The organism is Pseudomonas sp. GM60, assembly GCF_000282415.1.
In the GTDB taxonomy this organism is placed as follows: domain Bacteria; phylum Pseudomonadota; class Gammaproteobacteria; order Pseudomonadales; family Pseudomonadaceae; genus Aquipseudomonas; species Aquipseudomonas migulae.
The window spans coordinates 1-55,718 of record NZ_AKJI01000023.1 but is presented as its reverse complement, the minus strand read 5'-3'; the positions used below and the strand labels follow the sequence as shown (position 1 = coordinate 55,718).

General features: G+C 56.0%; 53 protein-coding genes, 2 tRNA genes and 1 pseudogene. 21 read left to right on the top strand and 35 right to left on the bottom strand.

Annotated features, from left to right (window positions below; genetic code table 11):
- The first annotated feature begins 269 nt into the window (after nt 1–269).
- From PMI32_RS25955 to PMI32_RS0128645, 4 genes are all read left to right on the top strand, one after another.
- Complete coding sequence (locus PMI32_RS25955; protein WP_008025002.1) at nt 270–491, top strand: tautomerase family protein; 222 nt, start codon at nt 270–272, stop codon at nt 489–491.
- A complete protein-coding gene (locus tag PMI32_RS25960) occupies nt 488–1,144 on the top strand; it encodes a DsbA family oxidoreductase (protein WP_008025000.1) in 657 nt (218 codons plus the stop codon). The genes PMI32_RS25955 and PMI32_RS25960 overlap by 4 nt, the downstream gene beginning before the upstream one ends.
- Nucleotides 1,145–1,187: 43 nt before the next feature.
- Complete coding sequence (locus tag PMI32_RS25965; RefSeq protein ID WP_008024998.1) at nt 1,188–1,898, top strand: SDR family NAD(P)-dependent oxidoreductase; 711 nt, start codon at nt 1,188–1,190, stop codon at nt 1,896–1,898.
- Between the two features lie 175 nt (nt 1,899–2,073).
- On the top strand, nt 2,074–2,802 hold the full coding sequence (locus PMI32_RS0128645) for a hypothetical protein (RefSeq protein ID WP_008024997.1): 729 nt from the start codon (nt 2,074–2,076) through the stop codon (nt 2,800–2,802).
- Between the two features lie 239 nt (nt 2,803–3,041).
- Here PMI32_RS0128645 and PMI32_RS25970 read toward each other — a convergent pair whose 3' ends face one another.
- On the bottom strand, nt 3,042–3,380 hold the full coding sequence (locus PMI32_RS25970) for a DUF6124 family protein (RefSeq protein WP_008024995.1): 339 nt from the start codon (nt 3,378–3,380) through the stop codon (nt 3,042–3,044).
- Nucleotides 3,381–3,886: 506 nt separating this feature from the next.
- Between PMI32_RS25970 and PMI32_RS25975 the strand changes: the two genes are divergently transcribed.
- Nucleotides 3,887–4,084, top strand: coding sequence for a ribbon-helix-helix protein, CopG family (locus PMI32_RS25975; RefSeq protein ID WP_008024993.1), 198 nt, complete (start codon nt 3,887–3,889; stop codon nt 4,082–4,084).
- A 71-nt stretch (nt 4,085–4,155) separates the two neighbouring features.
- Here PMI32_RS25975 and PMI32_RS29505 read toward each other — a convergent pair.
- Nucleotides 4,156–4,329 (bottom strand): annotated as a pseudogene (locus PMI32_RS29505) (ATP-binding protein); the annotation flags it as partial.
- 856 nt (nt 4,330–5,185) lie between these two features.
- On the opposite strand from PMI32_RS29505, the gene PMI32_RS29500 reads away from it, so the two are divergent.
- Nucleotides 5,186–5,602 (top strand): very short patch repair endonuclease, encoded by a 417-nt coding sequence (locus tag PMI32_RS29500; RefSeq protein ID WP_081501745.1) that lies wholly within the window; start codon nt 5,186–5,188, stop codon nt 5,600–5,602.
- A gap of 342 nt (nt 5,603–5,944) precedes the next feature.
- Here PMI32_RS29500 and PMI32_RS25980 read toward each other — a convergent pair whose 3' ends face one another.
- Genes PMI32_RS25980 through PMI32_RS29490 form a run of 3 tightly spaced genes read right to left on the bottom strand, consistent with a single transcriptional unit; the run spans nt 5,945 to nt 11,825 of the window.
- On the bottom strand, nt 5,945–7,747 hold the full coding sequence (locus PMI32_RS25980; protein WP_008024991.1) for a response regulator receiver domain: 1,803 nt from the start codon (nt 7,745–7,747) through the stop codon (nt 5,945–5,947).
- Nucleotides 7,740–10,706 (bottom strand): ATP-binding protein, encoded by a 2,967-nt coding sequence (locus tag PMI32_RS29495; RefSeq protein WP_008024990.1) that lies wholly within the window; start codon nt 10,704–10,706, stop codon nt 7,740–7,742. Before PMI32_RS29495 ends, PMI32_RS25980 begins: the two co-directional genes overlap by 8 nt.
- 27 nt (nt 10,707–10,733) lie before the next feature.
- Nucleotides 10,734–11,825 carry a DNA cytosine methyltransferase gene (locus PMI32_RS29490; RefSeq protein WP_008024989.1) on the bottom strand — a complete coding sequence of 364 codons (1,092 nt, stop codon included), beginning with the start codon at nt 11,823–11,825 and terminating at the stop codon, nt 10,734–10,736.
- Nucleotides 11,826–12,770: 945 nt separating this feature from the next.
- On the opposite strand from PMI32_RS29490, the gene PMI32_RS25990 reads away from it, so the two are divergent.
- On the top strand, nt 12,771–14,465 hold the full coding sequence (locus PMI32_RS25990; protein WP_008024986.1) for a hypothetical protein: 1,695 nt from the start codon (nt 12,771–12,773) through the stop codon (nt 14,463–14,465).
- 309 nt (nt 14,466–14,774) lie between these two features.
- Here the strand turns inward: PMI32_RS25990 and PMI32_RS25995 are convergent, their stop codons facing one another.
- The 10 genes from PMI32_RS25995 to PMI32_RS26040 form a co-directional block, all read right to left on the bottom strand.
- Nucleotides 14,775–15,029 (bottom strand): hypothetical protein, encoded by a 255-nt coding sequence (locus PMI32_RS25995; RefSeq protein ID WP_008024985.1) that lies wholly within the window; start codon nt 15,027–15,029, stop codon nt 14,775–14,777.
- Nucleotides 15,026–16,006, bottom strand: coding sequence for an integrase domain-containing protein (locus PMI32_RS26000; RefSeq protein ID WP_008024983.1), 981 nt, complete (start codon nt 16,004–16,006; stop codon nt 15,026–15,028). The genes PMI32_RS25995 and PMI32_RS26000 overlap by 4 nt, the downstream gene beginning before the upstream one ends.
- 905 nt (nt 16,007–16,911) lie before the next feature.
- Entirely contained in the window at nt 16,912–18,240 is a 1,329-nt protein-coding gene (locus PMI32_RS26005) for a tyrosine-type recombinase/integrase (protein ID WP_008024981.1), read from the bottom strand.
- Between the two features lie 164 nt (nt 18,241–18,404).
- Nucleotides 18,405–18,480, bottom strand: a tRNA-Thr gene (locus PMI32_RS26010).
- A gap of 119 nt (nt 18,481–18,599) precedes the next feature.
- Nucleotides 18,600–19,841 (bottom strand): nucleoside deaminase, encoded by a 1,242-nt coding sequence (locus PMI32_RS26015; protein WP_008024980.1) that lies wholly within the window; start codon nt 19,839–19,841, stop codon nt 18,600–18,602.
- A 299-nt stretch (nt 19,842–20,140) separates the two neighbouring features.
- Nucleotides 20,141–21,370 (bottom strand): methyltransferase, encoded by a 1,230-nt coding sequence (locus tag PMI32_RS26020; protein ID WP_008024977.1) that lies wholly within the window; start codon nt 21,368–21,370, stop codon nt 20,141–20,143.
- Nucleotides 21,351–22,040: an ABC transporter permease gene (locus tag PMI32_RS26025; protein WP_008024975.1), complete on the bottom strand. Its 690-nt coding sequence runs from the start codon at nt 22,038–22,040 to the stop codon at nt 21,351–21,353. Before PMI32_RS26025 ends, PMI32_RS26020 begins: the two co-directional genes overlap by 20 nt.
- Nucleotides 22,037–22,732 (bottom strand): ABC transporter permease, encoded by a 696-nt coding sequence (locus PMI32_RS26030; RefSeq protein ID WP_008024973.1) that lies wholly within the window; start codon nt 22,730–22,732, stop codon nt 22,037–22,039. The genes PMI32_RS26025 and PMI32_RS26030 overlap by 4 nt, the downstream gene beginning before the upstream one ends.
- Before the next feature lie 78 nt (nt 22,733–22,810).
- The gene (locus PMI32_RS26035) at nt 22,811–23,557 is read right to left on the bottom strand and encodes an ABC transporter substrate-binding protein (RefSeq protein WP_008024971.1); all 747 of its coding nucleotides are present in this window, start codon (nt 23,555–23,557) and stop codon (nt 22,811–22,813) included.
- A gap of 13 nt (nt 23,558–23,570) precedes the next feature.
- Entirely contained in the window at nt 23,571–24,344 is a 774-nt protein-coding gene (locus tag PMI32_RS26040; RefSeq protein WP_007897462.1) for an ABC transporter ATP-binding protein, read from the bottom strand.
- Nucleotides 24,345–24,897: 553 nt separating this feature from the next.
- Between PMI32_RS26040 and gabP the strand changes: the two genes are divergently transcribed.
- Entirely contained in the window at nt 24,898–26,289 is a 1,392-nt protein-coding gene (gene gabP, locus PMI32_RS26045) for a GABA permease (protein WP_008024968.1), read from the top strand.
- Nucleotides 26,290–26,658: 369 nt separating this feature from the next.
- The gene (locus PMI32_RS26050) at nt 26,659–26,985 is read left to right on the top strand and encodes a hypothetical protein (RefSeq protein WP_008024966.1); all 327 of its coding nucleotides are present in this window, start codon (nt 26,659–26,661) and stop codon (nt 26,983–26,985) included.
- Nucleotides 26,986–27,060: 75 nt separating this feature from the next.
- On the opposite strand, the gene PMI32_RS26055 is transcribed toward PMI32_RS26050, so the two are convergent.
- The 4 genes from PMI32_RS26055 to PMI32_RS26070 form a co-directional block, all read right to left on the bottom strand.
- On the bottom strand, nt 27,061–27,513 hold the full coding sequence (locus tag PMI32_RS26055) for a hypothetical protein (protein ID WP_008024964.1): 453 nt from the start codon (nt 27,511–27,513) through the stop codon (nt 27,061–27,063).
- A 6-nt stretch (nt 27,514–27,519) separates the two neighbouring features.
- Nucleotides 27,520–27,936 (bottom strand): hypothetical protein, encoded by a 417-nt coding sequence (locus PMI32_RS26060; protein WP_008024962.1) that lies wholly within the window; start codon nt 27,934–27,936, stop codon nt 27,520–27,522.
- A 19-nt stretch (nt 27,937–27,955) separates the two neighbouring features.
- A complete protein-coding gene (locus PMI32_RS26065) occupies nt 27,956–28,924 on the bottom strand; it encodes an alpha/beta hydrolase family protein (RefSeq protein ID WP_008024960.1) in 969 nt (322 codons plus the stop codon).
- Between the two features lie 69 nt (nt 28,925–28,993).
- On the bottom strand, nt 28,994–30,052 hold the full coding sequence (locus PMI32_RS26070) for a PDDEXK nuclease domain-containing protein (RefSeq protein ID WP_008024958.1): 1,059 nt from the start codon (nt 30,050–30,052) through the stop codon (nt 28,994–28,996).
- 261 nt (nt 30,053–30,313) lie between these two features.
- Between PMI32_RS26070 and PMI32_RS26075 the strand changes: the two genes are divergently transcribed.
- Nucleotides 30,314–30,763, top strand: coding sequence for a hypothetical protein (locus PMI32_RS26075; protein WP_008024956.1), 450 nt, complete (start codon nt 30,314–30,316; stop codon nt 30,761–30,763).
- Between the two features lie 82 nt (nt 30,764–30,845).
- Here the strand turns inward: PMI32_RS26075 and PMI32_RS26080 are convergent, their stop codons facing one another.
- From PMI32_RS26080 to PMI32_RS26115, 8 genes are all read right to left on the bottom strand, one after another.
- The gene (locus PMI32_RS26080) at nt 30,846–31,307 is read right to left on the bottom strand and encodes a DUF4234 domain-containing protein (RefSeq protein ID WP_008024953.1); all 462 of its coding nucleotides are present in this window, start codon (nt 31,305–31,307) and stop codon (nt 30,846–30,848) included.
- A 306-nt stretch (nt 31,308–31,613) separates the two neighbouring features.
- On the bottom strand, nt 31,614–32,405 hold the full coding sequence (locus tag PMI32_RS26085; protein ID WP_008024952.1) for a TSUP family transporter: 792 nt from the start codon (nt 32,403–32,405) through the stop codon (nt 31,614–31,616).
- A gap of 71 nt (nt 32,406–32,476) precedes the next feature.
- The gene (locus tag PMI32_RS26090) at nt 32,477–33,556 is read right to left on the bottom strand and encodes a hypothetical protein (RefSeq protein WP_008024950.1); all 1,080 of its coding nucleotides are present in this window, start codon (nt 33,554–33,556) and stop codon (nt 32,477–32,479) included.
- A 329-nt stretch (nt 33,557–33,885) separates the two neighbouring features.
- A tRNA-Phe gene (locus PMI32_RS26095) sits at nt 33,886–33,961 on the bottom strand.
- Between the two features lie 103 nt (nt 33,962–34,064).
- Nucleotides 34,065–34,337, bottom strand: coding sequence for an oxidative damage protection protein (locus PMI32_RS26100; protein WP_008024947.1), 273 nt, complete (start codon nt 34,335–34,337; stop codon nt 34,065–34,067).
- Nucleotides 34,334–35,401, bottom strand: coding sequence for an A/G-specific adenine glycosylase (gene mutY / locus PMI32_RS26105; protein ID WP_008024945.1), 1,068 nt, complete (start codon nt 35,399–35,401; stop codon nt 34,334–34,336). The genes PMI32_RS26100 and mutY overlap by 4 nt, the downstream gene beginning before the upstream one ends.
- Nucleotides 35,398–37,623, bottom strand: a complete 2,226-nt coding sequence (locus PMI32_RS26110; protein ID WP_008024943.1) for an AsmA family protein — start codon at nt 37,621–37,623, stop codon at nt 35,398–35,400. Before PMI32_RS26110 ends, mutY begins: the two co-directional genes overlap by 4 nt.
- A 70-nt stretch (nt 37,624–37,693) precedes the next feature.
- The gene (locus tag PMI32_RS26115; protein WP_008024940.1) at nt 37,694–38,098 is read right to left on the bottom strand and encodes an acetyl-CoA sensor PanZ family protein; all 405 of its coding nucleotides are present in this window, start codon (nt 38,096–38,098) and stop codon (nt 37,694–37,696) included.
- A gap of 224 nt (nt 38,099–38,322) precedes the next feature.
- Between PMI32_RS26115 and PMI32_RS26120 the strand changes: the two genes are divergently transcribed.
- From PMI32_RS26120 to PMI32_RS26150, 7 genes are all read left to right on the top strand, one after another.
- Nucleotides 38,323–39,987 carry an OFA family MFS transporter gene (locus PMI32_RS26120; protein ID WP_008024938.1) on the top strand — a complete coding sequence of 555 codons (1,665 nt, stop codon included), beginning with the start codon at nt 38,323–38,325 and terminating at the stop codon, nt 39,985–39,987.
- A 248-nt stretch (nt 39,988–40,235) separates the two neighbouring features.
- The gene (gene hisB / locus PMI32_RS26125; protein WP_003218037.1) at nt 40,236–40,829 is read left to right on the top strand and encodes an imidazoleglycerol-phosphate dehydratase HisB; all 594 of its coding nucleotides are present in this window, start codon (nt 40,236–40,238) and stop codon (nt 40,827–40,829) included.
- The gene (gene hisH, locus PMI32_RS26130) at nt 40,829–41,467 is read left to right on the top strand and encodes an imidazole glycerol phosphate synthase subunit HisH (RefSeq protein WP_008024932.1); all 639 of its coding nucleotides are present in this window, start codon (nt 40,829–40,831) and stop codon (nt 41,465–41,467) included. The genes hisB and hisH overlap by 1 nt, the downstream gene beginning before the upstream one ends.
- Entirely contained in the window at nt 41,468–41,725 is a 258-nt protein-coding gene (locus tag PMI32_RS26135) for a DUF2164 domain-containing protein (RefSeq protein ID WP_008024930.1), read from the top strand.
- Between the two features lie 42 nt (nt 41,726–41,767).
- On the top strand, nt 41,768–42,505 hold the full coding sequence (gene hisA / locus PMI32_RS26140) for a 1-(5-phosphoribosyl)-5-[(5-phosphoribosylamino)methylideneamino]imidazole-4-carboxamide isomerase (protein WP_008024928.1): 738 nt from the start codon (nt 41,768–41,770) through the stop codon (nt 42,503–42,505).
- 9 nt (nt 42,506–42,514) lie between these two features.
- Nucleotides 42,515–43,285, top strand: a complete 771-nt coding sequence (hisF, locus tag PMI32_RS26145; RefSeq protein WP_007972752.1) for an imidazole glycerol phosphate synthase subunit HisF — start codon at nt 42,515–42,517, stop codon at nt 43,283–43,285.
- Nucleotides 43,286–43,362: 77 nt separating this feature from the next.
- Complete coding sequence (locus PMI32_RS26150; RefSeq protein WP_008024926.1) at nt 43,363–44,118, top strand: substrate-binding periplasmic protein; 756 nt, start codon at nt 43,363–43,365, stop codon at nt 44,116–44,118.
- Nucleotides 44,119–44,230: 112 nt separating this feature from the next.
- On the opposite strand, the gene PMI32_RS26155 is transcribed toward PMI32_RS26150, so the two are convergent.
- From PMI32_RS26155 to gpmI, 4 genes are all read right to left on the bottom strand, one after another.
- The gene (locus tag PMI32_RS26155) at nt 44,231–44,998 is read right to left on the bottom strand and encodes a divergent polysaccharide deacetylase family protein (protein ID WP_008024924.1); all 768 of its coding nucleotides are present in this window, start codon (nt 44,996–44,998) and stop codon (nt 44,231–44,233) included.
- A gap of 1 nt (nt 44,999) precedes the next feature.
- The gene (locus tag PMI32_RS26160) at nt 45,000–46,319 is read right to left on the bottom strand and encodes a S41 family peptidase (RefSeq protein WP_008024923.1); all 1,320 of its coding nucleotides are present in this window, start codon (nt 46,317–46,319) and stop codon (nt 45,000–45,002) included.
- 34 nt (nt 46,320–46,353) lie between these two features.
- Complete coding sequence (locus tag PMI32_RS26165; protein ID WP_008024921.1) at nt 46,354–47,652, bottom strand: murein hydrolase activator EnvC family protein; 1,299 nt, start codon at nt 47,650–47,652, stop codon at nt 46,354–46,356.
- 230 nt (nt 47,653–47,882) lie between these two features.
- Entirely contained in the window at nt 47,883–49,412 is a 1,530-nt protein-coding gene (gene gpmI, locus PMI32_RS26170) for a 2,3-bisphosphoglycerate-independent phosphoglycerate mutase (RefSeq protein WP_008024920.1), read from the bottom strand.
- A 153-nt stretch (nt 49,413–49,565) separates the two neighbouring features.
- On the opposite strand from gpmI, the gene PMI32_RS26175 reads away from it, so the two are divergent.
- The 3 genes from PMI32_RS26175 to secB are packed head-to-tail and all read left to right on the top strand — an operon-like array spanning nt 49,566 to nt 50,762.
- The gene (locus PMI32_RS26175; RefSeq protein WP_008024918.1) at nt 49,566–49,979 is read left to right on the top strand and encodes a rhodanese-like domain-containing protein; all 414 of its coding nucleotides are present in this window, start codon (nt 49,566–49,568) and stop codon (nt 49,977–49,979) included.
- 1 nt (nt 49,980) lies between these two features.
- Entirely contained in the window at nt 49,981–50,235 is a 255-nt protein-coding gene (gene grxC, locus PMI32_RS26180) for a glutaredoxin 3 (RefSeq protein ID WP_008024917.1), read from the top strand.
- 41 nt (nt 50,236–50,276) lie between these two features.
- Nucleotides 50,277–50,762 carry a protein-export chaperone SecB gene (gene secB, locus PMI32_RS26185; protein ID WP_007897410.1) on the top strand — a complete coding sequence of 162 codons (486 nt, stop codon included), beginning with the start codon at nt 50,277–50,279 and terminating at the stop codon, nt 50,760–50,762.
- A gap of 131 nt (nt 50,763–50,893) precedes the next feature.
- Here secB and PMI32_RS26190 read toward each other — a convergent pair whose 3' ends face one another.
- The gene (locus tag PMI32_RS26190; RefSeq protein ID WP_008024914.1) at nt 50,894–51,349 is read right to left on the bottom strand and encodes a tRNA (cytidine(34)-2'-O)-methyltransferase; all 456 of its coding nucleotides are present in this window, start codon (nt 51,347–51,349) and stop codon (nt 50,894–50,896) included.
- Between PMI32_RS26190 and PMI32_RS26195 the strand changes: the two genes are divergently transcribed.
- Nucleotides 51,348–51,788, top strand: a complete 441-nt coding sequence (locus PMI32_RS26195) for a hypothetical protein (RefSeq protein WP_032828573.1) — start codon at nt 51,348–51,350, stop codon at nt 51,786–51,788. The genes PMI32_RS26190 and PMI32_RS26195 overlap by 2 nt on opposite strands.
- Nucleotides 51,789–52,310: 522 nt before the next feature.
- On the opposite strand, the gene ntrC is transcribed toward PMI32_RS26195, so the two are convergent.
- From ntrC to PMI32_RS26210, 3 genes are all read right to left on the bottom strand, one after another.
- Nucleotides 52,311–53,747 (bottom strand): nitrogen regulation protein NR(I), encoded by a 1,437-nt coding sequence (gene ntrC / locus PMI32_RS26200; protein WP_008024910.1) that lies wholly within the window; start codon nt 53,745–53,747, stop codon nt 52,311–52,313.
- Nucleotides 53,744–54,829: a nitrogen regulation protein NR(II) gene (gene glnL, locus PMI32_RS26205; protein WP_008024908.1), complete on the bottom strand. Its 1,086-nt coding sequence runs from the start codon at nt 54,827–54,829 to the stop codon at nt 53,744–53,746. Before glnL ends, ntrC begins: the two co-directional genes overlap by 4 nt.
- A 230-nt stretch (nt 54,830–55,059) precedes the next feature.
- A complete protein-coding gene (locus tag PMI32_RS26210; protein WP_032828576.1) occupies nt 55,060–55,680 on the bottom strand; it encodes a DUF4124 domain-containing protein in 621 nt (206 codons plus the stop codon).
- Nucleotides 55,681–55,718 lie beyond the last annotated feature (38 nt).

Sequence of the window (55,718 nt, the reverse complement as noted above, 5' to 3'; positions counted from 1 at the left end):
AGGAGCCGGCTTGCCGGCGATGGTGTCCTTAAAATCGCCATCGCCGGCAAGCCGGCTCCTACGAAAAGCGATCTCCGCTCTGTCGGCGAATTCTGTTTCCAAGACGTGTCGCAAAAAGTGAAAAATTGCGACAGGTTATGGCGTCATGCATTACACCACGTAACTAATGATGTTCCCGCCCCCACCTTTATCCCCACCCCCCAAACTCCTACATTGAGCTCCAACACCTACCCATCATCCCGATGAGCAGGTCACTGGAGATCTTCCTCATGCCTTTTGTAAGCGTACGCATTACCCGCGATGGCGTTACCTCTGAGCAGAAAGCTCAGGTGATCGCTGAAATCACTGAAACACTGGAACGCGTCCTCAAGAAGGACCCGCACCTGACCCACATCGTGATCGAAGAAGTCGACACCGATAACTGGGGCTACGCCGGGATCACTACCACCCAGTACCGCAAGCAACTGGCTGAGAAGGAGGGCAAGTCGTGACTGCGTCGGTCTCCATCGATTTCGTCTCCGACGTGGTGTGCCCTTGGTGTGCATTGGGCGCGACGGCGTTAGAGCAGGCGATTGAGAACGTGGCGGGTGAAGTTTCGGTGGAGCTGACCTACAAGCCGTTCGAGTTGAACCCGAACATGCCGCCTGAAGGCGAGAAAGCCGTCGAGCACTTGATGCGCAAATACGGGCGCACCGCTGAAGACGTCGCCTCCGGCAAAGCGATGCAGATCGCTCGCGGTGAAGCACTCGGTTTCAAGTTTGACCTGGAGAAGCGCACCCACTTCTACAACACATTCGATGCTCACCGTCTGCTGTTGTGGGCGTTACAGCAAGGGCGGCAAGTTGCGCTGAAGAAGATCCTGCTACGCGGTTACTTCACCGACGGCCAGAACCCGAGTGATCGCGAGACGCTGGTTCGACTGGCAGCCGAAGCGGGGCTGGATGCAGCGGCGGCGCAAGAGGTGTTGGCGTCCGGAGCGTTCGCCAAAGAAGTGCGTGAGCTGGAAGCTTTTTACCAGCAGCACGGCATCAATTCGGTGCCGGCCATGATCCTCAACGGTCGGCACTTGGTGTCCGGTTCGCAGTCGGTCGAGTACTACGAACAAATGTTGAGACAAATGGCGAAGGAACCCGCCGAAGCCTGATTCATTACTTTTTCAAACCATCATTTATTAGTAGAGGTTCATCATGAGCAATTCGAAAAAAGTCATCGTAATTACTGGCGCTTCCCAAGGTCTCGGCGCCGGCATGGTTAAAGCTTTCCGTGATCTGGATTACAAAGTTGTCGCCACTTCCCGTTCGATCAAGCCATCCACCGATCCGGACATCCTCACCGTGGCCGGCGACATCGGCAACCCGGAAGTCGCTCAACAAGTGATCCGTGAAGCCATCGCACGTTTCGGCCGCGTCGACACCCTGGTCAACAACGCCGGTATCTTCGTCGCCAAACCGTTCACCCAGTACACCGCTGAAGACTACGCCAACGTGCTGTCGGTGAACCTGAACGGCTTCTTCTACATCACCCAACTCGCCATCACCGAGATGGAAAAACAAGGCAGCGGCCATGTCGTCAACATCACCACCAGCCTGGTCGACCACGCTATCGACGGCGTGCCATCGGTACTGGCTTCGCTGACCAAAGGTGGCTTGAACGCGGCGACCAAATCCCTGGCCATCGAATACGCCAAGCGCGGGATTCGGGTCAACGCGGTTTCCCCAGGCATCATCAAGACGCCGATGCACGGTGAAGAAACCCACGCAGCGCTGGGCGCTCTGCACCCGGTCGGGCACATGGGCGAGATCAGCGACATTGCGCAGGCGGTTGTGTATCTCGACAGCGCTAACTTTGTTACGGGTGAAATCCTGCATGTGGATGGTGGGCAGAGCGCGGGTCACTAAGACCGGCTTTTCCAAACTGCGGAAACAACAAAAACCCTCGTCTTGCGACGAGGGTTTTTTTATTTGCCTGCCACATTAATCGGTCAGTTGGCTGGTGTTATCGCGGATGATGTCGTAATAGTGGCCAGCAATGATTGTCCCTGCCACAGCGCCCAAAAGGAGTTGAGTTAATTTCATGAGTTTTTTCACCATTGACGGTTTCAACACTGAACATTTCGCACACGATGAGCATATACAGCAGCTATTGCAGGGGTGGAAAAAGTCGATTGACCGCTACCTGCGCAATGTTGAAAAGGCGACTGGAGAATCCTGCTGTGATGCACCTTGGTGGTACAACGAGCGGACCAGCATCAGTGTTCTAGCGGGCGCGGCGTGGATCAATCAGTGGTCCGCGCTTGAGGAGTACAGCACGACCAAGCGCGGGGCCCCAGATGAAAACCTTGAGAAAAACCATCGCACCGGTCGTGCCGATCTGATGGTGCAAACACCCGATGTTTCTTTTGCATTCGAAGCCAAGCAGGCATGGCAACGAATCGGGACGCGCACCGCAACGGGTCCTCGTAGCAAGAACATCTTCAAGAAAAAGAAATCTGCCTGGAAAGATGTTAGAGAGTTGAGCGTGCAGGAAGCGGACTACCGATTTTCAGCTACTTTCGCCGCGCCTTTCTTTCCCGATTCCGATTTCGAGAAGCTACTGGAAAACTCGGGCAAAAAGCCGGTAACGGCCTACATCAAGGCTTGGTACGAAGAACTTCATGAGCAATTGAGTAGCCAGACACGTGGTCGGACCCATTACGTGGCGGCCTACTTTCCGGACCCGGAGAGTGGTTTGGTTACCAGCACGTCCGGGTTTCATTATCCGGGGGCTGTTCTCATTCTTGAGCAGTGCCAGAAGGGCAATTAGAGCGTCGCGTGATTCACTAAGGCCTGCGTGCCAAACCTCGGAAACAATAAAGCCCTCGCATCGCTGCGAGGGCTTAGTTGTTTCTGGTACAGGGGATCGAGCCTCTAATCTTCTGATTACGAAAGAGAAGCTTCATACCTATAAAGCTCACCGAAAAGATATTTGGGGTTTGTGGAGCTCCTCTTTTTGAGCGACAGGAGCTCCACGGAGTTTGAGCGGGTTTTTTTGCGTGCAGCGTTCTATTCAATCGGGTCGAGTTGGTCCAGCGCCCGGTTCACCGAGAGTTCTGCCACCATCAGAATCTGGTGAACGCCCAGCAGGGAGTTGCGACTTGGCCCCGTCTCTCGGTCTGCCACATCCATGGTGATAACGCTGGCGGATGCCAGCGACTCGCTGACACAACCCAGCAAGGTTTGGATGTCGACTTCCGGGTTGACGCTGTACATCGCGCAAGGCTTGCGCGGGGTGGCTTTGATGTCGGCGAAGGAGGCGTGGTGATCATCCTCGTCGCGGGTTTCGGAGCTTTCGTTCGGAGATGCGTTATCTGCATCCGGAGGATCAGGGGTTACTTTACGCATGAGTACGTTTCCCTATTGGGTGCCGACCCTTCCCGCCGCTAAGTGAAAAGGGTGGCAGCTGCACGCAGGTTAGCGGACCGGGGAACGTCTCAAAGCCGGTGCGCCCGAAGGCGCCCTGCATACAGCCACCATCAAACCGCAGGCATGGAAAAACACCTGTGGGATGGATGCACGTGCAAAAGACGAACCTCGAGCCGCTAAGCCCGACCACTGATGAGCAGTGGCAGGTCAACGATAGAGCCCGGGCTTTAGCCGCACAAGCCGGCGGATTCTGGGGTAACTGTAGGCAATGCCGCAAGGTTTTGTAGCTTTCAGGAAGTGACGCGAAACGCGATTAAACAAGCACCTCTAAACAAGCCGTACATCCCACATACCAGCCTTTCAAGGGAGCATTTCCACCGAGCGATGAGGACATCTCCGACGACTTTTCATCAATTGAGCTGTATCGGTGTGCTTGGGCGACGACGATATAAGATGCCCAACCAACGCTCACTATCAAGGCGACCATGACCGAAATATCCCTGAGCCTGCCGGAAGACCTATCGCACGCTCTCGCCGATCTGGCCAGGATGAATGGCCAAAGCGTGAGCCATTTTGTGACGGACATACTTCGCGAATACATCGAGCATGAACAGACACCGACTGCTCAGATTGAGCTGGCGGCGGAGGAGGCAGATCAGGGTAAATTCGCCTCCGATGATTAGGTAGCGGCAATACGCGCCCGGCGCTGGAGCCGGAATGTAGGTTGAAGGCGGAAAGAGACCGAAAAAGGGACACCCGCTTTTTCCGGTGCAGGGACTGGGTCATTTTTCAGAACTGTCGTTTTGCCTGTTCGGCGTAGGCCAGACAAAAATAAACCTGAGCGCAGACCTTCATCGAGCACACCTGGATTGAGAAGCTGGTTTGCCATTGACTCAGCCAGTTCAGGGCGCTGAAGAATTCGGCTCATGCACTGCGCTTTTTTATGGGGACGCCAAAATTATTGCCAATTCATAATTTCGCATAAAGATCCAAGTGTGAACCTTTGGTACAGAATTCGGGGCATTAGACGGTTTTGTAACGTGAGCGAAGTTCGGCAGGAGCAGTGCGAAGAGGCGTGGGTTTCAGATAGGGCGAGGTGTGGACGAAATGTGGACACTTCAGAAACAACAAAGCCCTCGTATTTCTACGAGGGCTTCGTTTTGTATGGTGGCACCAGACAAACGGTAGATAGCGCGTAGCCTAGATTTTCTGCGGGTCTGGAAATCTGTGGAAATTTTGTCGTACCCCAACCAGTAACTATTTGTGGATTAGCTATTTATGGATTTCATTGGTATCGAACTCGGGAGTGTGTCATCGCCAAGCACGCGAAATTAAACTTCGAGGGCTCCATCTATTCAGTTAGCGAATCCATTAGCGAATTTTGAATATAACAAGGCTGAGTACGAAAGCGGGTTGCATGAAGAGTGGAAAGAGAAGCTGCACGGAATAGGGGTCGGAGACGGTGGAATTGAAGATATTTTCGACTTGCTTCGTAATATCGGATATGCCCCGAGCTTTGCTCGCTCTGCAAAGCATATTTGAAAGAGGGCGGGTTATTCTCGGCTACCTCATTCGTTCAACTAATTAACAATAAGGTCAGCGAGGGCCGCAGGAGGAATAAGGAAGGGCTCTGGAAAGCGCGTAGGTAGGAGATCAGAGCAAGGCCCAAGGAAATGCCAAGCTCAACCCATGGGGATTGAATTTATTCATTGCATAAGTGTCTATTTTTAAGAGTGGTGGCAACAGTTACAACGTCACATTATGTTGCAGGTAGGTGATTGGATATGGATACGCTGACCCGCGAGCATCGTAGCTGGCTAATGAGTCAGATTAAAGGAAAAAACACTAAGCCTGAAATAAAGGTTCGTCAGCTAATATATGCACTGGGCTATCGTTATCGACTGCATGGAAAACAGTTGCCTGGCTGTCCCGACATAGTGTTTTTTGGTAAAAAAAAGGTGATATTTGTTAATGGATGTTATTGGCACGGGCATTTAAATTGTCGCTATGCAGCACTTCCTAAGACCAATATTGAATTTTGGAGTGATAAAATTGCAAAAAATAAAGAGAGGGATCATAGGAATGTCGCAGCTCTTGAATCGGAGGGTTGGAAAGTTGCAGTGATATGGCAGTGCGAGATTCGATCGCCTGAATTGTTGGTCGAAAAAATTAAAAATTTTCTCTCGAACAATAAATATTAAATAGGCAGAAACCAAGTTTCTTTATTGTTTGTTTGTCAATACTGTTCAATTGAAAACCCAGCAAACTATTGCATAGTTTAATAAGGATTCCGCGCCCCGCGCCTTCGTAGGGGCGCTTTGTATGGGCTTACATAGATTTATCCTCAATCAGCGCATAATGCTCGGAGACCTCGCCTGAGGCGAAGTCATCCGTCTGTATCAGAACTGAAACTGAACCGCCTCAACTCCTAGGTAATACACCTTGAGAATACCATTGCGTTCTCGTTCGATAAAATAGAGGAGTATGACGTCATTTTTTCCTGGCTTGTGTAAGTCATTATGACGTCAAAACTCTCTTGGAGTTTAATCGGGGGATGAGTTTGCATGGTAATCGAGTCCGACTCTTGATAGGTTAGTACCAAGTCTTTGTAGCAGATTCAATGCGTACTCGTAACGCAGTTGTCCGACGATCTTGGCACTGTTTTCTCCAAATACAAGGCCTGTCTCTGAGTCATTTAATCGACCGATAATAAGCTCGCCCATTTGGTTTTCAAACTTACCATTGTTTTTTGCAAAAAATTGCTCCCATTGTGGGTTTTTATTAGCTAAACCCATAGGGCAAAAAGAGTAACAACCGAGGTGTGGTTCGTCTTTTATAAAAATAAAAATATTTTGGTTTGCTTCTCTTAAAGCAGTCTCGTCAGAAACTTTTTGGAGATGTACAGCCATAAATGGGAGGTAATTTCCAAGTCTTCCGTACCACCCAGTTTTCTTTTGTCCTGGCACTAAATCGCAGGCCGGGGATAAACAAGCCCAGAGCTCTTTGCCTAGTTCAATTATGTGTCCTGTCATGAGGTGTGAGTGTTCGAAGTTTGATTTCATGCAAGCATGATTGTTGAGGCGCTTGAGAATAGTGCTTTTGTCTTTTTGTAGATCTATGCTCGGAAAAAATCGCTCGAAAGTTTTCGCTTCGCCAACGGCATTTAAATGTGTAGCAAGTTTATCCGCATAGGCGTCGATGTCCGATCTTAAGTTGTCTCCAAGAGACTCCCAATGCCGGTCTACAGTGTGTTTCAGAGTCTGTTTTCGATCGATACATGAGCCACTAAATATTTTCTGCATCCATCCTGCTTGTAGAAAGCGGTCTTTTAATACTCGTGATTCGGCGATGATACCATGCTCGTCCATCTGCGCGCGCATACGAGCCATTAATAGTTGGTGAGGTGAGGGCTGCCAATTTTTTATTGCAGTCATCAATTTCCCGGGAAGATCTTTCGGAGCATTGGATTTATCTACAACTGTTAAAAATAATTTGTCCGTTTTTATCCAGTTGAAGTTTTCACTCCATGTCCATGATACTTCACCATGTGATGTTTCTGAGAATTGACCTGCGATATCATCTTGCTTCTCTGCGATTAGCCATTTTGCCCAAAGGGTGTTTTCTAGTTTTTTACCAGTGTACTGGCTGAGTAACTCTTCGATAGACGACCATTCTGGCGACTTAAGTAACGAGCGACTGCCATTGTTATTCTGGCGAACATCTAGATATGTTTTCTCTGATATGGAGTCTGTTAGTTTTGACTTAATATCAGGGTCATCATTTTCCCATTCGGATATTGCATTTTCTATAATTTCTTTTGCGCGGCCCTCGATTGAGAGCGATGGTTCCTTGAGCATCAAGCCTAAGGTGATTTGACGTAACACAGGCTCTATCTTTTTATTTTCGCCTTTTGTGTAAACGATCACCATATTGAAATGATTATTGTCGGCGAGGTTGCGCAATATGCGAATTGCATTGTCACCAGTTCCATGGTCTCCGTCGAGATGAAAGTCCAATATCATTAAATCGCTATGATGAAGGTACGGCGCTATTTTGTCCTCACCTGATATAGTAATTTTTCTTCCGTCGTGGAAATCAACTAGCCAAGGACGTGGTCTTGTACGGCAATAGGTTAATATGTCCATTGCTTGTTTGGCGTCTCTTTCTTGCCCTTTCCATGGCAGGCTTCCATTCAACTCTTTTGCTATTAGGCCATCAAGGGAAGGGAATTCATCATCGACAACAATTACTGTTCTTATTGGCTCGATATAAGCTTCTTCTATAAGAGAGTCGTAGTCGCCTGGGAAAGGGGCGTTAAACTCTATGGGAGAGATTGACTCAAGCATGTTTAGCCCCTTTAAAATTTATCAAAAAATTTGCGCCAGATAATCTGGATTTTGTAGGAGTGTTACTATAAGCAATAGTGTGCCCGCCTGCGGCTAAGTTAGCTCGACAAAGATAGAGCCCCACCCCTCGACCACCACGCACCTTCGTAGTAAAAAAGAGAGTGAAAAGTTTTTCAATGTCGTCGGCATCAATTCCTGGGCCGTTATCGGAAACTACGATCTCATTGTCTATGACGTCGAGTAATATTTCTGGCCTTTCTCGGTTCGCAATCCAGTAGATAGAATTGTTTATTAGGTTTATGAAAACCGGATAAATTCTTTGAGGTTGTTCAAATATTGAAAATTTTTCAAATTCTTGAGTGGCTGTGAATTTTATATCGCAGGAATCTAGCGATTTACTTAGAAAGTTTTTTGTATACTCAAAAATGTCAGAGCCAGATATCCATTCTCGAACCTTCTCTCCTGACAGTTTTAGCGGAGAGAGGAACCGTAAGCGATCTGAAAGTTCAGAGTGGGCGTGATTTATTGCATTATATTGTTTGGTTTTTTTGAAGTCATTTGAAGATTCGCGCAGAGCATCAGAGATAGTTGATTCCAAGCCTTCTATTTCATGGCCAATAATTTCAACTGTGATGCCCAGTTGAGCTAAAGAGTTTAAGCGGGTAATCTCGTTTATCGCGCTTTCATAGCGCTCTAGAGAAAATGAAACCATAGCATCGATATCAATGCTTTCTTTTAGGCTGCGCAGGGTTGATATATATGCTGAAAATAATTCTTCATTCTCTTGGTCGAGTCGATCTCGCTCAGAGGCAAGAATATTTAATGTCTTCGTGAGTGAATTTTCTTCTGTTTCAAGAGATTCAAGAAAAGGTAAACTGGCTGCGTGGTATAGTTTATTTCTTTCGTCAACTAATGATATTAGCCGTTCTGTTTCTGCAGCAAGCAGATTTCTAGCCTCTGTGCCCCAGCGCTTTAAACGCTGTTGTAGTGAGTTGGCGTGTCTGCTGAGCTCAGAATAAGCGATATCTCTTGGTGATTTTGGCCTAACTTTTTCTAAACTGAATAGAACTGTACTATTCAGTTGTGAAATTAAGTCATTAGCGCGTACTGCCATCTTTCTGAAGGTTTTATAGCCTTCAGCCATTGAGCCTAAAGTCGTCGGTATTGATCCGAATGTAAGTTCACCGCGCGTGGCTTGAAGCTCTAGCAGCCTTTCGCGAAGTCGAAGGAGGTCTTCTTCATTTGTTGGAAGCTCCTGGCCTTGTGCGGAGAGCGCAATGCTTTCTAATTCATTACATAAACTTACGACTTTGGGGGTAAAGGCTTCTAACTTGCTTTTGAATTCCTTTCTTTGACGCGCACGAACATTTTTCTGTGCGGCTTCTGCCTTAATCTGTTTGTTGTTAGATTGAATCTCTGGAAGAACTAATTTTCTGATTTTAGAGTCTGTACCAAAGTAACGCCGAGCGGAGGTCATCAATAAATTTTCCACTAAGTCACGGAAGACCTTAGCGGCTTTATTGTCAATTATACCTTCTCGTCCCGCTTTGTCCTTTAAGTTTGGGTTGTGTGCCCTCGCAATTGCTACGCGTCCAAAGAGCCTACGATATGACCAGAACTCTCGTCCTGCGTGATTCGAGCGTCTTTTTTCGATTTCGAAAAAATCGTTATCCTCTCGTCCGTAAGGCATAACGCGAAGCCCATCGCGATATACCATAAATCCACCATGCTTCGCAGACTGTTCAAGTAGTTTTGACCACACCTCCTTCGGGTGAGAGGTGTTTTCTAGTGTTTGTTCAAAAGTTCCGATTCTCAGACGGAACGGACCAACCCGAGTGTCGGAGCGCACAGCACCAATTGACTTTGGAACTATAATAATTGGTTCATCCTGCCATTTCCCAAATACCTTTGCCGCTCCTCTAAACACTCCGAATTCGTCAAATTCACCTTCTAGAACATGCTCTAAATCTTCTAAATTGTTATAGTCAAAGGATTTGTTTTCCGAGATGATCTGTGTCGGAAGTTGGCCGTGCCAGGTCATAACCTTGTAATCAAAGTCGCTGATGGCGTAGCCACTTTTTACATCATCTTCCGAAAAAAATGGATCGGTAAAATTTGATAGCGTCTCTCGTAAGCGCTCTCTTGCTTGTTGTTCGGCTTGTTCCTGTGATGAGGATGCCAGTGTATTGAGTTGAGCTAGCAGGTCGAAAGAGATATCCGATACTAATAATGCTGTGCCGTGATCACTTGTATTGTTCCATACCGGCCATTGTGAGAAGTTTTCGTCGCTGAATGCTGAGCTGATAATCGCGCTTTCTATTAGGGAGCGGGTACTTTCCTTGTTGAAACTTTTTTCAACTTCTTCGTACCTTGCCCACGCTTGAATGATCCGCTCGTCGCGATCTATATTTTCACCACTTCCTGAAATATTGCCTAAGAGGCTAGTAAACAGGTTTGGTAGTTCCTTTAAGATATCTTCTTTGTTTGTTGACTCGATTATTGGTATCTCTACATCGTCCAGTAGTAGATACGGGTTTTCAAACAAGCGCCAGTCAATTAAGGCAACTACAAAAGGGGAGTTTCTTCTTTTCGACACAAACAGTAGTAGCGGCCCCAGCGCCGCGGCAGAAAGCCTACCTATCCCTTTTTGTCCTTGGCGTGGCCTGGGATTTAAGCCATTTCGGTCTTCTTCTTTAGTCTGATCTCCGCTTGCTTTTGAGTCAGTACCTACAACAAGCCATTTTTCAATGAACTCCTTACGATTCATACCATGACCATCGTCAATTAAGGAGCATATTGGCGTTGGTCCTTGGTAAATATGTAACGCTACATTTTTAGCATATGCGTCATACGCATTTTTCCAAAGTTCAGAAATTGCTGTGGGACAGTCAGCAATTTGCTCTCTTCCCAAGTGGTCTATTGTTCTGGCTCTGGTCTTAAACGAGATTGCTTCAATCATTTATTGACTCGCCTCCAATGCGTTTGATTATTCGTTAAGTTCCAGCAGAGCAGCTGCTATTGGAGAAATAAGTTTCTGCCCAAGGTCAACCGGGACTGCATTTCCTACCTGTTCTCCGGCTGCAATTAATCCGCCTTTAAATGTAAACCAATCAGGGAAGGTTTGAAATCTCGCAGCTTGTCTTACGGTAATGCCATGATGTTCTGTTGGGTGAACGAACCGCCCTTTTGAAGGGTTAATACATGCGGTTGTCATCGTTGGCCCTGGCTCCTTCGGGTCAATACGCCCATAAACATCCCGATGGCCGTTGTGCCCTGTATGACAGGGAAGGATACGGCCTGATTCACTTCTACTCCCACCGTTCAATGGTGTTGACTCAAAAACAGCCCGTATTGCATCAGAGTGCTGCATATGCCTGTTATTTTCGTCGTCTAGTATTGGCGGTTTTTCAAATACTGTACTTGCCGGAACCCACGCCTTAAGAAAGGGCTTTTTGAGTCTTTGAGATTCATTACCATGAGTCGGTGCGGGAGGCCATTCGATGTTAATATCAATGTCTGGTCGAATACCTAAGATGAATACACGCTTTCGTCGCTGGGGTAATCCATAGTCTCGCGCATCTAGTACTATAGGTTGCATTACTTTGTATTTTGAACGCTTCGCTTCGCGATAGAACTCTTCGAGAAAAGATTTATGACGATCCCAGAGCAAGCCGGGAACATTTTCCATTAGGAAAATCTTTGGTTGTAGTGTTTTAACAAATTTGAAATATCTGAGAATTAATTTGTTTCGCGGATCCGCTACCCCGGAATTATTTATCCTATGCACCGAGAATCCTTGGCACGGCGGACCACCAAGCAAAAGATCACATTCATTTCCACCAGAAAAGTGAGCTTGAACGAGAACCTCTGGAAGGAGTTTCAGAATGTCTCCCTCATATAGCTTTGTTTTTCCGTCGTTAGCCAAATTTGCTCTATATGTATCGCAGGCATGTTTGTTGAGCTCAACGGCTGCGGCTACTTCGAATCCTGATTTTTTAGCGGCTAAGGAGAATCCTCCCGCGCCGGCAAAAAGATCGACACACCTTAACTTTTTGATACGTATATCAAATGATGACATAAATTAAATTCAATCGAAAATTAGAAAAATTTATTGTGTTTTGGGGGGAGGTAAAGCTTTCCATATATGCGGACGACTGCGGCCAAGAGCTAAGATTAAGATCTAGAACCCTTTCTCCAAAAGCGTCATCAGTTGTGTATATTCTTTTACCGACACAACGATTCACGAACATTCCCCTAAGTTTCTACATGGTGGTTAATATTCCACCAATCATGGGGCGACCGGCCCCATCAATCCTTCACTGAGCTGCGCCCCAACGGCCGCGCTCAGATTGTGTGGGAATACTGCGCGAAATTTCGTCTCAAAGCACCGTTTTCGAGAAAATAAACTATGGTTCTCGGCTATGAAATGGATGGCATCAGATGAGGGGAGGCATCGAGCTGATACCTTCACCGGTAATCCACACACTCCCTCAGTTTTTCTGTATCTGTTGTGACGTACTCCACGTCGTCTTGATGAGGTCCTTGACCAGGTGCCGGTTGTGGCTCCGGTGGCTTCATCAGATCGGTGATCAGGGTATAGCGAAACCGGGGGGGGATACCTTGCTATCGTTGATCTCTAAGATCTTCCGTTAGCAGGCTTGATCCCACTGCAGTGATTCATCGTCTTGAGCACCCGATAATACTCGCAGAAGCGATTGACTTTGAACCGATGGTCCACGTTTTTGAACCTCGCTTGATCAGCCGCATGGATGAGCCTTTCGAGCCAGGAAAGCAGATCCGGTGGGATTGGAACTGGGTAATCCCCTAATGGTTTGGAGCCCTCGGCATTCACTTGGATTGTTCAGTGAGAGCTAGATCGTTAGTGATCTCGGATGAATGGAAAATGACTTAAAGTGCCAACATTAAAATTATCATTCGTCGGCGGAGTCTGTCTTTGGGGCAGGTCTAACAACCTGCGGACATTCTGCTTGAACCAGAACGACATAAATTTCGGCTTTCGTCCATGCAGAACATCATGAAAAATCCAGTAGATCTCCTCCAAGAAACAATCGAAGATGAACGGTATCTGCTAAGTGGTTATGAAAAACCTTCAGAAGCTCTGACATTTGAGGCGGTTCGCGCTATCGACTTCGCTTTCTGTCGCGAACTAATCCCTGAGCTGCAGGGCTTGGATGATTCAGAGCGACAGATGGAAAACGTTCGCAAGCATGCGATCAATGCCGCCTTGCAACGAATTTTGCCTACCGAACTGAAGGCCGGTGTGCCCACGCTTTTTGCCTCTAACACGAGGACGGCCGAACAAACAGACGAGTTCCTGTTGCGAATGGGCTACCTCACGATGGCCGAGAAGCAGCTGAACTTATTGCGCTCCGGTGCTCTTAAGGCTGAGATCGACCAGCGCAAATTGAGAGGAATGAAGCTACTAGTGCTGTCAATCAATGATGCGACTGCTTACCGAGAGCAGATCGGGTCCCAAGGACTGAGCTGGCTCAGCGATATGACAGTTGCAGAAGATCGCCAAAAAGAAGAGGCCTTGGAGCGCCGCCATGTGGAAATACTCCCTCGTCTAATTAAGTATCTGCGTAGCAACACATCTCCTGAAGAGCTACCGTTCATCGGTGTCGACGACTACTTTAGGGAATGGGCGGTCCTGTATCTGCGAAGAATCTCATTTAGAGATATGTTGGATGATAATGACCAATTTGGTGGTCGTCCATATTCGGCGTACATAGCGGTCTTGGAAGCGCTATCTGCGATGTCGCAGCAAAGGTTATGTTATGCCGGGCTTTTGAATGCAGATGATCCAAGGATCGGGATAAGAAACCTAATGACCGGCGGTGCACTTCGAGAGGACCTTGTCGAAGGAGTGGCCAGCTTTCTTCAAGCGACGCGAGAAGATGTATCTGACATTCTCGATCATCTCACATTGAGTCCGGGAAATGCCAAGGACCATCTGGAGCGTGGAGTACCTACGCTCGCACCTGTCGTTAGGACAAGTCAAGACCTCGTAGTGCTTCCAATGTATGGCCTGGAGCTAAACCCGTTCTCCTTTCTCTGGACAGAGTTGCGCAGACGGTACGAAAAAGAATGGTTTGAGGCTGCCAATCGGCGGGAGTCTCGATGGGTTTCTCAACTTCGGGACCAGTTTCCCTCACCTCGTTGGAGATGCACGGACGGCGTCAATATAAAACGAGATGGTAGGGTGGTCACGGATATTGATTTCGTTGCATATGATCCCGAGTGTAACAGTGTTATGCTCTTCCAGCTAAAATGGCAGCAGCCATTCATGAATGACGACAAGTTGCGGCGGAACAACGCAAGTAGTCTAGTCCGTGACAGCAACAGATGGATCGTGGAAGTATTGGACTGGATAGCGGCTGTTGGCATCAATGGGGTGGAAGAGCGTCTCTCGATCAAGTCTGATGGGGGCCTTTCCATCCATCTTGTCGTATTGGGGCGCTACTATGCTCATTTCACTGCTGCTGAAGATCACGACACACGAGCAGTTTGGTGTGACTGGGGGAACTTCCTGCGTCAACGCACACATAGTTCCCACGCGTCAGCCCTAGAGTTTGTTGCACTTCTTCGCGAGTCAGTGGAGCAGGCGACCACTCAGGTGGAGCCGGAATCGTTCTTCTTCCCTCTGGGTGACATCATGGTACTGGTCAATCCAAAACGAACAAATTCCACGAAATAAATCGTACAAGAGTACTAAGCGAAGAGAGCCCCGGAGAGGGGCTCCACAGGATGTTTTTGATTTTTTAAAAGTATTATCTATTTTTAGAAATTGGGAAGCTCCTCAATTACCTGTTTTGCATATTTTGCTGATGATCTACTTGCAGTGGTACTTATGGTGTCTGTTAGTACAGAGAGTTTGAGTCCTGCCCATCCCATAGCCCCAAACGGGGCGTAGCATTCGCGAACGAGGTAACTTACTTCATTGCGCAGAAACGAATCACGCATCCGAGCATTGCCTATCTTCATACGAAACTATCAAAGATCCACATTACAGGGTATGGAGCTGACGCTTAATAATTAACTTAATTGTAAGCTTGTAGTAATACCAGGTAGCGTCGCTTCGACCATTTCTTTTATTGATTAGAAACCAAACAATATGCTTGCGTTTCCAAGTCCATGGGTTATCTCGATTCCAGCGCTCAGCGATTTCTGTTTGGATAGTCTTCGCCTGACGGATGTGGCGTTGGCGCGTGGTATACGATCCGGTCAGCACGCCCGCCAGGAACAGCTCCATATCGTTCATATTCGACCCCCGATGTAAGCCGACACCACGTCGATACGAGCGTGCCCCAGCTCATAGCTGATTTGTGCTCGGGCCACTCGATCGAGGTGTCGGTCGAGCTGGTAGCAACGGCCACCGTTAATGGGTGCAGGATGCTGGGTGATTTGCTCATAGCGTTCGCACGCATAGGCTGCCCGCAATTCGTGGAAGCCCTTGAGGTTGTGCGTATGGAGGATATCTCGGGCGGGGCGGACGATTTCCCGTTGGAAGTCGAGGTAGCTTTCGTTCGGTGCCAGCAGGTCGCGGCTGCCGTCTGGTGAGACCTGTTCGGCAAATCTCAGTGCGTCACGAATATGATCATTTGCCGTAATCCAACGAGGTGCTGACGCGCCTGAACGGCCACCTTTGGTGCCGTCCTGGATGTTGATCTTGCCGAATTCCTTGGCTTCAACTTTTAGACGGGGAAGGTCGGCCAAAATCGTCTCGCGTAAGCGCATACCGGTGGCTCGGGCCAGCAATGCGATAGCGGCTGCGCGCGATTGCTGATGTACACAGAGCGCCTCTACGACCCGCTTCACGTGTTCGCGGTCTTGGCCTTGCGGCACCGAGCGACGAACACTGTTCCGCCGCATTCCCAGCGTCTTGCTCGGACTCGGCACTTTCACATACTGATCACCGCGAAGTGCGGCCATGGTTCGGTTTACGCTGGACAATCGGTTTTGCGCGGTGGCGATGCTGATAGCGCCTTGTTCAACTTGGTGACGCAGATGACCGGCGTAGTCCAGCAAGGTCTGCCGATCAATTTGCCTCGCATCGTTAAACCCGGGCCCATCCTCAGACCGACACCATCGTACAAATGCCAGCCAACGATCGCTGTGCGCTTTGACGGTCCCGTAATGCCCTCCACCGAACATGTCTTTTAACGCCTGCGGCCCGGCATAACTCAGTTGCCGGCCATAGCCAAAATTGCGCCCGTCACGTTTACCTACCAGTGCCATGATCGAACTCCTTTCGAAGCCAAAACTTTTAAAATTTTCCCCACGTCATCCCGCCAAGAATGTTGAGTGTTATCAGGGATCAAGGCCCCTGCGACCTGTGAGGGTTGTCCACTAACGCGGGACTGACGGCTCTTTACGACCGGGAGCTTGGGCATCTCATGATCTGTCCTCCTGAACACTTCGGTGGAAGTGGGCGGGTGGAGGCTGCACTGGCTGACGAGACCGGCGCCGCGAGATCCTGAGTCGGGTGAAGGCAGTGAAGCGATGACCGGGGCATACCTGACTGTCAGTCAGGTGCAGTCCATTCTCTGGGCTGCGGCACCATCATCTGCATCGCTGTTGCTGGTGACTTCGGTGTTTGTCACGCCGATTGTCACGAGGGGGAATGCCGCAAAGCCTTGTACGAGTTGGGCTGCAGCAGCGGTAGGAGTGCCCGTCTCTTTCCGGGAGAAAGAGACGGGCGCAGGTTGGCGCAAGGAAATGGCCAAGCGGATAGGTTGCTGCAGGGCAGCTATGAAAGGGTATGAGTTGCCGCAGTGGGCACACTGGTAAAAGTAGGCATCCATCACATCGCTGTGAGCGTGCGAGCCGCCGGACGCTAATCGCACTTTGGGAGAACCACCACGGTGTGGCGTAGCCTTAGAGGTTCTGGCTACCTGGGTTGCTGTCAACGACAGCACTTGCCCGATCTTTTCTACGCCTGTGGATAATTTGGGTCAAGGCTCGAATTTTCGGGAATTCTGCGGCTGTGGATGAAATTATCCACCGGTGGAAATCTATGGTTTTCCACAGACAATTTGCGTGGGCTTTAGATTTTTTAAATGAGGTCCATCCAAGCAGGGCGGCTTTGCAGCCCCGCTTGGATGGACCCGCGTGGAAGGGCGGACAACGGTGATCTCACAGGCTTACCCACGTTTGGATGCGCCACGGCTATTTTGTAGGGCCGTGATGTTGTCGCCGACTGGGTGAGCGAATTCGTGGGGTGTCACATGCCCATGGCGGTTGGCGTCGATGTAGTTGCTCCACCACGCCATGATCAGCCTGCGCTGTTCGAGGAATTCGGCCTTGTGGATATACGCGGCGCGCACGCGGTTGCGTTCCTTGTGGCTCATTTGTCTTTCGATGGCTGCGTCGGTCCATAACCCGGACTCCAGCAGGGCGCTACAGGCCATGGTCCTGAAGCCGTGGCCGCACACGTCCTTGCTGGTGTCATAGCCGACGTTGCGGAGCATGGTGTTCACCGTGTTCTCGGACATGGGCTTCCAGTACTTGTGGTCGCCCGGTAGCACCAACTCTGAAAAGCGACTGAGGCTGCGCAGGCGCTCCAGTATTTCGATGACCTGCGGCGATAGCGGAACCATTTGAATGTCGCCGTTCATCTTGGTCCCGCGGGTGGAGTTGCGTACCCCTTCAATCGACGCGCGGGTATCGGGGATTTCCCACATGGCGCGTTGGAGGTCGAACTCACTCCATCGCGCGAAGCGCAGTTCGCTGGAGCGGACGAATACATGCAGCGTGAGCAGGACGGCAAGGCGCGTCAGCTCGCGGCCGTTGTAGTTGTCGATACGGTGTAGCAGTTCGGGTAGGCGGTTGAGGGATAGGGCCGGGCGATGGACTGTGCGCGGCGCGTGAATCGAGCCTGCCAGATCCAGTGCAGGATTCATGGTGATCTGCCGAGCCCTTTTGGCCCCGCGCATGATGGTGGATAAGTAGTTCTGTACCCTTAACGCGACATCCATGGTGCCGCGTTCCTTGATGCGCTGGGTGATCTCTAGAAGGTCGTGGGTATCGAGCTCAGCGATGGGTCGTTGGCCGATCAGCGGGAAGACGTGGGTGCGCAGTCGGCTCATTACGGTTTTCGCGTGTCCTTCGGTCCAGCGGCGGGACATATCAGCGTGCCACTCCAGGGCAACGGTTTCGAAAAGCAGTGCCGCCCGCTGGGCTACGATCTTGGCCTTCTTCTTTTCTTCCATTGGGTCGAGGTTGTCTAGCAGCAACGCCTTGGCTTCGTCTCGCTTACGTCGTGCGACGGAAAGGGTAACGATGGGGTAATTGCCGATGATGAGCGTACCTTCCTTGCCGCTGGGCTTGGTGTACTTCAAGCGCCAGGTCTTCACGCCATTGGGTTTGACGAAAAGGTACATGCCGCCGCCGTCGAACAGTTTGTAGGCGCGTTCGCGGGTTTTGGCCGTGCGGCATTGCAGGTCGCTGAGAGGGATCGCTAGACGTGGCATAGGGGTACGCGCTCCTGACCGGAAAATCGCAGTACCCCTAACATACCCTCGGCGAAGGGGGATTTTATTGGATCCCGACAGAGGGTCCTGGAACGAAAAAACCCGCCAAAGGGCGGGTTTTCGGGGCTTCCAGAGCATTCGATGGAATGCAATGGAGCCTAATGTGGTGCCGGCACCAGGAGTCGAACCCGGGACCTACTGATTACAAGTCAGTTGCTCTACCAACTGAGCTATACCGGCGTGTTAGGGCGACGATTATAGCGATTGGGTTGGTTCTGTAAACCCCTGAATTCAGACTATTTTTACGCAGCCTTCAGACCAGCCCCACAGACGCATCTGTGGGGCTGGCCAATGAAGCATCACACGCCGTTTTTAACCGCGTTGATCAGGTCCTGACTCAGCACCTGCGCAGGCGCCACTTGCACGCTTTGCGTATAGAACGGCGGCAGGTTCTGGGCCAGTGTCGACAACGCTTGCGCGGTGGTGTTGCCCGGCAACAGCACGTATTGCAGGTTGGACGGATAGCTCTGCGGCACTGGGCCTTCCATGGTCGAACCGTAGGCGCCGAAGGTCATTACGGCCTGAGGTGTTGTTGGATCGGGTGCATAGAGGAAGACGAAGGTGCCGTACTTTGGATGGGTCAGGTAAAGCCCGGCTTCAGCGCGAACTGCCGGATCGGGGTCGTTCATCAGGGTCCAGCGCATGACCGCATAGCTGCGGGTCGTTTCCATGAACGCTGTACGAATCGGCGACTGGTTCTCGACGCCTCCCAGGCACACCAGCAGGTTGCCGAACGGGTCGATCAGCGCCACTGAGTTGAACACCGTGCTTTGCTGTGCGGTTTTCAGCAGGGGAGGCGCGAGTTCCGCGCCGGGATCCCGTGGGTTCGCCGATTGCACGGTCAGTGCGAATGGGCTGAGCGCCGTGAGTGCCTGGCGCACTTTGCTGTTGGCCGGCAGGGTGGCGGGGTTTTGCAGTTGATCCGGCGGCAGGCCGCTGTTGTTGCTGGCGTCGCGCACTGTGTTGACGCTGGCGGAGAAGATCGAGCTGCACAGGAAGTACGCCGCCGAATCGATGGTCTGGCCGCCGAACACCGGGCTGTTCGAGCCCTGATAGGCGCGGCTGACTGGCGCTGCAATCGCGTAATAGCCCCAGGTGTTCTGCGCCTGCTGGCGGATCTGCGGCGGCAGCGATGGAAAGGTGAACTGGCTGTTGTAGTTGATACCCGCGTAGTCATCGATCGCACTGACGGCGACGTTGAATCCTGCGGTCAGCAGCGAACCGGCGCACATGGCGCACGGGTCGAGCGTGGTGACGACGGTCAGTTGATTGGGCGGTGGCAGGTTCAGTGGCGCGACGTTTTCGTAGTACCAGTCCACCAACTGTCGTTCGCCGTGGGCGGTCGGGTCGTGGGGTAGAAAGTAAGTCGTGCCGCCGCCAGGGAAAGGCATCAGCACGTTGTTGTGCAGCGCGGCGATGACCTCGCCCGTTGCGTTGTTGATGATGGCGCCGCCTACCGCGAAGGTTTGCTGCAGCGCAGCGACAATGGCTTCGTTGGCGACGGTATCGACGGCTTCCTGTGCACTGTTCAATGTGCTCATGTTTTCCCAGCTCCTTGCTGTCCCTGACGTCAGAGTATTCTGACGCTTGGCAAAGATAGTTGAGGATTTCCGGGGCGTTTATGTTCTTTTGAATTAATGCTTATGCACAACGGGGAAGGCGATGCACGCGGTTAAGATCGAAAATGTGGATCCAGTCTCATTTTCTCGCAAATGCCTGTTTTTCCGGTTTTTTATTCGGGTGTACGAAAATTGAACAGTTTGGTTTCAGCCCTGAAACAGGCGTAAACATTGGATCCACGATATTTCATCAACAGAGTTATCCACAGGCTGTGGCTGTTTTAGGCGCGTTCCGCCAGCAACAGAAAGTTACGCGGCGTGAGTGGGGTTTCACAGAAAGTGCCGAGGCGAACGGCATAACCCTGCTCAGAGAGGAAAAGTGCTCGATCAAGGTTCAGCCAAAGCTCCAGCGGACGTCGGAAAAGTCCGCGCAGTAGCTCCAGATTGCGTACTTCGGCCAGTCGCTGCCAACCGGCGGCTTCGAGCGCTGACCAGTCTTGCGGGCCGACTGTGGATAACTCTTTATATGCGGCCAGATGGTGGCAGTAGTCGGCGAATGATCTGTCCAGCCAGGCGCTCGGCAGAGAAGGCGTGGGCAGGTACTCATCAACACCGCGCAGTTGCCGTTGCAGCAGGTCGAAAGCCAGGCGTCGGGCCATGGACGTGTCGCGCTGACGTCGGACGCGGGCACCGGCGGTAACGGTTTCGCTCATCGGGAGTGAGAGATCGTCGAGTGACAGCTGTAGGTCGGAGCGCAAACCGGCAGCGGAAACTGGCTGATATGCAGGAAGACTGATCCTGTTATAGCAACACGGCGCAATGGCCATTTGTTTGCACCCGGCGGCGCTGGCGAGCTGGATCAATCGCACATGCAGATCGCCACAGGCATGCAGTGCGACCGGTGTGTGATCGGCGTTCAGCAAAGAGGCGGCGCCAGGCGCCAGCACGTCCTGCTCGACATGCAGCGCATGCAGTTGATGGCGCTGACTGAGCGCCTGACCGCCTAGCACCAGTGCAGGATCATGTTCCAGGCACGTGAGCTGCTGACCGGTTTGCAGCAGGCGTCGACCCAAGTGGCCTTTACCCGAACACCAATCCAGCCAATGCATCGGTGGCGCAGCAAACGACAACCGACTGGCAAACGCTTCGATCTGCTGCCACTTGCGCCCCGGCACATCGACATTCAACCGATGCCCTGCGGTCTCCAGTGTGTGTGCCGGCAGCTCACCCACCGAACCCAGCTCAAGGGATAGCGCCGCCAGCGAAGCAAACGGTTCCGGCGCATCCAGCAGACAAGGTTGGTTATGACTGTTTTCCGCGTCTTCCAGCGACCGCCCGCGTAGCCATTCAGCCAGCTCCGGGTAGGACGCTTCCCAAGGAAGTTGCAGATGAGTGAACGGTCGAGGCTTCCACAGCGTCTGATGCTCGATCAGAAAAGCATCCAGCGCCATGAAGCGGGCGAGCAGGGCCTCGCCCGTCAACACGTGGGAATCAACGCCCTTGGCAGGCATCGACGCGCAACCAGCGCTCCAGCAGCTTGAAGCCGCGAACCAGTACGTAAGCCATCAGCAGGTAGAACATGCCTGCGGCGAAGAAGATCTCCACCGGCAAATACGTCCGGGCAATGATGGTGCGAGCCATACCGGTCAGTTCCAGCAGGGTCACGGTACTGGCCAGCGCGCTGGCCTTGAGCATCAGGATTACTTCGTTGCTGTACGCCGGCAGGCCGATGCGGGCGGCACGGGGCAGGATGATGTAGAACAGCGCCTTGGCCCGGGACATGCCCAGCGCCCGCGCCGCTTCGATCTCGCCCGGTGGAATCGCCTGGATCGCACCGCGCAGGATCTCGGCGATGTAGGCCGCGGTGTGCAAGGTCATGGTCGCCGTGGCGCACCAGAATGGATCGCGCAGGTACGGCCACATCGAACTGTTACGGACTGCATCGAACTGCGCCAGGCCGTAGTAGACCAGGAACAGCTGAACCAGCAGCGGCGTGCCACGGAAAAAGAAGATGTAGCCGTAGGGAAATGCCCGTACCCACCACAGGCGCGACGAACGCGCGATGCCCAGCGGAATCGCCAGCAACAGGCCGGCAATCACGGCGATGGCCACCAGTTCCAGGGTCAGCGTTGCACCCTGAGCCAGTTTCGGCAGCCACTTGATGATGACTTCCCAGTTCATTGGGTGCTCCTCGCGAAGCCGCGAGCGGCGCGTTTTTCCATGAAGTGCATGCCCGTCATGGCCAGAATCGTCAGGCCCAGGTACATGAACGCGGCCACCATATAGAAGGTGAACGGCTGTTTGGACACGGTCACTCCGATTTGCGCGTGACGCATGATTTCTTCCAGGCCGATCACCGACACCAGGGCGGTGTCTTTCATCAGGATCATGAACAGGTTGCCCAGACCGGGCAGGGCGATGCGCCACATCTGCGGCATGATCAGCTTGGTGAAGATGCGAAACTTCGAAAGACCCAGTGCCACACCGGCTTCGCGGTGGCCTTTGGGGATTGCCAGAATTGCACCGCGGAACACTTCCGTGGCGTAGGCGCCAAAGCACAGGCCCAGCGCAATCACGCCGGCCGCAAAGGCATTGAGTTCAAGGTCGGGGTTGCCGAAAAACTCGCCCAGGGCACGCATCAGGTTGACCGTGCCGAAGTAGATCAACAGCACCCAGAGCAGTTCCGGGATGCCGCGTACCAGTGTCGAATAAGTGCCGCCAAGCCATTGCAACGGCTTGTACGGGGAAGTCTTGGCCAAGGCGCCGAGCAAACCGAGCACCAGCCCGAGACACAGGGCCGAGAGTGCCAGTTTCACAGTCATCAGCGCGCCAGCGGCGAGCGCCGGGCCGAATCCGTAGAGGTCGATAATCATGGATTTCTTTTCAAATCGCGGCAGGCAAGGCCGGGGACCGGCGCCGTCAGAAAACGGCGCCGGTCCGGCAGGTCAGTATCAATAGATGCTGAACGGGAAGTACTTGTCGTTGATCTTCTTGTAGGTGCCGTCAGCAACGATTTCTTTCAGTGCGACGTTCAGCTTCTCGCGGATCGGGTCGTTCTTGCGAACGGCGATACCGATCTTGTCGCTTTCTTCCACCGGGTCGCCTTTGAATTCGTAAGGCTTGCCGGCGTCGCTTTTCAGCCACTCGTAGTTGACGTATTTGTCCGCCAGGATGCCGTCCAGACGACCCGAAGTCAGGTCGAGGTAAGCGTTTTCCTGGGTGTCATAAAGCTTGGTTTCAACGCCAGGCATGTTGTCTTCGAGCCAGGTGCCGGCCAGTGTCGCGCGCTGGGCGCCGATCACTTTGCCTTTCAGCGCATCCTTGTCGGTCTTGAAGTCGATGTCTTTCTTGGCGATGAATTGCAGCTTGTTCGAGTAGTACGGGTCGGTGAAGTCGACGGCTTGCTTGCGCTCGTCGGTGATCGACATCGAGGAGATCAGGAAGTCGAACTTCTTGGCGTTCAGGGCCGGAATGATGCCGTCCCAGTCGGAGGTGACCACGGTGCATTCGACTTTCATCTTGGCGCACAGGGCGTCGCCGATTTCCTTGTCGAAGCCGACGACATTGCCACTGGCATCTTTGTTGTTGAACGGCGGGTAGGCCGCTTCGATGCCCATCTTCAGGGTTTCGGCCATGGCACCGGCGCTGAACGCCAGGGTGACGGCGGCTGCCAGGAAGACCTTTTTGTAGTTCTGCATGCGGGTAGCTCCGTTAGCGGTTGCTGGACATGAATTGTTTGCAGCGCGCCGAAAGCGGGTTTTCGAACACCTGCTGTGGCGATCCTTGCTCTTCTACCAGGCCCTGGTGGAGGAACACCACTTCGCTGGACACCTGACGGGCGAAACCCATTTCGTGGGTGACCAGCAGCATGGTGCGGCCTTCTTCGGCCAGTGCGCGGATGACATTAAGTACTTCCTGGACCATTTCCGGGTCAAGGGCGGAGGTGGGTTCGTCGAACAGGATCACCTTGGGTTGCATCGCCAGCGTGCGGGCAATGGCCGCGCGTTGTTGCTGGCCGCCAGACAGTTGCGCCGGGTACGCATGACGCTTGTCGGCGATGCCGACCTTGGCCAGCAAGGCTTCGGCGACTTCGATGGCTTCGGCCTTGCTCTGGCCGAGCACACGGCGTGGGGCCTCGATGATGTTGTCGAGCACACTCATGTGCGGCCACAGATTAAAGTTTTGAAACACAAAACCAATCTCGCTGCGCAGGCGGTTGATCTGCTTGCCGTCGGCCGCGACCAGTTCGCCGTTCTTGGCGGCTTTGAGCTTGAGTTCTTCGCCGGCCACCAGGATCTGGCCCTGATGCGGGTTTTCCAGCAGGTTGATGCAACGCAGGAACGTGGACTTGCCGGAACCGGAGGAACCCAGGATCGAGATCACATCGCCGTCGCGGGCGGTCAGCGAGATGCCTTTGAGCACCTCAAGCTGTCCGTAGCGTTTGTGCAAGTTGCGGATTTCAAGCGCGGGCGTGGCCTCAGCCATGTGCGTTCCTCATATATGTTGCGCTCCTGCTGTTGGCGGGCCTTCCTGGCGAGGCGGCCAACCTAGCATAGCGTCTGAATGGCAGCCAACAGCGCTACGGGCGGTAAACGGGTGGCATGTGACAGGTTGTCGCATCGGTACAGCAGACTGTCGCGCTGCTATCAACCGAACAGCCGTTTGAACCCGATGTGGCGCGGCTGTCCCGTAAAAAAGGGCGCGATGTTGCCAGCTTTGGCGGGGTGTTGGAAGCGCTAACCGGCCAAACGTTCCTGATCCGCACTTTTATTGTGCGTTGAGCATTTGTTGGGTGTGTTTCCGGTGCGCAGATTCGTTCCTTAAGTGGGTCGCAGGGTAACGCTCTGGCGAAGTGCCATTATTTTCAATGACTTGCGATGACTGTCCGGTCAGGGTGAGATCGCCGGGTTAGAGGGTTTTGAAACATTTTGGCGCAATTATTGCGTGCAGATTCCGGAACGCCCCGTTGGTTTCTTTTTACAGAAGAGGATTTACGGCGGGATGCACGCATTCGCTTTTCCTTACAAAGGTAGTTTCAATGAGCAATACCCAAAGCTCTAACGGCCTCGAACAGGGGCTCAAACCGCGTCATGTGACCATGCTGTCGATCGCCGGGGTTATCGGCGCCGGCCTGTTCGTTGGCTCGGGCCACGCGATCGCTGCAGCAGGCCCGGCCGTGCTATTGGCTTATGCCGCCGCCGGTATGCTGGTGGTGTTGGTGATGCGCATGCTGGGTGAAATGGCGGTTGCCTCGCCAGACACCGGCTCCTTCTCGACATACGCCGATCGCGCGATCGGTCACTGGGCCGGTTTCACCATCGGCTGGCTGTACTGGTGGTTCTGGGTGCTGGTGATCCCGTTGGAGGCCAACGCCGCCGCGACCATCCTGCACGCCTGGTTCCCGGGCGTGGACATCTGGGCTTTCGCCCTGGTCATCACGATGCTGCTGACCATCACTAACCTGTTCAGCGTGAAGAACTACGGCGAGTTCGAGTTCTGGTTCGCCCTGCTCAAGGTTGTGGCGATCATTGGTTTCATCATTCTGGGCATCGCGGCGATCTTCGGTTTCCTGCCGAATAGCCAGGTGAGCGGCGTTTCGCACATTTTCGACACCCAGGGCTTCCTGCCAAACGGCATGGGCGCGGTACTGGGCGCGATCCTGACGACCATGTTTTCCTTCATGGGCACCGAGATCGTGACCATCGCGGCCGCAGAATCGAAGAACCCTGGAAAGCAAATCTCCAAGGCCACCAACTCGGTGATCTGGCGGATTGGTTTGTTCTACCTCGTTTCGATCTTCATCGTCGTGGCCCTGGTGCCATGGAACGACCCGGTTCTGGCCAGCGTCGGTTCCTACCAGACCGTGCTTGAACGCATGGGCATCCCGAACGCCAAGATGATCGTCGACATCGTGGTACTGGTTGCTGTGACCAGCTGCCTGAACTCGGCGCTGTACACCTCGTCGCGCATGATGTTCTCCCTGGGCAAACGCGGTGATGCACCGGCCGTGTCCACGCGCACCAACAAAAGCGGCACGCCATACTGGGCGGTGATGCTGTCCACGGGCGCAGCGTTCCTGGCAACATTCGCCAACTATGTGGCTCCGGCTGCCGTGTTCGAATTCCTGCTGGCCAGCTCCGGCGCCATTGCGTTGCTGGTGTACCTGGTGATCGCGATCTCGCAACTGCGCATGCGCAAACAGCGTATGGCCCGCGGTGAAAAAATCGCCTTCAGCATGTGGCTGTTCCCGGGCCTGACCTACGCGGTGATCGTCTTCATCGTCGCGGCCCTGACCATCATGCTGTTCCAGGACGCCCATCGCGTGGAGATCCTCGCGACCGGTTTGCTGAGTGCTCTGGTGGTGGCTACCGGTTTGCTGGTGGCGCGCCGTCGTCGCAATGAGCAACTGGTTGGCGCAGTGGCGCGCTAAGCTTTACGCACACTGTCGATGTAACGAAAACGACCGCCATCAGCCATGATCGCGGTCGTTTTTGCTTTCATTCAGGGGCTTTATCGGTCGGCTCTCTGATGGACACGATGATGTCGAGATAGTAGCCTCCCTGCCGAATGTGTATCTCGCTGTTGCGGGATGCGATGGAGTTTCAGGACATGGATTGTTCGACGCCCCCAGCCCTCCCGGCCAAAGCCCCTCGACCCTTTCTTGCCTGCTCCCTCATCTGATGCGTGTCACAGATGCATTTGCGTGCGCCTGCCGTTTGCGCGGCAGTCACGAGCCAGCGCTGTATGGAGCTAGCCCGGCCATTCAGCTTACCCATTGGGGCATCAAGGAGAGACAGGCATGGCGTTTACATCGGTTGTGTTCAAAAACCCTAATACCGGAGCCATGAAGGAAGCCCCGATCGGCTTCTCGTGGACCGTGTTTTTCTTCGGCTTCCTGCCACCACTGTTCCGTGGCGACATCAAGTGGGCAGCGATCATGTTCATCGTGGCCTGCTTCACATTCGGCCTCAGCAACTTCGTGTTCATGTTCATCTACAACAAGCTGTACGTGCGCGACCTGATCGGCGCCGGTTTCAAGGCTCAATCCATCGCCAGCGGTGACCTGAGCTACGCCAGCGCCAAGGTCGGGATGGAAATTCCACGTCTGGAAGCTGCGGCTGCCTGATTGTTGTTTTCAGGTTTGTAAAAAAAACGGCCGCTGTCAGTGATGACAAGCGGCCGTTTCTATTTCTGAGGGCTTTTATTCGCCCTTTTCTTCCTGCGCATCCGGCGACTGACGATAGCTGTCCAGCGCATCACCGAAGTCGGTGATGAATTGCGGGTCGGTCAGCCATGCCTGGGCGGTTTCGCGATCCATGCCGTCGGCCCACATGCGGTAGTCGATCAACATGTCGGCGGCCAGGTGAGTGGCGGCCATGCCTTCGTCGTCAGCGTTTTCCATGTCCAGCAGTTCTGGATGGTCAATGATGATAAAGGCGAGGTTCGTCAGCAGCACGGAGAGCATTTCACTGCGGCCGACAGCTTCCGCGTCGCGCATCTTGCTGAACATCGCCAGGGTGTATTCCGGGATCGGCTCGCCGATTTCACCCAGATCGTCGTCCAGCGCGGCTGGTTTTCTGCCGTGGATGTTGATCTGTTTGGCTTTGATCTTGGCGCGCTTGGCGCGTTTCTGTTGCTTGTTCAGGGAGGCCATGGGAACTCAGTTCGGTTTCTGTTGGGTTTGGGCTGCGATGATGTCGGAGGCCGCTACATAGTCGGCCTGGAAGGCCGGGGATTCGATCCATGCCAGGGCGCCGGCTTCATCGGCCTCGGTGGACCATTGGCGGTACTCGATCAGCGCGGCGAGGATGAAGTCCATCGCGCCTTCTTCGCCTTCCTGCTCGTAAACCAGTTCCAGCAATGGGTCTTCAAGGAAAGCGATGCACATGGCTTGCTGACTGGTTTTTTCAGCGTCGATCATTTTCTTGAACAGCTCGGTGAGGTCCACCGATTCAAAGTCGATGCGATCATCGTTCGGGTCCAGCTCGACCGGCGCGGCAGCCCGTTGGGTGCGGTTCTGCTTGGCCTTGGCTTTGGCGCGGGTGGCGCGTTTTTGCTGCTTGTTGGCGGAGGCCATGGTTTTGATCCGTCGTGCGTTAAAAGGACTCGCTGCGCGGTACTGTCCGCCCGGGGGTATCGGGGGCCAGTTCACCGCTTTGCAGCCAGGACAATGCAATGGGCCATAGTGTGGCTTGGTATGCGCTACGAAAAAAGGCGAAATGTCCGACTTCTGCTTCGCCGATGTCTTCGGGGGCGATTCGCCAGTGGGTGTTCGTACCGCCACTGAAGTAGCCGAGCAGGCGTTCGATGGCCGGGATCGTGCCGTAAGGATCGTCTGTGATGCTGATCGCCAGTGTCCTGGCTTTCATCGTCGCCCCTGGTTGTCTGGCCAGCGTGCGACCGCTGGGCCGCGTTTCATATCGGCGGGTGGGCGTGCTCCAGTCTCGAACCACCCCGGCGGGTGTGTCTTCCAGCCAGCCAAGACGCTTTCCGGGGAAGTAGCCATAGATCATGGTGATCAGCGGCATCACCACATGCCACTTGCCGAACATCCTCCAGCGATGAGCGGGCGCGTAGTCGCGCCAGTAGGCAAATTGCGCACCGACGGTGACCAGGCGCCGAATCAGCTGCCCTGAGGCTCCCAGGCCTGCCGCACAGCCGCCAAAGCTGTGACCGACGACGTCGATGGGCTGGCCGGGAAATTCGCGCTGAGCGCGCTTGAGCATCGCCTCGAAATCCAGTGCGCCCCAGTCTGACCAGGAGGCTTCAAATCCTTTCAAGGATTCGGGGCGCGACTCGCCGATGCCACGGTAGTCATAGGTGATGACATCGAAGCCGTTGGCGAACAGGTAGTCGGCGAAGCGCGAATAGTGACGGCAGCGAACCGAAGTGGCGGCGTTGATGATGACGACCGGGCGCACGAGGTCCTGAAAGGCGTGCCGCCAGGTGAAACCGCCGAGGATGAAGCCGTCTGCGGCGGGCTCTTTGAATGGTTCGCCAGAAACGGGAGTTGGCAGCGGTAACTCGATTTGAGTGGGGGCCAGTGACATGTCCTGCAAATTCATCGGCTTCAGACCTTTGCGGGTAGCTGCCAACGATAGTCTTCGTGCGGCGGGTGGACAATCCATCTGTGTTCACAGGGGGATCTGATCGAGCAGTCGCTCCTCGATTGCCGCCTGCTCCCGGTCCAGTTCAGTGCGAAGTTCGTCTTCGCTGGGCAGGACTGTTTTGTATTTACTGGCGAAGAGTTGTTCGTTGTCTTTCAGCACCGAGTAGCGCACCACTGATTCATCTTTTTTCGCACAGAGAATGATGCCGACGGTGGGGCCATCTTCCGGTCCGCGCTTGAGGTCGTCATACATGCGTACGTACATGTCCATCTGGCCAACATCCTGATGAGTCAGTTCGCCGCGCTTCAGATCGAAGATGACGAAACACTTGAGTACGTAGTTGTAAAACACCAGATCGATGTAGAAGTCTTTGCTCTCGGTACTGATGCGTTGTTGGCGAGCGATGAAGGCAAAGCCTCTACCCAGTTCCAGCAGGAAGGCTTGAAGCTGATGGATCAATGCTTGTTCCAGATTGGTTTCTTGAGTCAAACCTGCGTTGGTTGAGCCAAGAAACTCCAGCATCACCGGATCCCTGATGAAGTCTCGTGGGTGTGCTTTCATTTTCTGGATGTTGGTGGAGGCTTCCAGCCTCACAGCAGGTCGATCGCGGCTGGTGAGCAGGCGCTCGTAATAGAGGGTGTTGATCTGGCGTTCCAGGGCGCGGGATGACCAGTTTTGAATGGCGGATTCGTTCATGTACCAGTGGCGAGCGTGGTCATTGTCGATGCGCAGCAATCGGCGGTAGTGGGTCCAGCTTAATTCGAGACGCAGTGCGTCTCGAATTGGAAACACCTGATAAAACAGTCTCATTTTCCGCAAGTTGGTTTCGTCGAAGCCCTTCCCAAACTCAGCGCTCAGCACCTTCGCCAGCGTTGCCAGCAACTGCTTCCCATATTCCGCCCGCTGTGCCCCCTCTTGCTCGAACTCCACAATATGCCTCCCGATCTGCCAGCAGGTTTGCACCTGCACAGTGTCAACCGTTCGCAGGACCTTCTGCCGTGCATCACGAATCAGCTCTCCAAGATTGCCGAGTAGTGAGGCGAGTTGTGCATCCTGAGTGTTACCGGGTCTGAGTGAGCTCATGGCGTCTTCTGCAAAGGAATGAACAGGCAGAAGAGGATGGCAGCGGAGGTGGGGGCGGCGATGCCGGGCGTGGCTGGTTAGCCGGAAGGAAAGCCCGATTGGGTTTGCGGGATCGCTCCGACGGCAAGTCGTGCTTCAGGAATATAACGCGTAGTCCATTTCGCAGTGAGCCCAAGTACCAATCAATCTAAAACCCGGGCGTTCGAGAGGAAATCTAAAAGGCATGACAAATGGGTTCCATGGAGCCCGGGAGGCGTGATCATGAAGTACGTGCATTCCCTTGCGTTGCCCATCGCCGCGGTGGGCATGTTGATGTTCCCGGTGATGTCGTCTGCCGCCAGTCTTGAGCCAATCGACAGCGCTGGCGTGCAAGTTCAACCGCAGGAGCAAAACGGAATTACTTATCTGTCCGGCGGTATAGGCGTGGATGAGTCGAAGGCCATCCAGTACGCGACTGGCTATAACTTGCACATGACGTTTTCGGTCGGGCCGGAGAATAAATACATTCCCGATGTCGACGTGGTCATTCAGAAAGCCCAAGGGCAAACCGTGTTGACGCTGAACGAGGCAGGCCCACTGGTTTATGTCCAGCTGCCGCCCGGCAAGTACACCGTGGTTGCTACGCGACATGGAGAAGTGCGGCGTGACAGTGCCGAGATAGGAAGTGGCCCTGCACGTAATCTGGTCTTTCATTGGGCCGGTGAAAGCTAGCAGTTAGCCGGAGTTGACCGGCCGATGCCTTTGTTCCATCGAATGGGCGGCAGAGAATCATCTGTCCGCCCATTGCGTGGTTTTAGGCTTGAGCGGTCTGGCCTCTCAGGATCTGCTGCTTACGCTGTTCTTCCGGCAGATCGTTGATGCAGTAGTTGATGTAGTACAGGCTGAACACGAACGTGTAGAAGGCGTTCATTCTCAGGTCGATCTTGTGCTCGTTGAGGGCATATTCCGTGAGTGCCTTTTTGGCCTTGAATGCCCATACGACGTACAGCACGCCACCGGCGAGGCTGAGAACGATGGACGTAAAATCCAGAACCACGGTACCCAGGTTGGCGAGCGCGCTACTTAAGCCGGCACATACAGCGATCCAGATGATGTAAACGTCATCTACCAATCGGACTTTGGTGGTGTCGCTGATGATTTTGTTGTTTTTGTATAGCCACAAAAGAAGATAGATCCCTGCAGTGGCGAAGGAGAGCAACACCAGGTTCCAGGTTTTCGTGTCGATCTTGTCTTTTAGTTCATTGATTGTTGACATAACTTTTCCATGTCCTTTGACTTAAGGGGATGTGTAGCGCTGGTGTTTACTGCGGAGGGGAGGCATTCCTTGCGTTGTTACCTGTCCTTTTTGGTGCGTACTCCAACTGCGCCGTGGGGCAGTGGATTGCATTGAAATCGACCGGACGGGTTTCCGTGGCGTCGGTCGAATCTGTGGCACAACGCTACTACAGAGCCTTGCTGGAGGCGAGTGTTGTTTTCGGATCGTCGATCCGTCGCTTTCGCGCCGGGAGAGTCGGCCGCGATCAAAGTTGAGGGCAAGAATTGGCAAGCGCCGCACCGGGAATCATAGCGAAGCCAAGGATTTAAGGACCACGACGCGTAAAGGATTGGTTTCTACGCTCAGCAGTTTGATGGCTAAGGCGCAGCAGACCACGATCAACATGGGTTTAATCAACCGTGGGCCGACCCGAACAGCAGCTTGTGCACCCAATTGAGCGCCGATGAACGCCGCTAACGCCATGGCTATGGCAATCGGCCAGATAATCACACCTTTGGCAATGAAGACTGACAGTGAGCCCAGGTTGCATGAGGCGTTGGCAAGTTTGGTAAAACTCATGGCCCGCATCATGCTCATGCCGCAGAGAAGTACAAACCCCACAATAAAGAATGAGCCTACACCGGGGCCAAATATACCGTCGTAAAAGCCCAAGATCGGCGCCACGGTAAACGAAAAAAGCAGAATACCGATTCTCTTGCGTCGATCTTCATTGGCCAGCTTTGGAGAGAGCGCAAAATAGATGGCGACCAGAATCAGCATGATCGGCACACAAACCTCCAGATAGCGCTTATCAATAGAGCTGACCAGCAGGGCTCCACTGGCGCCGCCGACAAATCCGCAGATCACCAAGAAGCGGCCCTTGCGCCACTCGATCATTCCTTTGCGAGCAAAGGTTACCGTTGCCGAAATAGTTGCCGAAGCTGCCTGGAACTTGTTTGTTGCAATTGCACTGATCGGATCTACACCTGCCAGAAGCAGTGCCGGTAAGGTGATCAAGCCCCCACCACCGGCAATTGCATCAAAAAAACCGGCGCAAAAAGCGACGAGCGCTAACATGCCAATCACATCCCAAGACATTACATTCCCCCTTTACAGTTATTGGCCAGCAATCACATGTCTGTCGTTCAACAGCCTGAACAATCAAAAAATTAGCCCTGCAGCAGCAACGGATCCTCTGAAAGAACAATAGGGGTCGAAAATTTCGATAGACCGAAAATGCGAACCAGTACACGTCTGTTGTCTTTGATGACATCGCGACAGTGCAGGGCTCGGACGTTATTGATGACCATGGCCGACTCTTGCGTCAGGGTGTGCTCGACTGGAGTTGCTTCTCCTACTGCCTGGCATAGGGCAGCGTAGGCCGTTTTGACAAAGGTCGAAGCGTAGTCATGGACCGAAAAGCGATACGAGTTGAAGCGGGCTGCGAACCCGACCTTGTCGTCAAACTCCAGAATTGAAACGTTGCGACCCCCTTCCCCTTTACCACTGATAAAGGAGTCGCTACGAGTGAATTGGAAGTTCCCCGTGGTCAGTGCGAGGCAGTTGGTGACGCCGATTTTTTCTAGTATGGGAGGCAGCGGAATGACCCGTGTAGATTCCAGCCTCGGGTTCCACAGGGCGGAAAGTATGAGCGATGACGGAGAGGGCGAGTGCCCGTCTCTCGCGTTGACGGCGCACCAGTAAGGCGCCTCGGTATGTGGGCCAAGCGCGAGGCCCGAATGGGAACTCAGTTCTTTGATTTCCGGCTCCGCATTGATTTTGATGAGTCCGCCACCCTTGAAGTTAGCCACCAATCGAACCAGTTTCCCTTCGTTGTCCATGTCATAGGCAAAGGCACTGTTCTCCGCCAGTTTCAACAAGATCTGATTACGTGCGGCCAAGCAAAGGACGTCGTACCGATCTTCAAGGGATATCAGGTCTGGCAGTTCATCTGGAGGGCTGACATCGGTGATTTTTTGCAGCCCTTCAAAGATCAGCACGGAAACGAGGCCATCGGAGTAGGCGCTCAGCAGTTCGCATTGGTCTGTCGAAAACGAGAGCTTTAGTTCGGTGGCTGCCCAAGAGGCTTTGGAATGGGCTCCTGTTGCCTGCGGTCCGCCGATGGCGGCCAGTTCTTCGACGAACATGTGAAGCAATGTTGACTGTTGAACATCAAAGTTGAACGTTCTGATTTCTTGTTCTGCAAAAAACTCAGCGGTTTCGGCGGCTGGTTTAATGGCGTTATTCATTGTCTACATCCCTGTTGTGTATCTGCTCCCGGTTATGCGGCAGCTCCTCTTCCGATTCTGCTCAATCCGATGATCAACGTATGTCGTCCTTTTCCGTTAAAGCGTACGGAGCGTTCCGACGGGCCCAAGAGATTGCTGGAAAGGGGCGATCGCCAATGCTTGGCGCTCCTCGGGGCTCCGCCTCGGCAAGCATCAACGGCGCTTACTGGCGTGGTGAGTGGGTGGGGAATTGATGAGTCGTCTGGTGATTCATCGCGACGGGAACAGTGCCTCATCAAATCGCAGGCATAAAAAAACCCTGAATCTTGCGATTCAGGGTTTTCGGTATTTGGTGCCCAGAGACGGAATCGAACCGCCGACACGGGGATTTTCAATCCCCTGCTCTACCGACTGAGCTATCTGGGCAACGGGGCGCATTAAACGGGTTTTTCAGGGGGTCGTCAAGCAAGTTTTCAAAAAAAATTTAATTATTACCGTCGCTTACGTTCCGACCCCCGATAAAGCGGGATTATTCTGCAGGCGGAACGTAGCCTTCAGCCTTGGCGTATTCCTCGCCGGAGAAGTACTTGTCCATCTCGCCTTGCAGATATTTGCGGTCTTCGGCGTTCATCATGTTCAGGCGTTTTTCGTTGATCAGCAGGGTCTGGTGTTTCTGCCAGTCGGCCCAGGCCTTCGCCGAGACGTGGTCAAAAATGTCCTGGCCTTTGGCGCCCGGGAATGGAGCGCGCTCCAGGGCTGGCAATTCTTCTTTGTACTTGCGGCACATGATGGTGCGGGTCATGACGACTCTCCTGCGTTCAATACGGCGGCCGCGCGTTCGAGCAAGGTTTTGACCGGGGCGGCAAGGCCCAGGCGCGGCGGGGTGGCGAGGTTATACCAGAGCCAGTCGGCCTCGGCCACGTGATGGCCGGCCTCCTGGACCTGAACCAGCCAGGGTTCGATGGACAACTGAAAATGGCTGAACGTGTGTACGAGGCTCGGCAGCGCTTGTTGGCTGCCCAGCTCCAGCGAGTGCTGTGAGGCCAGATGTTGCAGGTCGTCGAGGTCGTCGAGTTCCGGCAGGCTCCACAGACCGCCCCACAAGCCCGTGGAAGGGCGACGGTAAAGCAGAATCGCGCCGTCTCCGTTGGCGAGCATCGGCATCAGCGTGCGCTTTTGTGGCACGGCTTTGCGCGGTTTGGGAATCGGGTAGCGGGTTTCCAGGCCGAGCATGTGCGCTTCGCAGCCCTTTTCCAGCGGGCAGAGCAGGCAGCTTGGTTTGCTGCGAGTGCAAAGCGTGGCGCCCAGATCCATCATCGCCTGGGTGTAGGCGTTGACCCGATCATACGGCGTAAAGCGCTCAGCGTTCGCCCACAGCTGTTTGGCGACCTTCGGCTCGCCCGGATAACCCTCCTGCGCCGTAAAGCGCGCCAGCACGCGTTTGACGTTGCCGTCGAGGATCGGCGCCCGCAGGCCCATGCTCAGGCTGGCGATGGCGCCCGCCGTGGACAGGCCGATCCCCGGCAGCTCGACCAACTTATCCACATCCCGCGGAAATTCGCCGCCGTACTCGGCGACGACGATCTTCGCGGTCTTCTGCAAATTGCGCGCGCGAGTGTAGTAACCGAGGCCGGTCCACAGGTGCAGCACTTCGTCTTCCGGTGCGGCGGCCAGGGCTTCGACCGTCGGCAGCGAGGCCATGAACCGGTCGAAGTAATTCAGCACGGTGCTGACCTGGGTTTGCTGCAACATGATCTCCGAGACCCACACCCGATACGGTGTGATGCCTTGCTGCCAAGGCAAATCGTGGCGGCCGTGGCGGTCGTACCAGTCCAGCACCGCCGATGAAAACTGCTCGGATCTCATCGCTTGAACAGCCCCTTCAGTGCGTTTTTCAGCTCGGGACTGACTTTGTCGCCAAGCTTCTCGTCGATTTTTTCGCTGATTTTGTCGCCCGCAATTTTGGACGCGACCTGGCCCATGCGTTCGTTGTCGAGGCGGCAAGCCTTGGCGCCGAGCTCCAGCGGGCCACGGCAGCGCAACGGCCATTCGATGCCGACAAATTTGTCGCCGACCTGACAGGCCGGATCCGGCATGGCGCTCGTATCGCCTTCGACGATGATGCCAACGCGGTAGTCCATGCCCAATACCCGCAGGTCGACGTCACCGTCGCCATTCACGGTCATGCCCGGGATGCGCACTTTCAGGTCCGGGTTGCTGGCCACGCCGTTACGGAAGGTCAGGTTGCCCTTGAGCTCCTGGAACGGCGTGTCCTTGCCGCGTGGTTCGCCGCTGAGGGATTTGCGGTTGAGCGTGGCGATGCCTTTGCACAATTGCTGTTCGAGGTTGGCGTTGAGCAGCACGCCGTTGTTGATGACGAAACTGGCATTGCCGTTGAGGGTTTCGATCAGCGCTTTCTGGCTGTTGCCATTACCGGTCAGGTTGCTGTCGAGCGTGACCAGGCCTTTGACTGGCGGTTTTTTACCCTGGCTTTCGAGGATTTTTTCCACAGGCACTTTGCTGATATGCGTCTGCATGTTCAGCGCCGGTGTCTGTTGGCGTACGTCGAGGGTGCCTCTGGATTCGAAGGTGCCGTCGTACAGGTCGCCGCGCAGGTTCTCAAGCTTCAGCAGACCTTCCTTGCCATTGGCCTTGAGCGCCGCGTTCTGAATCGGCAGCTTGTCGAGGGTCAACTGGCCAAAGGTCAGGTCAGCATCCACGTCGAGTTTGTTCAGGCGTTCCACCGGCAGCAGGCGCTCGTTGCTCCACGCGTCTTTGGTGGGCTTGTCCGGCAGCGGTGTGCTGCCTGCGCCGGCCATGGCATCGGCTTCGATGCTGGCCACTTCGGCCTGGCGCACTTGCGTCGCGCTATTGGCTTCGGCGGATTTTGGCGGCAGGTAGCGGTCGACGTTGAAGGTGTCAGCCTTGAGCGCGGCGCGTAGCGATTGCTTGGCGAAATCCTCGACGGCAATACGACCGCTGAAGGTGCTGTCATCGACTTTCAGGTTGATGTTGTCGAGTGTCAGACTGGTTGGCGTACCGGCAATGCGGCTGACCAGTTCAACTTTGCTCAAACTGCCTTCAGCCATCGCCGGGAGTTTCTGGCCGATGCTGTCGACGAATTTCGCCAGGTCGAATTGGGCAATCGAAAGGCCGCCGTTGATTTGCGGTGTCTTGTCGAGGTCGTTGACCTTCAGTTCGCCCAGTGCGCGCAACTGGTTGGCGGAAATCTTGATGCCAGTCCATTCGGCGACGTTCGCTGCTTTATCCAGCAGCAACTGGCCTTGGGCGGCGAAGGTCACGGTCTTGCCTTGCAGCGGATCACCGGCGATTTCGCCGGACAGCTTCATGTCCTCGAATTTGTAGCGTTGCAAGGCGCGTTCAAAACGCAGCTCGCCATTGAGCTCGGTGCGGACCCGCAGAACGGGCTGGTTGGTGCCCAGGAACGCGGTGAGCTTGACCGGGATGTTGGTCGAATCGTGGACCGGCCCGGTGCTCAACTGGATGCTTTCGGCGCTGAAATGCTGGCCGGTTTTCTCGTCGCTGTATTCAACGCGGGCGTTGTTGACGGTCAGGCTGTCGATGTCCAGGCGGATCGGCTGCGCCGGTTTTTCCACTTGAACGGTGGTTTGCGGTGCAGGTTCGCCAGGTGTGACCGCAGGAGCGGTCGAGTTGGCAGTCGCCGGCACCTTGCCAATGTCTTCCCAGTTGCCGTGGCCGTCCTTGTCGCGGTTCAGGCGCAGGTTCAGGCCTTCGACGCGCACGTCGCTCATCTGCACTTCACGGCGCAGCAGCGGCAGCACGCGCACCGACAGGCCGAGCATCTGCAAGTCAGCGAACGGTTCGGTGGGCTTGGCCAGGGTCGCGACACTGGCTTCGTGCAATTCCAGGCCCAGCCACGGGAACAGGCTCCAGCCGATGTCGCCATTGAGCGTCAGCTCGATGTGGGCCTTGTCGCGGGCAATCTGGCGAATCTCGTCTTTATAGTCGTTGGGATCGAAGAGGTGGGTCAGGGCAAAGCCCAGCGCCACAATGATCAGCAACAACCCGAGAAGTACCAGACCCAGGATTTTGCCGAACGCTTTCATGGGCGAGTCCTTGTAGTTAGTCGATTTAGCCGGGGAGTATAGCGCTCAGAAGTGGACGACCGGTCAGCGATCAACCCGGCAGCACATCCAGTGGCACTTTCAGTTTGGCCGCCAGCGCCTGGGACTCAAGGTGCCCGGCAGGTGCCAGCAGGCGCAATGTCGCACCCGTTTGCGACGCCAGCTTCTGCGCTTCGTTCACCATTCGCTCGGCAACCCCACGACGACGGGTGATTTTTCGTACACACAGTTGGGACAGATGCCAGACGTCCTGGTGCCTTTGCAAACGTGCCGCGCCCAGCAGGCGATCATTGAAACGCCCGGCGATCAACGAGCCGTCCCGCAGGCAGCCTTCGATCAACTGCACATCATCGGCAAACGGCGCGAACAGCCAATCCGGCGCATCGCGGTAAATCTTCTGCAAATCCTGCTGATCCTGATAGGTGGCTTCGTTCAGCGGCTCGACGATGACGGGCATGGCGGTTCCTTCAGTGGTACGAGAACAGATGACTTGCAAAAACGTGATATCAGTTTGGTTTTTCTGTCACGTGCAAATGGTAACCTCTGCTGGTTCGTCCGTCCTTCTGCGACGCGATGTCGCACCAAAATGGAGCTTTACCTCAAAAAAACAGTCATGCGTGCGCATAAAGGCTGGAGGTGGGCAGTGGCTGGCGAACCATACTAATAATTGGGGGATACACAATGACCACGAGCATCACGGCGGACGGCATCTATGCCGGCCAGCCTGCGTTCCTGTCCAAGGAGCGCATCATCGCCAAGCCCGGTTTCAACCGTTGGCTGGTGCCACCGGCCGCGCTGGCCATCCACCTCTGCATCGGCATGGCCTACGGCTTCTCGGTGTTCTGGTTGCCACTGTCCAAAGCCCTGGGCGTGACCAAGGCGGTGACCTGTGCACCGGACATGAGCTTCATCTCGCAAGTGTTCTCGTCGCAATGCGACTGGCCGATCTCGATGCTCGGCTGGATCTACACCCTGTTCTTCATCTTCCTCGGCTGCTCGGCCGCGATCTGGGGTGGCTGGCTGGAACACGCCGGGCCGCGCAAGGCTGGTGTTGTGTCGGCACTGTGCTGGTGTGGTGGTCTGCTGATTTCGGCGCTGGGTGTGTATACGCACCAGATCTGGCTGATGTGGATCGGCTCCGGGGTCATTGGCGGTATCGGCCTGGGCCTGGGTTATATCTCGCCGGTCTCGACCCTGATCAAGTGGTTCCCGGACAAGCGCGGCATGGCGACCGGCATGGCGATCATGGGTTTCGGCGGTGGCGCGATGGTCGGTGCACCGCTGGCCGCAGCCTTGATGGGGCACTTCGCTTCGGCAGACAGCGTGGGCGTGTGGCAGAGCTTCCTGGTGATGGCCGCGATCTACTTCGTGTTCATGATCGGCGGCGCACTGTCCTACCGCGTCCCACCAACCGGCTGGAAGCCTGAAGGCTGGACCGCTCCGGCGAAAAAAGCTTCGAACGCGATGATCACTCATCGTCACGTGCACGTGAATGTGGCGTGGAAAACCCCGCAATTCCGTCTGGTATGGCTGGTGCTGTGCCTGAACGTGTCCGCCGGTATCGGCATCCTCGGCATGGCTTCGCCGCTGTTGCAGGAAGTGTTCGCCGGCAAATTGCTCGGCACCGACCAGACGTTTGGTCAGCTGGACGCGGGCCAACTGGCCTCGATTGCCGCGATTGCTGCCGGCTTCACCGGTTTGCTGAGCCTGTTCAACATTGGTGGCCGATTCTTCTGGGCATCGTTCTCGGATTACCTGGGCCGCAAAAACACCTATTTCGTGTTCTTCGCCCTGGGTTTTGCGCTGTACGCGTTGATCCCGAACCTTGGTCACCTGGGCAACGTTGCGCTGTTCGTGGCGGCGTTCTGCATCATCCTGTCGATGTATGGCGGCGGTTTTGCGACGGTGCCGGCTTACCTGGCGGACCTGTTCGGTACACAAATGGTCGGTGCGATCCACGGTCGTCTGTTGACCGCCTGGGCGGCAGCGGGTGTGTTGGGTCCGGTGCTGGTGAACTACCTGCGTGAGTATCAGCTGAGCATCGGCGTTGAACGTGCCGCCGCTTACGACATCACGCTGTACATCCTCGCGGGCCTGCTGGTGCTGGGTTTCATCTGCAACCTGCTGGTGCGCCCGGTAGCCGACAAGTACTTCATGACCGACGCTGAACTGGCCGCCGAACAGGCGCTGGGCCACGACAAGGGTGCTGATGCCAGCACCTCGCTGGAGTGGAAAGCGGCGTCGGGCACCAAGCCGTTGGCGATTGCAGCGTGGCTGGTGGTTGGGATTCCGTTGGCGTGGGGTGTTTGGGTGACCCTGCAAAAAACTGCGGTGCTGTTCCACTAAGTACCCCGCGCCCGATCCGTCGGGCGCACTGCTACCTGTAGGAGCGAAGCTTGCTCGCGAAGAACGATGGCGCGGTGTTTCAGGTACACCGCCTTCGCGGGCAAGCCTCGCTCCTACATGTCATGACAGGTACGCCACCGACTTTGTTGAATTCACTCCGTCAGTCATATCACCTCTCGTGTTTCTGTTTCCCGCCCGCGCCCCTATAATGGCTGCCTTTTTCGCCCAATGATTTTGCGGAGCTGGTGATGGCCGAACGTAAGGCGTCAGTCGAGCGCGACACTCTGGAAACCCAGATCAAAGCCTCGATCAACCTGGATGGCACCGGAAAGGCCCGATTTGATATCGGTGTTCCTTTTCTTGAGCACATGCTGGACCAGATCGCCCGTCACGGGCTGATCGACCTGGATATCGTCAGCAAGGGCGACCTGCATATCGACGACCACCACACCGTGGAAGACGTCGGTATTACCTTGGGTCAGGCTTTCGCCAAAGCCATCGGCGACAAGAAAGGCATCCGTCGCTACGGCCACGCCTACGTGCCGCTCGATGAAGCGCTGTCGCGCGTGGTGATCGACTTCTCCGGCCGCCCTGGCCTGCAGATGCACGTTCCCTACACCCGCGCCACCGTGGGCGGTTTCGACGTTGACCTGTTCCAGGAATTCTTCCAGGGCTTCGTCAACCACGCGCTGGTCAGCCTGCACATCGACAACCTGCGTGGCACCAACACCCACCACCAGATCGAAACTGTGTTCAAGGCTTTCGGCCGCGCACTGCGCATGGCCGTAGAGCTCGATGACCGCATGGCCGGTCAGATGCCATCGACCAAAGGCGTTCTGTAATGCAGACGGTCGCGGTTATCGATTACGGCATGGGCAACCTGCACTCGGTGGCCAAGGCCCTCGAGCACGTCGGTGCCGGCAAGGTCTTGATCACCAGTGATGCCGATGTGATTCGCGAAGCTGACCGGGTGGTGTTTCCCGGCGTTGGCGCGATTCGCGATTGCATGGCGGAGATCCGTCGCCTGGGTTTCGACTCGTTGGTGCGTGAAGTCAGCCAGGACCGTCCGTTCCTCGGCATCTGCGTCGGCATGCAAGCCTTGCTCGACAGCAGTGAAGAGAACGACGGCGTCGACTGCATCGGCCTGTTCCCGGGCGCGGTGAAGTTCTTCGGCAAAGGCCTTGTTGAAGACGGCGAACACCTGAAAGTCCCGCACATGGGCTGGAACGAAGTGAAGCAGACGGTGAGTCACCCGCTGTGGCACAACATTCCGGACCTGGCGCGTTTCTACTTCGTGCACAGCTACTACATCGCTGCCGGTAACGCGCGGCAGGTGGTCGGTGGCGGTCACTACGGTGTCGATTTCGCTGCGGCGCTGGCCGATGGCTCGCGTTTCGCCGTGCAGTTCCACCCGGAGAAGAGCCATACCCATGGCCTGCAATTGCTGCAGAACTTCGCTGCGTGGGATGGTCGCTGGTAAATGGCCGTCAAGAAGAAGCCGCCGATCCTGACCCTCACTCCCGAGCAGGAGAACGAGGCCAATCACAAGATCAAGCGCTTCATGGAGGATCGCTTCGAACTGGACCTGGGTTCGTTCGAAGCGGCCGAAATCCTTGAGCTGTTTACCCGTGAAATTGCGCCGCACTATTACAACAGGGCGATTTTCGATGTGCAGACGCACCTTAAAGAAAGGTTCGAAAGCATCGAAAGCGACTTGTGGGCGCTCGAGAAAAACTGATTTCCGAGCGAAGCTGAACACTCGAATTTGAAGGTTTGCCAGATGCTGATTATTCCCGCTATCGATCTCAAGGACGGTGCCTGTGTTCGTCTGCGCCAGGGCCGCATGGAAGATTCCACAGTGTTCTCCGATGACCCGGTGAGCATGGCTGCCAAGTGGGTGGAGGGCGGTTGCCGTCGTCTGCATCTGGTCGACCTGAACGGTGCCTTCGAAGGCCAGCCGGTCAACGGCGAAGTGGTCACCGCCATCGCCAAGCGCTACCCGAACCTGCCGATCCAGATCGGCGGCGGTATCCGCTCGCTGGAAACCATCGAGCACTACGTCAAAGCGGGCGTGAGCTACGTGATCATCGGCACCAAAGCCGTGAAAGATCCGGCTTTCGTCGCTGAAGCCTGCCGCGTGTTCCCGGGTAAAGTGATCGTCGGCCTGGATGCCAAGGACGGTTTTGTCGCCACCGATGGCTGGGCTGAAATCAGCACCGTTCAGGTCATCGACCTGGCCAAGCAATTCGAAGCCGACGGCGTGTCTGCAATCGTTTATACCGACATCGCCAAAGACGGCATGATGCAGGGCTGCAACGTGCCGTTCACCGCTGCGCTGGCCGCTGCCACGCGTATTCCGGTGATCGCTTCCGGCGGTATCCACAACCTGGGTGACATCAAGTCGCTGCTCGACGCCAAGGCACCGGGCATCATCGGCGCGATCACCGGCCGGGCGATCTACGAAGGCACCCTCGACGTCGCTGAAGCGCAAGCTTTCTGCGATTCGTACAAAGGCTGAGGACTGACCATGGCGCTGGCCAAACGCATCATCCCTTGCCTGGACGTGGATAACGGCCGGGTCGTCAAAGGTGTGAAGTTCGAAAACATCCGCGATGCCGGCGACCCGGTGGAAATCGCCCGTCGTTACGACGAGCAGGGTGCCGACGAGATTACTTTTCTCGACATCACCGCCAGCGTCGACGGTCGCGACACCACGCTGCATACCGTTGAGCGCATGGCCAGCCAGGTCTTTATTCCGCTGACCGTAGGCGGCGGCGTGCGCACCGTGCAGGACATTCGCAACCTGCTGAATGCCGGCGCGGACAAGGTCTCGATCAATACCGCTGCCGTGTTCAACCCTGAGTTCGTGGGTGAGGCGGCGCAGCATTTCGGTTCGCAGTGCATCGTGGTTGCCATCGATGCGAAGAAGGTCTCTGGTCCGGGTGAAACCCCGCGCTGGGAAATCTTCACTCACGGCGGGCGCAAGCCGACCGGTCTCGACGCTGTCGAGTGGGCGAAGAAGATGGAAGGCCTGGGAGCCGGCGAAATCCTGCTGACCAGCATGGACCAGGACGGCATGAAAAACGGCTTCGACCTGGGCGTTACCCGTGCGATCAGCGATGCGCTGGGTATTCCGGTGATCGCTTCCGGCGGCGTCGGTAACTTGCAGCATTTGGCCGATGGCATTATCGAAGGTCACGCCAGCGCCGTTCTGGCGGCGAGTATTTTCCATTTCGGCGAATACACCGTGCAGGAAGCCAAGGCCTACATGGCCCATCGCGGCATCGTGATGCGCTAAACAAACGATACAGGCCAGTGGACATCATGGCGGGCTCAAGGCACTCTTGGGTACGCCATGGATCTCGGTAGCCAGACATGCTCAAACGCCTTCTTCTTGCCCTCGCCAGCGCTTCTCTATTGCAGATCAGTGGCGTGCACGCCACCGAAAATCCCGACGCCGACCTGGTACTGCTGACGGAAAACTTCCCGCCTTACAACATGGCCAAGAACGGCAAGAACTTCGCTCAGGACGAGAACATCAATGGCATCGCCGTGGACATTGTCCGCGAGATGTTCAAGCGTGCCGACGTAACCTACAGCCTGACCCTGCGTTTCCCCTGGGAGCGAATCTACAAACTCGCCCTCGAGAAACCCGGGTATGGCGTGTTCGTGATGGCGCGGCTGCCGGACCGTGAAAAGCTCTTCAAGTGGGTCGGCCCGATCGGTCCGGATGACTGGATCATGCTGGCCAAGGCGGACAGCAAGATCAGCCTGGAAACGCTGGAAGACGCGCGTAAATACAAGATCGGTGCGTACAAGGGCGACGCGATTGCCGAGACGCTGGCCAAGCAAGGGTTGAAGCCGATTGTCGTGCTGCGGGATCAGGACAACGCGAAGAAGCTGACCAGCGGCCAGATCGACTTGTGGGCCACGGGCGACCCGGCGGGGCGTTACCTGGCTCGACAGGACGGCGTCACCGGGCTCAAGACCGTGCTGCGCTTCAACAGTGCGGAGTTGTACCTGGCATTGAATAAAGACGTGCCGGATGAAACCGTCGCCAAGCTGCAAGCCGCGCTGGATCAGCTGCGCAAGGAAGGCGTGGTGGACGAGATCATGGGGCGGTATCTCTAACCGTCCACCCATCCTTGTAGGAGCCGGCTTGCCGGCGATGGCGGCAGTGAAATCGATGCATGATTCGAGGCCGCTATCGCCAGCAAGCTGGCTCCTACAGTGGTTCCGTTGATTAGCGGTAAACGCCGTCCTTGCCATGCGCAGTCGTTGCGCGGTTACTGCGCACGCTGATCATCAACTTGATATCAATCCAGTCAATGCCCTGAGCTTTCAGCTTCGGCAATTCGCGCTCCAGCACTGCCAGCGTCTGCGGATACGGATGCCCGATCATCACCGCCGAACCCTGTTTGTGCGCCAGATTGATCGCGGTCTGTAGCTGGGTGAAAATCGCCGCTTCCGTTCGCTCATCATCCAGAAACACATCCCGCGAAACACTCGCCAACCCAATCTTCTGCGCTTCGGCCGCTGCCACGGTTTGCGCGCTGGTGCGGCTGTCGACGAAGAACTTGTGCCGCCGCTGCAACTCCGCCATCAACCAGGCCATGGCGGGTTGCTGTGCGGTCATGCGACTGCCCATGTGGTTGTTGATGCCGCTTGTGTACGGGATCATTTTGAACGCCGCGTCGAGGCGCTTCTCCAGCTCTTCGATGGGCAGCTCGGGATGCCAGGCGAACGGCCCCGTGGCGGGGTCCATCGGCATGTGCAGGATGACGATCTTGCCGGCGCGATGAGCTTCGCGAGCGAATTCGGTGGCGTGGGGTGTGTCGGGCATGATCGCCGTGGTCACCGGGCCGGGCAGGGCCAGCACGCGGCGATCCCGGGGCAGGTTCTGCCCCAGGTCATCGATGATCAGGCTGATGTAGGCTTTTTGAGGGGTGGGCGCCGCATGAGCAACACCCGCCAGACAGCACAACAGACCGAGGACTAACCGCAGACGCATCTCAGCGGCCGGAGGTGATGCTCAACCCTTTGAGCAGGCTCAGGGCCTGGGCCAACTGGTAGTCATCGTCCTGCGGCATCGCCTTGGCCTTGGCGCTGGAGCCGGTCGGTTTGTCGGCGCCGCCGTTGCCATTGCCCAGGTGACCTTGCAGATCGGCTTCCTTGAAGTATTCGCCGTCCTGCTCGCTGGTGATCTTGGCCTTGCGCACTTCGATGTCCGGGACGATGCCCTGAGCCTGGATCGAGCGGCCGTTCGGCGTGTAATACAGCGCCGTGGTGATCTTCAGTGCGCGATCGTTGTTCAGCGGCAGCACGGTTTGCACCGAGCCCTTGCCGAAACTGGTGGTGCCCATGACCACCGCGCGTTTCTGGTCTTGCAAGGCACCGGCCACAATTTCCGAGGCCGAGGCGCTGCCGCCGTTGATCAGCGCAACCATCGGCACCGCTTCGCTTTCGTCTTTGCCGGTGGCGGAGAAGCGCAGCTCGGAGTTGGCGATGCGGCCCTTGGTGTAAACGATCAGGCCTTTGGTGATGAAGTGGTCGACCACTTCCACCGCCGCCTGCAGCACGCCGCCCGGGTTGTTACGCAGGTCGAGGATGATGCCTTTGAGCTTCTTGCCGTTGTCCTTGCGCAACTTGGCCAGGGCCTTGGAGACTTCTTCGCCGGTCTTGACCTGGAACTGGGTGATGCGGATGTAGCCGTAGCCGGACTCCAGCAACTGGCTCTTCACACTCTTCACCTGAATGATGGCGCGAGACAGGGTCACGTCGAACGGCGTGCCGCCATCGCGAACCAGGGTCAGGGTGATTTTCTGGCCGATCTTGCCGCGCATCTTGTCGACGGCTTCGGTCATGCTCTGGCCGCGAGTCGGCTGGCCGTTGATCTTGACGATGAAGTCGCCGGCCTGAATGCCGGCCTTCGAGGCGGGTGTGTCATCGATAGGCGAAACCACCTTGATGAAACCGTCTTCGGCGCCGACTTCGATGCCCAGGCCGCCGAATTCGCCGCTGGTGCTTTCCTGCAATTCAGCGAAGTCTTCCGGGCCCAGGTAGGCGGAGTGCGGGTCGAGGTTGCTGAGCATGCCTTTGATGGCGTTTTCCAGCAGGGTCTTGTCGTCCACCGGTTCGACATAGGCTGCCTTGATCCGGTCCATGACCTCGGCAAAGGTGCGCAACTCTTCCAGCGGCAACGGCGCCTTGGTCGTCGCAGCAGTGCCCGCAGGCGCGACCGCCGGAGCCGGTTGAGCAGCGAACGCCAGAGGCGCGCCGATCACCAGGGCGATCGTCAGGGCCAGCGAGGTAAGACGGGACAAATGCAGCATGTCGAACGAACTCCTAATGTAGGTGACTCAACGCCTATCCTTGCGCGCGGCACCATTGCGCCGGATCACTCGGGTGACCCTGCTGACGAATTGCGAAATACAGTGCTGGAGTGTCCTGCCCGCCGCTGTTACCGACAGTGGAGATGGACTCACCGGCTTTCACCACGTCACCCGCAGACTTGAGCAGCGTCTGGTTGTGACCGTAAAGACTCAAAAAACCGTTGCCGTGGTCAAGGATCACCAGCAAGCCGGCACCGCGCAGCCAGTCGGCAAACACCACGCGGCCACCGTGCACGGCATGCACCTGGCTGCCGGCGGAGGCGCTGATCATCACGCCGTCCCACTTGGTACGGGCGTCGTCGCCACGGGTTTCGCCAAAGCGTGCCAGCAGTCGACCATCAACCGGCCATGGAAGTTTGCCCCGGCTGGAAGCAAAGGGGCCGCCAAACGTCTCGCCTGAGCTTGATACCAGGGCGCCGGGTGTCGATTTAACGGGTTTGCGTGGGGCGTCAGTGGCGTCTGCATCTGCTGCCGCCTGAGCCTCACGTAAACGCTTTTTTTCGGCTTCCTGCTGGGCAATCAGCGCTTTTTGCCGCGCTTCTTCTGCCTCACGAGCCTGGCGAGCCAGGGTTTCTTCGATGGTTTTAAGGACTTTAGACAGGTCTGCCTGATCCTGCTCGCGGGCGGCCAGCTTCTGATCACGAGCCTTTACGTCATCGCTGAGCTTGGCGAGGACTTGCTGGCGTTCCTGACGGACTTTGTCGAGTTCATCGCGCTGGCTGTCGAGGCTGCTCTTTTGCACCAGCAACTGCGCTTGTTGCAGGGCGATGTCTTTTTCGACATTGGCCAATTGGCGCAAGGTTTCGTTGAAACTCTTCAACTGCTCCAGGCGGGCCTGGCTCAGGTAATCGTAATAGGTGAGGGTGCGGGCGAATTTTTCCGGATTCTGCTGGTTGAGCAGCAGCTTCAAATACTCCTGACGGCCGTTCTGATAGGCCGCGCGGGCCTGAATGGCGATCAGTCTTTGCTGTTCAATGCGCGCGCTCTGGAGTTTTTTTTTCTCACCATCGAGACGCTGCAGCTCGGATTCGCTTTTCTTCAGCTCTTTTTGCAGGGCTTCGACCTGCTTCTCGAGCTTGCCCATCTCGGTCTCGGTGCCCTTGAGGTCTTTCTGCACCCCGGATTTTTCTTCCTGGAGCTTGCCCAGCAGTTTTTTCAGCTCGGCGATGTCCTGACGCGTGGCGTCCAACTGTTGTTGGGTTTGCGCGCGCTCGTCAGCAAAGGCCGGTTGGAGCAGGCAAGTCAGGGCAAGGGCTATCAGGACGCGAAGCATAGAGGCGGGCGACACCAGGGAAAGGGACGGCCTAGTATGCCCGCCCCACGCTGCAAAAAAAACGCCCAATTGGGGCTGTGTGATAACCGGCCCGAAAAACACCGCAAAACCAATGTGGGAGCGGGCTTGCTCGCGAAAGCGGTGTGTCAGTCGACATCAACGTTGACTGACACACCGCTTTCGCGAGCAAGCCCGCTCCCACAGGGTTTTTCGGTGTTTGAGCGACCGGGTTACACCAGAATCGAAGTCCCGGTCATTTCAGCCGGTTTTTCCAGACCCAACAGCTTCAGCATGGTCGGCGCCACATCTGCCAGCACGCCGCCTTCACGCACCTTCAGGTCACGCTTGCCGACATAAATGAACGGCACCGGCTCGGTGGTGTGCGCGGTATGCGCCTGGCCGGTGGTTTCATCGGACATTTGCTCGACGTTGCCGTGGTCAGCCGTGATCAGCGCTTCGCCGCCGACTTTGTCCAGCGCATCGACGATGCGGCCAACGCACAGGTCCAGGCATTCCACGGCTTTCACCGCTGCTTCGAACACGCCGCTGTGGCCGACCATGTCGCCATTGGCGTAGTTGACCACGATCACGTCGTAACGCTGGTTTTCGATGGCATCGACGATGCGGTCGGTGACTTCCGGCGCACTCATTTCCGGCTGCAAGTCATAAGTAGCGACTTTCGGCGACGGGATCAGGATGCGTTCTTCGCCCGGGAACGGTTCTTCACGGCCGCCGGAGAAGAAGAAGGTCACGTGGGCATACTTCTCTGTTTCGGCGATGCGCAGCTGCGTCTTGCCGTTTTTCGCCAGGTAGTCGCCGAGCACGTTGTCCAGGCTGCCGGCGGCGAAGGCCGATGGCGCAGGGATGCTGGCGGCGTATTGGGTGAGCATGACGAAACCGGCCAGTTTTGGCTGGCGCGCACGTTCGAAATCCTTGAAACCGTCTTCGACGAACACGCGGGTCAGCTCGCGGGCGCGGTCGGCGCGGAAGTTCATGAACACCACGGCGTCGCCGTCTTCGACTTTAACCGGCTCGCCGATGGAGGTGGCTTTGACGAATTCGTCGCTCTCGCCACGATCGTACGCGGCTTGCAGGCCTTCCTGGGCGGTGGCGGCGTTGAATTCGCCATTGCCATCGACGATCAGGCTGTAAGCCTGGGACACGCGGTCCCAACGGTTGTCGCGGTCCATGGCGAAGTAACGGCCAATGATGCTGGCGATCCGGCCTTTGCCGAGGGCCTGGAAGGTCGCGTCGAGCAGCTCGATCGACGACTGGGCGCTTTTCGGCGGCGTGTCGCGGCCATCGAGGAAGGCGTGCAGGTAGATTTTTTCCGCGCCGCGTTTGGCAGCCAATTCGGCCATGGCAACCAGGTGATCCTGGTGGCTGTGAACGCCGCCATCGGACAGCAGGCCCATAAAGTGCACGGCTTTGCCGGCGGCAACGGCTTTATCCACAGCCGCGCAGATGGTCGGGTTCTCGAAGAACTCGCCGTCGCGGATCGATTTGGTCACGCGAGTAAAGTCTTGATACACAACGCGGCCGGCACCGAGGTTCATGTGGCCGACTTCGGAGTTGCCCATCTGGCCATCCGGCAGGCCGACGTCCATGCCACTGCCCGAGATCAGACCGTTCGGCACGGTGGCCCACAGACGGTCCAGTACGGGCTTCTTCGCCGCATAGATGGCGTTGGATTCAGGGCTCTCACTGTGACCGAAGCCGTCGAGAATAATCAGGACCAAAGGTTTAGGCGTGGTAGTCATGGATTCCACTCGTGGCTGAGTTAAAAGAGGGCAATGGAAAAGGGAGTGGCAGTTTAAAGCGAAGTTCCGACGGCGTCACCGCCGGACGGGGTTTGGCCCACCATAGTGGCTGTGTATACTGGCCGACATTTTAACGCCCTGGAACCTCCTTCGATGGTTGCTCACCTGATTGAATTTGCCACTAACCACTATCTGCTCGTCGGTATCTTCGTGGTACTGCTGGCGTTGCTGATCGCCTATCAGATGCAAGGCGGCGGCCGCAGCCTGAGCACTGGTGAACTGACCGGCCTGGTCAACAAGGACGCGGGCGTTGTGATCGACATTCGTCCGGTCAAGGATTTCGCCGCCGGTCATATTGTTGGCGCGTTGAACATTCCTCACGACAAACTGGCCGCTCGCGTGGCCGAACTGGAAAAGCACAAGGCCAAGACCATCATCCTGGTCGACGCCATGGGCCAGACCGCTGGCACTCACGCTCGCGAACTGATGAAGTCCGGCTTCACCGCCGCCAAGCTGTCCGGCGGTATTTCCAGCTGGAAAGGCGACAACCTGCCGCTGGTGAAGTGATATGAGCAACGTCGTCGTCTATTCCAGCGATTACTGCCCTTACTGCTCGCGAGCCAAGTACCTGCTCGAGAACAAAGGCGTGGCCTTCGAAGAGATCAAGGTCGATGGCAAGCCGCAGGTGCGCGCCGCCATGGCCCAGAAGGCCGGGCGCACGTCCGTGCCGCAGATCTGGATCGGTGAGCGCCACGTTGGCGGTTGTGATGATTTGTTTGCCCTTGAGCGCGCCGGCAAGCTCGACGCCATGCTCAAGGCCTGAATGCCTTCCCTATAAGACCCCAAGATCAGAAAGGATCTGAGATGACTGACCAACAGAACACTGCAGCTAGCGAAGAAGAAACCGCACCGCAATTCTCCTTGCAGCGCATCTACGTACGTGACTTGTCGTTCGAAGCCCCGAAAAGCCCGGCGATCTTCCGCCAGCAGTGGGAACCAAGCGTCGGTCTGGATCTGAACACCCGCCAGAAGGCACTGGAAGGCGACTTCCACGAAGTCGTGCTGACCCTGTCCGTGACCGTGAAAAACGGTGAAGAAGTAGCGTTCATCGCTGAAGTGCAACAGGCCGGGATCTTCCTGATCAAGAACCTGGACGACGCTTCGATGAGCCACACCCTCGGCGCGTTCTGCCCGAACATCCTGTTCCCGTACGCTCGCGAAACCCTGGACAGCCTGGTGACCCGCGGTTCGTTCCCGGCCCTGATGCTGGCTCCGGTGAACTTCGACGCGCTGTACGCACAAGAACTGCAACGCATGCAGGCGGCTGGCGAGACTCCGACCGTTCAATAAGCGGTCTGAGCGTCGAAGCAAGTCCAATGTGGGAGCGGGCTTGCTCGCGAAAGCGGTTGATCATTCAACATTAATGTTGAATGACACGACGCCTTCGCGAGCAAGCCCGCTCCCACATTTGTTATGGGGTGTTACTTGAATCCGAGCTGGCGCCAGCCCTCGTAGACGGCAACCGCCACAGTGTTCGACAGGTTCAGGCTGCGACAGCCTTCGCGCATCGGCAAACGCAGGCGTTGTTCGCCGGGCAGGGCATCGAGCACTTCCGCCGGCAAGCCTCGGCTTTCCGGGCCGAACAGAAAGGCATCGCCTTCGGCGAAGCTCGCGTCGTGGAACGGCCGCGAACCCTTGGTGGTAAACGCGAACACCCTTGGATGACCAAGGCTCTCCAGGCAACTGGCGAGGTCCGCATGGCGTTGCAGGGTGGCATACTCGTGGTAATCGAGGCCGGCCCGGCGCAGGCGCTTGTCGTCCATCTCGAAGCCCAGCGGTTCGATCAAATGCAGGTGGCAGCCACTGTTGGCGCACAGCCTGATAACGTTGCCGGTATTCGGCGGAATTTCTGGTTGAAAAAGGATGACGTGAAACATGCACGGCTCCGAAGGTAAAGATGACGGGCATTCTACGCCGCAAGCGGATCCCCGTTCGAAACTATTCCCGCGTGTGATGGGTTCGTTGGCGATTGTCGGGGTAATGGTGGGGCTGATGATCGGCCGCCTGACCACGCCCGACCCCAGTGAATTGCAGCAGATCGAGGTGACGAACGACGGCCTGGTGGTGTGGTTCAACAACGAACCCAAGTCCCACGGCGAGTTTATCGACGGCAGCCTGGCGTTGCTGTTCGAGGCGGAGGGCAAGACGCAGAAAGGTCAGCTCAAGCTCAACGACAAGAACGTGAACTGGCGGGTGCGATTGAGTGATGGGGGGTTGTTGCTGTCGGTGGTGGCGGCCCGGCCACTGCAAGGCGAGTGGGCCGGTAGCGAGGTCGATGACCGCTGGCGGCTGGAGATCCATCTCCGAGAGCAATAAAAGAGGGAATCCCCGGCCTGCCTGTACCAAGGTTCCCAAAACGGCAGGGCTCGCGCATTGCGTGAGCCCGGTGTAAAGAAGGAACCCCTGACCTGCCTGTATCAAGGGCCCCAAAACTGTTTGGGCTCGTCGCAAGTGCGGTGTGAGCCCGATGTAAAGAGGGGAATCCCCGGCCTGCCTGTACCAAGGTCCCCGAAACCGGGTAGTGAACTGAATCACTGAATGGACTATTGCAGGGGGCGTGCCAGGTTTTAACAGCTTGAAACAATCACGCGCTCTGAAACGCCAAAAGCCCCGTATTACGGGGCTTTCGTGTTTTTTCGCCAGGGGTTCGATTGTGAGCGCAGGTGGGATTTTGGATCGGTTGGCGTGCGCGATTGCGGTTCACTCTGCATTCAGTCGGTGCATGTTGGCCCCAAAAGCTTCGCGGGCAAGCCTCGCTCCTACAGGATTTCTACCAACCTGTAGGAGCGAGGCTTGCCCGCGAATGGATCTATGCAGCGATGATGATCTAAAGGCTGATTAACCCTCATCCCCCTCATCATCATCCCCACCATCCACCTTCATCCCCAGTTCCTTGATCTTGCGCGTCAGGGTATTACGCCCCCAACCCAGCAAAACCGCAGCATCACGACGACGACCAGCGGTGTGCTTGAGCGCAGTCTCGATCATGATCCGCTCAAACGCCGGCACCGCGCTGTCGAGCAGGCTCGACTGACCGCGAGCCAACGCCTGATCGGCCCACTGACGCAGCGCTTGCTCCCAGTTGGTCACCGGCGCCGAATCCTGCGGCAGGCTCAGCAGCTCCGGCGGCAGGTCACTGATGTGCACTTCGCGACCCGAAGCCATCACCGTGATCCAGCGGCAGGTGTTCTCCAGCTGACGGACGTTGCCGCCCCACGGCAGGTTCTTCAGGTATTCCTCGGTTTCGCTTTTCAACAGCTTCGGCTCGACCGCCAGTTCTTGCGCGGCGCGGCTGAGGAAGTGCTTGGCGAGGGTCGGGATGTCTTCGCGACGGTCCGACAACCGTGGAATATGAATGCGGATCACGTTGAGGCGATGGAACAAGTCTTCACGGAATTTCCCGGCGTGCACCAGGGTTTCCAGGTTCTGGTGAGTCGCGGCGATGATCCGCACGTCGACTTTGACCGGCACGTGGCCGCCGACGCGGTAGAACTCGCCGTCTGCCAGCACGCGCAGCAAACGGGTCTGCGTGTCCGCCGGCATGTCGCCGATTTCATCAAGGAACAGCGTGCCGCCATCCGCCTGTTCGAATCGTCCGCGACGCAGGTTGGCCGCGCCGGTGAACGCGCCTTTTTCATGGCCGAACAGCTCGGATTCCATCAGGTCTTTCGGGATAGCCGCCATGTTCAGCGCAATGAATGGCGAAGCCGCCCGTGGACTGTGACGGTGCAGGGCATGGGCGACCAGCTCTTTACCCGTACCCGATTCACCGTTGATCAGCACGGTGATGTTGGAGTGGCTCAAGCGCCCGATGGCGCGAAACACTTCCTGCATCGCCGGCGCTTCACCGATGATTTCCGGAGTGCGGGTCAGGGCGACCGGGACTTCCAGGCCTTGCTGTTCCTGGGCGTGCTGGTTGGCGCGCTTGACCAGGGACACCGCTTCGTCGACATCGAACGGCTTGGGCAGGTATTCGAACGCGCCGCCCTGATAGGACGCGACAGCGCTGTCCAGATCGGAGTGCGCAGTCATGATGATCACTGGCAGCCGTGGGTGTTGCTCGCGAATCCGCGCCAGAAGGTCCAGACCGCTGGCACCCGGCATGCGAATGTCGGAGATGATCACGTCCGGCTGCTGGCGCGCCAGGCGGCTCATCACGCCATCGGCGCTGTCGAAGCTTTGCGTGGTCATGCCTTCCTGCTGCAAGGCTTTTTCCAGGACCCAACGGATAGAACGGTCGTCATCGACGATCCACACGGTTTCACTACGGCTCATGTCGATGTGGCTCCTTGTTCCAGTGGCAGAAAGATCGAGAAGGTGGTGTGGCCTGGATGGCTGTCACATTCGATCAGGCCCTGGTGCTGGCTGATGATGTTCTGGGTAATGGCCAGGCCGAGCCCGGTACCGTCCGGGCGCCCGCTGACCATGGGAAAGAAGATGGTTTCCTGAAGTTCCGCAGGAATGCCGGGGCCGTTGTCGATGATTTCGATCTTGGTCACCAGGCGATGGCGCACGTGGCCGATGGTGAACTGGCGCATGGCGCGGGTGCGCAGGCTGATGCGGCCCAGGCGCAGCTCGTTCTGGCTGCTGATGGCCTGCATCGCGTTGCGCACGATATTCAGGACGGCCTGAATCATCTGTTCGCGGTCGATCAACACGTCGGGAATGCTTGGGTCGTAGTCGCGCACCAATGTGATGCAGCCCTGGCTTTCCGCCTCGACCAAGTGGCAGACGCGTTCCAGCACTTCGTGGACGTTGCACATGGCCAGCGATGGCAACTTGTTGGAGCCGAGCATGCGATCGACCAGGTTTCGCAGGCGGTCGGCTTCTTCAATGATGACGTTGGTGTAGTCGCGCAGGCTTTCTTCCGGCAGTTCGCGGGCGAGCAGTTGGGCTGCACCGCGAATCCCGCCGAGCGGATTCTTGATCTCGTGAGCGAGGCCGCGCACCAGCATCTTGCTGGTTTCCTGCTTCGACAGCTGCGCCTCTTCCTTGGTGATCCGCAGCAAGCGGTCACGCGGGTGGACTTCCAGCAGCAGCATGGTGGCGCCGTTGGCCAGGATCGGTGTCACCGCGTAATCGACGGTCAGCGTCTGGCCGGTCAGGGCGGTGAGCATCGCTTCGCGTTTGGTGAACGGATGCGCCTGCTCGACCGCCTGGCGCAGGGAATTCAGGGCTTCGGTGGACTCGGTGAACAACTCACTGATGAACTGCCCATGGCTGCGCTGGCCGCTGATGGCCAGCAGCATCTCCGCCGCCGGGTTCATGTACTCGAGGCGCAGTTCGGCGTCGAGCAGGATGGTGGCGGTGGTCAGGTTGTCGAGCAGCAATCGATGCAGTGCGTCGCTAATGGTCATCAGGACCTCTTTTGGAGCAGGGCATGCGCGTGAATAACGCGCCGATATGAGGAAAATGCAAAAACCAAACCAAGGCTCCGAAAAGAAGCGTTAAAGGCCTGAAACGGGCGTTTGACGCTCGTTTGCGTGGCGTTCTGCCAGCTTTTGCGGGTACTTTCGAACCAAAATGGGTTGATATTTGGGTGCGGTGCAACCTATCGCACCAATATAGTGCGCAAAGCTGAGCAAGGTTAGAAGAAACGCAGGAAGGGATTTTTGGGCTCGATGGGTTTGTCCTTGAGCGGACATTCCGGTCGTTGGCCGTAGTCGGTCAGCGCGCAGGGTTTGACCTGGCGTTTTTGTGCCAGGGAAATGCGCAGCATGTGGAAGGGTTGATTGGCGGTGCGCTCGACGATGCGGCCGTGTTCGTCGAGGATTTCCACGGACAGGTTATGGCTGCCACGATCGATGTTGCTCAAAGCGAACACCGGGCTCGGACCCGGTTCAGCGGTGGGCTGCCCGTCCAGCAACAAGCGGTAGCGATGGCCTCGTTGTAGGCCGGGCTCGCTGGTGATGCTGACGATCAGTTCGCCGGCGCTGCTGCGGATTGTGGCGTCGGGCTCGGGAACCAGCACCCGGAGCATGTCGTAGCGGAACAGGGGTTTGGTTTCGGTCCGCTTCTCGGCAATCACCGGCGCTGCGCCGGTCGGGTTGGCGGACATGCGGTTGCTCGTCGCCAGCGGCACGCGTTTGGCGTTGCCGGAGCCAGGCTGGTCGGTGAAGACCCGATTGCCCTGTGCATCGATGTAAGTGAAGACTTCGGCCGATGCGGACAGCGCGATCAGGCAGGCGGCCAGCAGCCATAACCTCACGGCTTGTGCACCCGCTGAACCGTGAAGGTTACGGTCGG

Excerpts from the sequence above, each read along its gene's own strand:
- PMI32_RS26035 (WP_008024971.1), bottom strand. The coding sequence starts at position 23,557 with ATGCAGAACTACAAAAAGGTCTTCCTGGCAGCCGCCGTCACCCTGGCG.
- PMI32_RS26165 (WP_008024921.1), bottom strand. The coding sequence starts at position 47,652 with ATGCTTCGCGTCCTGATAGCCCTTGCCCTGACTTGCCTGCTCCAACCG.
- PMI32_RS26000 (WP_008024983.1), bottom strand. The coding sequence starts at position 16,006 with ATGGCACTGGTAGGTAAACGTGACGGGCGCAATTTTGGCTATGGCCGG.
- hisF (WP_007972752.1), top strand. The coding sequence starts at position 42,515 with ATGGCGCTGGCCAAACGCATCATCCCTTGCCTGGACGTGGATAACGGC.
- PMI32_RS26135 (WP_008024930.1), top strand. The coding sequence starts at position 41,468 with ATGGCCGTCAAGAAGAAGCCGCCGATCCTGACCCTCACTCCCGAGCAG.
- PMI32_RS26110 (WP_008024943.1), bottom strand. The coding sequence starts at position 37,623 with ATGAAAGCGTTCGGCAAAATCCTGGGTCTGGTACTTCTCGGGTTGTTG.
- PMI32_RS26075 (WP_008024956.1), top strand. The coding sequence starts at position 30,314 with ATGAAGTACGTGCATTCCCTTGCGTTGCCCATCGCCGCGGTGGGCATG.
- hisB (WP_003218037.1), top strand. The coding sequence starts at position 40,236 with ATGGCCGAACGTAAGGCGTCAGTCGAGCGCGACACTCTGGAAACCCAG.
- mutY (WP_008024945.1), bottom strand. The coding sequence starts at position 35,401 with ATGAGATCCGAGCAGTTTTCATCGGCGGTGCTGGACTGGTACGACCGC.
- PMI32_RS0128645 (WP_008024997.1), top strand. The coding sequence starts at position 2,074 with ATGAGTTTTTTCACCATTGACGGTTTCAACACTGAACATTTCGCACAC.
- PMI32_RS26085 (WP_008024952.1), bottom strand. The coding sequence starts at position 32,405 with ATGTCTTGGGATGTGATTGGCATGTTAGCGCTCGTCGCTTTTTGCGCC.
- PMI32_RS26070 (WP_008024958.1), bottom strand. The coding sequence starts at position 30,052 with ATGAGCTCACTCAGACCCGGTAACACTCAGGATGCACAACTCGCCTCA.
- PMI32_RS25970 (WP_008024995.1), bottom strand. The coding sequence starts at position 3,380 with ATGCGTAAAGTAACCCCTGATCCTCCGGATGCAGATAACGCATCTCCG.
- ntrC (WP_008024910.1), bottom strand. The coding sequence starts at position 53,747 with ATGAGCCGTAGTGAAACCGTGTGGATCGTCGATGACGACCGTTCTATC.
- PMI32_RS25965 (WP_008024998.1), top strand. The coding sequence starts at position 1,188 with ATGAGCAATTCGAAAAAAGTCATCGTAATTACTGGCGCTTCCCAAGGT.
- PMI32_RS26190 (WP_008024914.1), bottom strand. The coding sequence starts at position 51,349 with ATGTTTCACGTCATCCTTTTTCAACCAGAAATTCCGCCGAATACCGGC.
- gabP (WP_008024968.1), top strand. The coding sequence starts at position 24,898 with ATGAGCAATACCCAAAGCTCTAACGGCCTCGAACAGGGGCTCAAACCG.
- PMI32_RS26030 (WP_008024973.1), bottom strand. The coding sequence starts at position 22,732 with ATGATTATCGACCTCTACGGATTCGGCCCGGCGCTCGCCGCTGGCGCG.
- glnL (WP_008024908.1), bottom strand. The coding sequence starts at position 54,829 with ATGACCATTAGCGACGCACTGCATCGATTGCTGCTCGACAACCTGACC.
- PMI32_RS26055 (WP_008024964.1), bottom strand. The coding sequence starts at position 27,513 with ATGGCCTCCCTGAACAAGCAACAGAAACGCGCCAAGCGCGCCAAGATC.
- PMI32_RS26100 (WP_008024947.1), bottom strand. The coding sequence starts at position 34,337 with ATGACCCGCACCATCATGTGCCGCAAGTACAAAGAAGAATTGCCAGCC.
- PMI32_RS29490 (WP_008024989.1), bottom strand. The coding sequence starts at position 11,825 with ATGTCATCATTTGATATACGTATCAAAAAGTTAAGGTGTGTCGATCTT.
- secB (WP_007897410.1), top strand. The coding sequence starts at position 50,277 with ATGACTGACCAACAGAACACTGCAGCTAGCGAAGAAGAAACCGCACCG.
- PMI32_RS25980 (WP_008024991.1), bottom strand. The coding sequence starts at position 7,747 with ATGCTTGAGTCAATCTCTCCCATAGAGTTTAACGCCCCTTTCCCAGGC.
- PMI32_RS26025 (WP_008024975.1), bottom strand. The coding sequence starts at position 22,040 with ATGAACTGGGAAGTCATCATCAAGTGGCTGCCGAAACTGGCTCAGGGT.
- PMI32_RS26120 (WP_008024938.1), top strand. The coding sequence starts at position 38,323 with ATGACCACGAGCATCACGGCGGACGGCATCTATGCCGGCCAGCCTGCG.
- PMI32_RS26150 (WP_008024926.1), top strand. The coding sequence starts at position 43,363 with ATGCTCAAACGCCTTCTTCTTGCCCTCGCCAGCGCTTCTCTATTGCAG.
- PMI32_RS25975 (WP_008024993.1), top strand. The coding sequence starts at position 3,887 with ATGACCGAAATATCCCTGAGCCTGCCGGAAGACCTATCGCACGCTCTC.
- PMI32_RS26155 (WP_008024924.1), bottom strand. The coding sequence starts at position 44,998 with ATGCGTCTGCGGTTAGTCCTCGGTCTGTTGTGCTGTCTGGCGGGTGTT.
- hisH (WP_008024932.1), top strand. The coding sequence starts at position 40,829 with ATGCAGACGGTCGCGGTTATCGATTACGGCATGGGCAACCTGCACTCG.
- PMI32_RS26080 (WP_008024953.1), bottom strand. The coding sequence starts at position 31,307 with ATGTCAACAATCAATGAACTAAAAGACAAGATCGACACGAAAACCTGG.
- PMI32_RS26115 (WP_008024940.1), bottom strand. The coding sequence starts at position 38,098 with ATGCCCGTCATCGTCGAGCCGCTGAACGAAGCCACCTATCAGGATCAG.
- PMI32_RS26015 (WP_008024980.1), bottom strand. The coding sequence starts at position 19,841 with ATGAGCACATTGAACAGTGCACAGGAAGCCGTCGATACCGTCGCCAAC.
- PMI32_RS26195 (WP_032828573.1), top strand. The coding sequence starts at position 51,348 with ATGCACGGCTCCGAAGGTAAAGATGACGGGCATTCTACGCCGCAAGCG.
- PMI32_RS26050 (WP_008024966.1), top strand. The coding sequence starts at position 26,659 with ATGGCGTTTACATCGGTTGTGTTCAAAAACCCTAATACCGGAGCCATG.
- PMI32_RS25990 (WP_008024986.1), top strand. The coding sequence starts at position 12,771 with ATGCAGAACATCATGAAAAATCCAGTAGATCTCCTCCAAGAAACAATC.
- PMI32_RS29500 (WP_081501745.1), top strand. The coding sequence starts at position 5,186 with ATGGATACGCTGACCCGCGAGCATCGTAGCTGGCTAATGAGTCAGATT.
- grxC (WP_008024917.1), top strand. The coding sequence starts at position 49,981 with ATGAGCAACGTCGTCGTCTATTCCAGCGATTACTGCCCTTACTGCTCG.
- PMI32_RS26160 (WP_008024923.1), bottom strand. The coding sequence starts at position 46,319 with ATGCTGCATTTGTCCCGTCTTACCTCGCTGGCCCTGACGATCGCCCTG.
- PMI32_RS25955 (WP_008025002.1), top strand. The coding sequence starts at position 270 with ATGCCTTTTGTAAGCGTACGCATTACCCGCGATGGCGTTACCTCTGAG.
- gpmI (WP_008024920.1), bottom strand. The coding sequence starts at position 49,412 with ATGACTACCACGCCTAAACCTTTGGTCCTGATTATTCTCGACGGCTTC.
- PMI32_RS29495 (WP_008024990.1), bottom strand. The coding sequence starts at position 10,706 with ATGATTGAAGCAATCTCGTTTAAGACCAGAGCCAGAACAATAGACCAC.
- PMI32_RS26090 (WP_008024950.1), bottom strand. The coding sequence starts at position 33,556 with ATGAATAACGCCATTAAACCAGCCGCCGAAACCGCTGAGTTTTTTGCA.
- PMI32_RS26175 (WP_008024918.1), top strand. The coding sequence starts at position 49,566 with ATGGTTGCTCACCTGATTGAATTTGCCACTAACCACTATCTGCTCGTC.
- PMI32_RS26040 (WP_007897462.1), bottom strand. The coding sequence starts at position 24,344 with ATGGCTGAGGCCACGCCCGCGCTTGAAATCCGCAACTTGCACAAACGC.
- PMI32_RS26065 (WP_008024960.1), bottom strand. The coding sequence starts at position 28,924 with ATGAATTTGCAGGACATGTCACTGGCCCCCACTCAAATCGAGTTACCG.
- hisA (WP_008024928.1), top strand. The coding sequence starts at position 41,768 with ATGCTGATTATTCCCGCTATCGATCTCAAGGACGGTGCCTGTGTTCGT.
- PMI32_RS26005 (WP_008024981.1), bottom strand. The coding sequence starts at position 18,240 with ATGCCACGTCTAGCGATCCCTCTCAGCGACCTGCAATGCCGCACGGCC.
- PMI32_RS26020 (WP_008024977.1), bottom strand. The coding sequence starts at position 21,370 with ATGCCTGCCAAGGGCGTTGATTCCCACGTGTTGACGGGCGAGGCCCTG.
- PMI32_RS26060 (WP_008024962.1), bottom strand. The coding sequence starts at position 27,936 with ATGGCCTCCGCCAACAAGCAGCAAAAACGCGCCACCCGCGCCAAAGCC.
- PMI32_RS25995 (WP_008024985.1), bottom strand. The coding sequence starts at position 15,029 with ATGAACGATATGGAGCTGTTCCTGGCGGGCGTGCTGACCGGATCGTAT.